Genomic DNA, 57,671 nt, shown 5'->3' on the forward strand with positions numbered 1-57,671 from the left:
CAGTCCAATACAGACTCAGCCTCTTGGTTGCATAAAAAATGCGTAACAGATATTAAAACCTGTTACGCAATAAAAGTCTAACTTTTTGGGGTCACATCATTTACCGGCTTTTTCTTTTCTTGCTTCTTCGCAACCTGCCGGGTTTTCCACCCCTTTCTCTGTTTTCTACAACAAAGGGGTGGGGTTACTGGCTTTTTTTATTCTTGCTTCTTCGCAACCTGCCGAGTTTTACACCCCTTTCGATGTTTTCTACAACAAAGGGGTGGGTTTACCGGCTTTTTCTTTTCTTGTTTCTTCGCAACCTGCCGGGTTTTACACCCCTTTCGATGTTTTCTACAACAAAGGGGTGGGTTTACCGGCTTTTTTTATTCTTGCTTCTTCGCAACCTGCCGGTTTTTCCACCCCTTTCTCTGTTTTCTACAACAAAGGGGTGGATTTACCGGCTTTTTCTTTTCTTGCTTCTTCGCAACCTGCCGGGTTTTCCACCCCTTTCGATGTTTTCTACAACAAAGGGGTGGATTTACCGGCTTTTTCTTTTCTTGCTTCTTCGCAACCTGCCGGGTTTTCCACCCCTTTTAATATTTCTTCTTTAAAATAAGTGAAAATGTTAGTGAATTACACTTTATACACTCTATTTCACCTACATTTTCCATATAGCTTGATAGTACATATAACTACATACTTTCTAAGTATTACATATAACTGCCCACTACTTCCTACAATTCTCTACTTCGTGCCAACATCCTGAAAGGTCTCACTCACGCAAGTTTCCAACAATTCTTTATTGTGCAACATCCTAACAAGTCTCACTCACGCAAGTTTCCAACAATTCTTTATTGTGCCAACATCCTAACAAGTCTCACTCACGCAAGTTTCCAACAATTCTTTATTGCTCAACATCCTGAAAGGTCTCACTCACGCAAGTTTCCAACAATTCTTTATTGCGCAACATCCTAACAAGTCTCTACTGTACGCCGGCTTCCAGCAAGCCTTTGCTGTCGCCAAATCGTCCTTCGTCTGTGCTTTCTCCAAGTACCACGCTAAGGCACTGATTGTCCCCTTTCTTTGCAACAGACACAAGACACTTTCCTGCACTGTCAGTGGTTCCTGTTTTCATTCCCTGGCAATATTCATAATAATAATTGCCACTTTTTAGAAGCAGTTGGTTTGTACTTGTCCATGTTTTGCCTAAAGTTTCTGATGTGAACCTTGACTTCTTACATATACTGGCAATTGTTTCGTTACTGTACGCTTCCATTGCAATCTTCGACAAATCACTTGCTGACGTATACTGACCTTCTGCGTCATATCCGTCAGGTGTTGCAAAATGTGTATTTTCAAGATTCATATCACGCACATTTTTATTCATTTCAAGAACAAAACGCTCCACACATTGAGAAGGTGTAAAAGTTTTTCCTTCGTTTGCAATGTTGTCTTCAAAAATTGCTTTTCCCGTGGCGTTTGCCAAAATATACGCAGCATCATTTCCTGACGCAAGTAGCATTCCGTTAAGAAGTTCCTCTACTGTAACTACCTGCCCTTTTGTAAAACCTGCTTTACTTGAATCTGCTGCAATCATATATACTTCGTCACCAATCATTACAACATCATTTAAATTCAAAGTCTGAAGCACTGTAAGTGCCGTCATTAATTTAGTTGTGCTAGCAGGTGCTCTTCTCTCATCTGCGTTCTTTTGATACAAAATATCTTTACTTTTCACATCAACCAATATTGCCGATTTAGCACCCACTGTCTTATTTATTTCCTGGTTGCTTTCTTTATACTCTATTGGTTTCAGGCTGTAATCTGTCCATGGATTTTTTTCGCTAATCACATAATTATCGTGAATAAAATCCCTAACAACTGCTTCACTTTGCACCGCAGTTTTGGCCGGACCTATTGTTTTTGTTTTTTCTTCGCTGTTTACTCCCAAAAATACAATTCCAATGCTTAAAAGCACTACAAGAATTGCACTGAGCAAACATCTTATTTGAGCTTTCATTAAATCACTCCTTCGTTTTTCCTTTCAGTATAATTACTTGTTTACATTAACTATATAATATCAATTATTTAATTAAATTACTAAAAAATTTAATGCAATTTAGGGATGCTCCTCGTCTACTCATCTATAATGGTAGAATTAATAACAAAATTTCTTAAAGGCTATTCAACCCGAAAGATGGAACCTGGTTCCGATTTTATCTACAATAGTAGAAATTCCCCCTGCATTACTTTCACTTCTAATATAAATCATCTGACGTAAAAATATGGTGTTTAAATGAAATATTTTCCCACTGCACTTCTGCCGTAACAGTATTGTCACTTTTCCACTTTTTATACATTTCGTCTGGTAATTTTTTGTCATTAAAAGACATAAGGTTTTCAACCTTGTCGGCAATTTCTTTTTTTTCGAAAACCTTCTTTAGTCTGCTTTTGCTAATTCCGATTTTTGAAAGTAACTCACCGTTTGTCTCCGTGTAGTAATTTGAAAGTTTTATGTCAATCTGGTCGCTTTCTTCCTGAGACAATGTAACTGCATATTCATCCCTTAATGCATACATACATTCCCGCCTGCAAATATCATCAAGAACTGTGCTTTTTACAAGATTTTCCATTGAAACGCCTTTGCTTGTCTTCTTGTTCCAATTTAAATCTTTACCCTTTGTTAAGTAGTATGTTTCGTAAGTTCCCTGGGCTGTATACGCGTAGTATTTGGCTTCATCTAAATATACCTTGATTTTCCCTGCGTGTATGGCAACTGTTTTATCATCTGTTTTTGTAGATGACTCCTGCTCACTTTTGCTACTTGAACTTCCACACCCGGGAAGTGTTAGAACCATGGCTGCCACCATGGAAACTAAACATATTTTCTTTATTTTACCTAAAACTTTCAATTTAATCTCCTTGTACTTTCGTTTCCTATCTTATTGTAGCACAGAAAGTGTGTTCTCTACTCTCCCTGCGTTTTTCTTTTTTATCTTACCCGAACGCCAAAAGTGTTCCCACTTTCCTATCTGCGTTTTTCTTTTTTATTTTATCTCAACGTGGAAAGTGCCTCCACTAATTTCTTTGCGCTTTCAATTACTGTGCTGTTGTCGTTTGACTTTGGTGCGTACTCAAAAGTTAATTTTTCAGGAACAAATTTTAGTCTGCCCTTGTATTCTCTCACCAAAAGTGGAATTCTTGTTGAGTCGATTTTTGCATGATTCCACATTGTTAATTTTATTAATTTTTTGTTGCCTGAAATTTCAGTCACAAAAGCTTTGTGGGCTGCTGCCTTTAAGAGTACAATCTGTAAAAGATTCTCAACCTGATTTGGTATGTCGCCAAATCTGTCAATTAATTCATCCTGCATATCTTCGTATTCTTCCAAAGTTTCAATACCGGCAATGCGTTTGTAAACGTCCATTTTTATTGATTCATTCTTAATGTATGATGCCGGCACGTATGCGTCGCAAACCAAATCAACTTTTGTTTCAAAGTCATCATTTACTTTGTTGCCCTTTAAAGTTTCAATTGCCTGATTCAGCATTTTGCAATAAAGGTCATATCCTACAGCTTCCATGTGACCACTTTGTTTTGCCCCAAGCAAGTTGCCTGTACCACGAATTTCCAAATCTCTCATAGCAATTTTCACACCGGAACCTAACTCTGTAAAATCCCTTATGGCTCCCAAACGTTTTTCAGCCACTTCTGTAAGCATCTTGTTTCTATTATACATTAAAAATGCGTAAGCCATACGGTTCGATCTTCCAACACGCCCTCTAAGCTGATAAAGCTGTGACAGACCCATACGCTCTGCCCCATGAATAATCATTGTGTTGGCATTTGGAATATCAAGTCCCGTTTCAATAATCGTTGTACTTACAAGCACATCAATGTCACCATTTACAAAATCATACATGATTTCTTCAAGCTGTCTCTCGCCCATTTGTCCATGAGCAAAAGCCACATTTGCATCAGGCACCAGACTCTGCACTCTGCCTGCCATGTCTGCAATGTCCTGCACTCTGTTGTAAACAAAATACACCTGACCGCCTCTTGCAAGCTCCCTGTTAATGGCATCTCTCACGATTTCGTCATTATATTCCATAACAAAAGTCTGAATCGGCATTCTTTCCTGAGGTGGCTCTTCCATAACGCACATATCACGAATTCCAATTAAACTCATATGAAGAGTTCTTGGAATTGGTGTCGCCGTTAAAGTCATTACGTCTACATTATTTTTTAATTCTTTAATTTGTTCTTTATGTTTTACTCCAAATCGTTGTTCCTCATCAATAATTAAAAGTCCCAAGTCTTTGAATTTTACGTCTTTTGATAAAAGTCTGTGGGTACCAATTACTATGTCCACATATCCTTTTTTTAAATCTTTAATTGTGTTGTCTATATTTGATTTTGTTCTAAATCTGGAAAGCATTTCAACTCTCACAGGGAAATCCTTGAATCTCTGTTTAAAAGTCTTGTAATGTTGCTGTGCAAGAACTGTTGTTGGCACAAGATAAGCAACCTGTTTGTTGTCCTGAACCGCCTTAAAAGCCGCACGTATTGCAACTTCTGTTTTTCCAAAACCTACGTCTCCGCAAATCAGACGATCCATAATCTTGTTGCTTTCCATGTCTTTTTTTACATCGTTAATTGCAGTTAGCTGGTCGTCAGTTTCCTCAAATGGGAACATTTCCTCAAATTCCTTCTGCCATTCTGTATCAGGAGAAAACTGATAGCCTGTTCCGTTCTGTCTGATTGCGTAAAGCTGCACCAGTTCCTTTGCAATATCTGCAACAGCACGTTTAACCTTGCCTTTTGTTTTACGCCACTCCTGTCCACCTAGCTTGTTTAACTTTGGTGGTTTAGCTTCACTATCAGCGTACTTTTGAATCATATCAAGCTGAGTTGCCAAAACATAAAGATTGCTGCCTCCTGCATATTCTATTTTAATATAGTCCTTTACCACATGGTCAACTTCTACTTTTTCAATTCCCTTATAAATTCCCAAACCGTGATTTTCGTGTACAACGTAATCTCCAATATTCAGGTCCGCAAAACTTGAAATAGTTGTACCTGAATAGCCGTGTTTTTTTCTTTTACGTTTCTTCTTTTCCCCAAAAATATCTGTGTCAGAAATTGCCACAAATTTTATCATTGGGTAGGTAAAACCTTTTCGAAGAGAGCCTTTTACAATCATCACCTGGCCCGGCTGGACTTCTCTTTCGCTATCACTTTCAAAGAAAGCACTAATCTGAAAATCCCTTAAATCCTGGGCAAGTCTTTTCCCTCTTGTAGCTGATGATGTGACAAGTAACACAGAATATTTCTGTTTCTTGTATTTTTTCAAGTCCTCCACAAGCATTTCAAACTGGCTGTTATATGGGCTGACGTTTCGCGCATCCACATCAACAAACTCTTCCACATTAAAGCTTTTTACTTTTTGAGCTATAGTTGTAAAAAGGACTTTTTGTTGGTCATTTATTCTATTTAAAATATAATTTTTGTCCCATAAAATGTCTGTCTGACCTGAAAGCACATACCCTTTAAGCAGTCTGTGGCTCATGCTTTCCTTAAATTCAGTTTCCACAACTCTTAACTGTTCTTCCACCCTTGCCGGTTCATCTATAAAAAATATAGGCTCATCGAAGTAATCCATAAGGCTCACTAAATTCTCACAAAAATAGTTTACATAACTATCAATTGCCACGCTATATGGATTAATATCCATATTTGTCAAAAACTCACCAACTGTATTTTTTAAATTATTAGCTTCCTCTGTGTTAAATTCTTCTCTAAATTTCTTTTCAGATTTCTCTAATTCTTTTTTAATTTTGGCAATGCCTTCCTCAATTGTTTTTTTATCAAGGAAATATTCGCTTGCCGGATAAATTTTCACACTTTCTATATTTTCAATTGAGCGCTGACTTTCCACGTCAAAGCTTTTGATAATGTCAACTTCGTCATCCCAAAAGTCAATTCTGTAAGGTGTCTCGTCTGTTAAAGTGTAAATATCCAAAATACTACCACGAATTGCGAACTGTCCTGGGCTGTCGATTTGTGTTACTGCCTGATAGCCCATCACGGCAAGTTTTGTTTTCAGGGCATCCATTTCCACAATGCTACCCTCGCCAATTTCAATATAATTATCCTTTATCTTTTCCAATGGTTGTATTTTATCAAGAAAAGCATCTACCGTAACTATCACCGTAAAAGGCTTGTTCTCCACAACCTTCTGGATAAACTCTAATCTCTGCTGGAGTATATAGCTTCCATGCACATCTGCGCTAAAGAAAATCAAATCCTTTGCCGGATACATTACAACATCATCTGTAAAACCTTTCATATCATCGTACAGTTCTTTAGCTTTTATGGCACTAAAAGTAACAATGACTTTCTGCTTGTAGCCATTGCTTAATCCGTTAATAAAATGAGCCAGCTGGGAATCTCCGCACCCTGTCACCTGACAGGATTTCTTCCTGGATAAGCAGTCCCTGACCTGCTCATATTCATTTAATTTTTCTAGTGAATAATCAAAATAATTCATACTATATACCGAGCCTCATTAACTTGCTTTCTACATTGCCTATTTATTGTGCCACACTTCTTGCGTTGCATATTTTAATGTATCTTCTGCACTACTATTTAACCAATATATTTTCTGCACGTATTTCATCAAAAATATTCTAATTAAATTTGTTCATGGCTGTTTGTACATCATACATAACAATAACTTCTGAAGCTGATGCAGCATTTCTTACAGCATCGTCAACTATTTCTCTTTCACCCTTTGAAAATTTTCCTACAACATGTTTTACAAGGTCACCTTGATTAGCCCCAACTCCAACTTTGATTCTTGTGAACTGATCTGTGCCTGCATGAGCAATTATGCTCTTCAAACCATTATGACCGCCAGCGCTTCCTTTGGCACGAATACGAATCTTGCCTGTTGGTAAACTAATATCATCTGCGATTACTATTATGTCTTTTGTTGGATCTAACTTGTAGAAATCCATTACAGCCCTAACAGACTCCCCACTTAAATTCATATATGTTTGAGGTTTCACAAGTATAACCTTTTCGCTTCCAATTTGTCCAACACCACATAATGCCTTATGTCTTTTTGTATTAACCTGCACTCCCATTTGGCTGGCAAGTTCATCTATTACGTCAAAACCAATATTGTGTCTTGTTTTGTCATATTTCTTTTCCGGGTTTCCCAGACCTATAATTGCATACATATTAATTCCATTCCTTTTCGTTGTTTAAATTATAATTATACCATTATAAAGGCCTAAATTCAATTTAAGAGATTTAATGATGTTTTACATTATTTGAAACTTTGTATGCTGCAAAAACTGACTCGCTAAATGCCTGTGATGAAAAAAGCATTGTTAAAGCCCAAAGCATTGATAGTAAAGCGAGTGTTCATCCATAGTGTAATGTTATTTCTATAATAAGAAATTCTAAAGGATTTTCTTATTATAGAAACAAAGAACTGCCGCCTCACGATTCTAAATCGTGAAAACGACAGTACCCCGTCTCATTGTGTATATATTACTTTAAAGGAACACACATCTTACTCTGATGCAATTCTAAAGTAAACCTAATTATTCTCTTGGCTCATCCGGCTCAAGTAAAGCTTTTTCGTAAGCTTCTAAAACGATACTCTGGATTGAATTGCGGGTAGCCGAGTTAATTGGATGAGCAATATCTCTATACTCTCCATCTGCTGCTTTACGTGAAGGCATTGCGATAAATAATCCTTTTTCACCTTCTACTACTTTAATATCATGTACTACAAATTCATCATCGATAGTTATAGACACTACAGCTTTCATTTTTCCTTCTTTAGTCATCTTTCTTACTCTAACGTCTGTTATGTTCATATGCTTGTCTTCCTTTCCTTGTAACCTACAAACTATATCTAAAATTACGTTCGTTTATAATTTTAATTTCATTTTCTTCTCCAAGATGATCTCCTGGATTAATTGTACTGTGACTTTCCACAATACAATTTTCTATCACAGCATTGTCTCCAATATATACATCATTTAGAATAACTGAATTTTTTATTGTGCAATTATTTCCTATGTATGCCTGTTTAAACACTACTGAATTCTCTACAGTACCATTAACAATACATCCGCTGGATATCAAACTATTCTTAACGTTTGAGCCCGAATTGTATTTTGCCGGTGGCATGTCTTCAACTTTTGAATAAACATCCGGATATTGTTTAAAGAAGAAATCCCTAACTTCCGGTTTTAAGAAATCCATATTTACGTTGTAGAATTTCTCTATGCTAGATAAATTATTCCAGTAAGAATCTAACTGATATGCATAAATCTTTTTAGATTCCTTATTTCTTATAATAATGTCATTAACAATATCATATCTGTCTTCTGCAACACACTCTTCTAACATCTGAATAAGCAATCTTCTTCTGATTACATAAATTCCTGTTGATACCAATGTACTTGTGCTATTAAGCGGTTTCTCAACAAAATCGATAATTCTTCCATTATTATATGTAGTAACCACGCCATATGATGAAACATCTACGTTACTACCCATATCTTTGCAAACTATTGTAATGTCTGCACCTGTTTCAATATGTCTCTTTAAAACATCATTGTAATCTAATTTGTAAATGCCATCTGCTGATGCCACAATTACATATGGTTCATGGCTCTTCTTAAGAAAGCCAATGTTTTGTGCGATTGCATCGGCTGTTCCTCTATACCAAAAACCATTGTCTGATGTAATTGATGGTGTAAATACATATAAACCACCCTGTTTTCTACCAAAGTCCCACCATTTTGATGAACTTAAATGTTCATTTAACGACCAGGCATTGTACTGTGTTAAAACAGCTACCTTCTGAATGTGGGAATTTGTCATATTACTTAATGCAAAATCAATTGCTCTATAACTTCCTGCTATAGGCATGGCGCCAATAGCTCTCTTTCTTGAAAGTTCCTTTAATTTGGTATTACTACCTCCTGCTAAAATTATTCCAACTGCTCTCATTTATTCTCACCTGCCTTAACTATATAGTCACCTGATGGGAGCTTTCCGTCAGGATAATCCGATGGTTCTGTTTTTCCTGAAATTGCAACATTCTTGCCGATTGTTACGCCATCAGGAATAACTGATCCTTCTCCAATTACTGTCAAATCACAATTATATATCTTCTTGCTTAACTTACTGTCAGCATATTCACCAACACCAATTGTACAATTCTCTCCAACTTCAACATTTTCAGCTATAATACTGCCATAAATCTTAGTTCCCGGCTTTATTACGCTTCCCTGCATAATAATTGAATCGTGAATTTCTGCGTTTTCGCCCACCTCAACATTAGCACTTATTACTGAATTCTGTACAGTACCTCTAATGTCGCAACCTTCACCTACAATACTTTTCTCAACCTCTGCATCTGCTGAAATATACTGTGGCGGAAGTGCATCATTCTTTGTGTAAATCTTCCAAAATTCCTCATATAAATTAAACTCAGGAACGATATCGATTAATTCCATATTAGATTCCCAATATGATTTCAATGTTCCTACGTCCTTCCAGTATCCATTATATTCATAAGCATAGATTGGGCTTCCGCTTCCATGAATGTATGGAATAATGTGCATGCCGAAATCACAATTTGGCTGATCTTTTAACTTTAACAAAGCCTCTTTTAATACAGGCCAACTAAATATGTAAATTCCCATGGATGCCAGGTTACTCTTTGGATGTTCCGGCTTCTCCTGGAATTCTGTTATCTTATGATTATCATCTGTTACTACCACACCAAATCTACTTGCCTCTTCAATTGGAACCGGCATAGCTGCTATGGTTACATCCGCATTGTTTGCCTTGTGGTAATCAAGCATCACTTCATAATCCATCTTATAAATATGATCCCCTGATAAAATTAACACATAGTCCGGATTATATGATTCCATATAATCTAAATTCTGGTAAATTGCGTTTGCTGTTCCTGTATACCATTCTGTATTTTCACTTTTTTCATATGGTGGAAGTACTGTTACACCGCCTATATTTCTGTCTAAATCCCATGGAATACCAATTCCAATATGAGCATTTAGTCTAAGTGGCTGGTACTGAGTAAGTACACCAACTGTATCCACACCTGAATTAATGCAATTGCTTAATGGAAAATCTATGATTTTGTATTTTCCTCCAAAGGCAACTGCAGGTTTTGCTACTTTAGCTGTTAGCACTCCTAAACGACTACCTTGGCCGCCGGCTAACAACATAGCTATCATTTCTTTTTTTACCATGTCCTTCACCTCGCTGCTTAAAAAAATTGTGTACTAGAAGTATAACATTAAATGTGACATATTAAAAGGGCAATAAGTATCTTTTGATGTTTTTTTTATTAGTTTTTTCGTTTTTTTTATGTTTTTTCCTTTTTTCTTTGTGCATTTTGTACATCATTCGACTATTTTTTTGTCACATTTTGATTTTGTTAAATTTTTAGCAATTTTCTGCTATATTTTTTTACCATATTGAACCTTTAAAATTTGTCATAAGAAGTGTATAATAATTAAGTATTTTAAGATGTAAAGGGAGCCTTTTAAAAATTTTTTTCTTCATATTAATATGCAATTTATTTTTATACATACTTATATGTTAATTTTATTAGGTTTTGCCTGTGCAAAAATTTATATATTTAATTTAGGAGAAGGATTATGTACAATTTAGATTTTAATACTCCTGCCAATTTACATTTTACAGGAATTGGTGGCATTAGCATGAGTGCTCTTGCAGAAATTATGATTTCACGAGGTTTTACAGTTACAGGATCAGATTCACACGAATCAAAAATCACTGATCATTTAGAATCTTTAGGAGCAAAGATTTTTTATAATCAGGTAGCTGGTAATATTTCATCTAATATAGACGTTTTAATTTATACTGCTGCTATTAAGCAGGACAACCCTGAGCTTGTTAAGGCAAAGGAACTTGGTATTCCACTTCTTACAAGAGCTGAGTTTTTAGGTCAAATTATGCTTAACTACCCTATGGCAATTGGAGTTTCAGGAACCCATGGAAAAACTACTACAACTTCAATGTTGTCACAAATTATGTTAGAAGGAAACACTGATCCAACTATATTAGTAGGTGGTATTATGCCTGCAATTCACGGAAACACACGTGTTGGCCATTCAGATAAATTAATTACAGAAGCTTGTGAATACACTAATAGTTTCTTATCATTTAAGCCAAATATGGCAATTATTTTAAACGTTGCCGCAGACCATCTTGATTTCTTTAAGGATTTAGATGACATTAGACACAGTTTCAGAAAATTTGCTGAACTTGTACCTGACGACGGTTTTCTTGTTATAAATAGTGATATTGACAACTTAGAATATTTTACTGACGGGCTAAAATGTAAGGTTATAACTGTAGGTTCAGATCCTGCAAAGAGCGATTACAGTGCTGCAAATATTGAATTTGATCAGTTTGCTAAAGGTTCATACGACTTGGTTGTTAACGGCGAAAAGTCATTCCATGTAGCTTTAAATGTTACAGGAGAACACAATATTTATAACTCTCTTGCTGCTATTGCCGCTGCTCACGCAATGGGAATTAGTGATGAGAACATTAAGGCCGGTCTTACACAATACGGTGGAACTGACAGAAGATTCCAGTACAAGGGTAAAGTGGGCGATGTTACTATTATTGATGATTACGCACATCACCCAGATGAAATTACAGCAACTATCAAAACAGCTAAACACTATCCTCATAAGAAAATGTGGGTAGTTTTCCAGCCACATACATATTCAAGAACTAAGTCATTACTTCCTGAGTTTGGAAAAGCATTAAAGGAAGCTGACGCTGTAGTTTTAGCAGATATTTATGCTGCAAGAGAAAAAGACACTTTAGGTGTTAGTTCTTTAGATGTAAAAAAAGAAATCGAAAAATACGGAACTGAGGTACATTACTACCCAAGTTTCAGTGAAATAGAAAATTTTTTACTAGAAAGTTGTTCACCTGGCGATTTGTTAATAACAATGGGTGCCGGAGATGTAGTTAAAATAGGGGAACATCTTTTAGGAAAATAACTTATTAACATCCCACAAAATTTTGTTGATAACTTTCTTCAAAATTTTGTGTTTTTTTTGTTCATAATTTTCGAGTAATTAACATTGGTTTGTTTTCCCCATAAAATAAGGTGTTCGACATTTTTCAGCATTTTTTCCGGCTGATGTATTAACATTATTAACATTATTAACATTGCCAAAAGCCCTTTAAAAATGGGGCATTCAAGCCTTTTGCAACATTGCATTTTTTAAACTTTATGCTATACTCATTCCTGCACGCAGGAAATCCCCTGTATGTGTTTTTGAGAAAAAACAGTAATATTTTTGACGAATTTTCTGTTGAAATATTTTGGGACAGGCAGGAATTTTCCTGTACAAATTTTTTATATTTTTTTTGGAAAAAGAGGGACATAAAGATATGAGCAAGTTAATTTTTGACAGAGGTAATTTTACAGATTTTACTTCTATTTCGAATGTTTTTGTAGATGAATACATGCCAACTGCAAATGGTGAATTTGTAAAGATTTATTTATTACTTTTACGTCTTGTAAACACTGGATGCGAAGATCTTTCAATTCCAACTATTGCTGATACTTTTAATATACTTGAAAGCGACGTTGTTCGTGCTTTGAAATTCTGGTCAAGAGAGAATTTACTCTCACTATCACTTGACGAGGATGGTTCCATTAACGGGATTAAGCTTGAAGCACTTTCAACAAACAGATACATTGTTAGGGATTTAAACAATAAACTTGATACAAACACTGAAGTTTTAGCATCTGCTGCCGGAGAGTCAGCTCCTATTGCAGTTCCTACAGCATCAGGAATTATCGTTCCTAACAAGAAGAAATATTCACCAAGAGAAGTTGAAGCTTTTTCAGACAATGAAGATTTCCAGCAGATTAAGTTCCTTGCTGAAACATATTTAGGCAAGTTACTAAGCCCTACAGAAATCGACAGCATTTTATACATACTTGATGGTTTACAGCTTAGTGCCGACTTTATCGAATACGTTATGGAATCTTGCATTTCATCAGGGCAGAAGTCCCTTTCATACATAGAAAAACAGATTGTTTTTTACTTTGAAAAAGACATTAGAACATTAAAGGAACTTAAGGATTACTTAAAATTACAGAAAGATATTTCAAAAAGCATTTACAAAGCTTTTGGTTTAGATGTTCCAGCAAGACCTATTAAACGTGAAATGTCTTACATAACAAAGTGGACTGATGAGTTAGATTTTTCTGATGAATTCATTATTGAAGCCTGCAACAGATCTGCTGCTCACGCAAGTACAAACAGTGGAAAGTTTTCTTATGCTGATTCAATTTTACTAAAATGGTCAGAAAAAAATGTAACATCAATGGCTGACATTGAAAAGTTGGACAAGGAACACAAAGAAGAATCACAGAAGATTTACAGTGCTAAGGCAAAAGTTGCTAAGAAAATCAGTCGTCCAAAAAATGTTAGAGCTATTGAAAGTAGAAATTATAATCATCAGGACTTCGAAAAGCAGCTTATTATGAACCGAAAAGAAATGGTTGCTAACATTTCTTCAAAAGAAAAATAGACAGCAATCAACATATAGCCTATGAATGGAGTTTTTTATGGGATTAACAAGAGAACAGTTTGACATTATTTATAATAAGTATAATAATAGACGATTGGACAATAGTATTAAACAGGACAAGCGTCTCAAAGAGATTTATGAAAAGATTCCTCAGATTAAGGAATGTGACTTAAAAATCAGCTCTCTGGCAGTTAATGCTGCACGTAGTGCACTTAATGGGGATACATCTTTAAAAGACCATTTAAAAGAAGATATCGCCAATGTAAGCAATCAGAAGAAGGCTCTCCTTATGGCAAACGGTTATCAGAGTGATTATCTTGAGCCCATTTATGATTGTCCTATTTGTAAAGATACTGGTTTTGTGAACGGACAACCTTGTGAATGTCTTCAGAAGGAAGTTATAAAATCTCTTTACACAACCGAAGAATTAAATGATATACTACAAAAGGAAAATTTCAGCACATTTAATTTTGATTTATATTCAAATAATTTTGTAGATGAAGTAACAGGTGTTACTGCTCTTGATAACATTAAGGACGTTGTAACTTTCTGTAAAGAATTTGTAGATAATTTTGATAATATTGACAATAATAGTATTTTATTTTATGGTAGAGCAGGTTCGGGAAAAACTTTTCTCATTAACTGCATTGCAAATGAACTGATTAACAAGTCACATACAGTGCTATATTTAACAGCTGTATCTTTCTTTGATTTGTTGTCAAAAATTACTTTTAATCAAAAGGAATCATCTGCATTTGGACAAATTACAAAGCATGAGCTGTTACAGTGCGATGTGCTTATAATTGATGATCTTGGAAGCGAAATGGCTAATTCTTTTACCAATTCAGCTTTGTTTGATTGTTTAAACTACAGACTTATACACCATAAATCAACAATTATATCAACCAATTTCTCATTGTCAGATCTTAATGAAGTTTATACTGACAGAACATTTTCGAGAATTCTTGGTAACTATAATACATTTAAGATTTTTGGTGATGATATAAGAATAAAAAAATTTATTAATTAACACTTTTTTACACATGGAGGAAAAATTAATGGCTATCGAAAAATTCATTGAATCAATCCCTGTTGGACCACTTGCGATTGTAGCTTTATCAGGAAGCAAAGCTTTAGGTGAAACTGTAGACGCATATATTTCTGACTGGAGAAGCGAGAGAATCGAAGCAAAGGAATCACCTATCACTTTCAAAGGATATGTAAAAGACTCATATCTTCTTGATGTAGACACACCACGTTTTGGTACAGGTGAAGCCAAATGTACATTAAGAGATACTGTTAGAGGTACAGACCTTTACATTATCGATGATGTGACAAACTACAGCGTAGAATACACTGTTTGTGGTCACAAGAACCATATGTCACCTGATGACCACTATGCTGACATTAAGCGTGTTATTGCTGCCGCTGCCGGTAAAGCAAAGAAGATTACAGTTATTATGCCTTTCTTATATGAAAGCAGACAGCATAGACGTTCTTCTAGAGAATCTATGGACTGTGCAGTAATGCTTCAGGAATTAGTAAGCATGGGTGTTGACAACATCTTAACATTTGATGCTCACGATCCTAGAGTAAACAACGCAATTCCTATTAGCGGATTTGAATCAATTATGCCAACATATCAGTACATTAAGAACCTTTTAAGAAATGTTGATGACCTTATTATTGATGATGATCACCTTATGGTAATCAGCCCTGATGAAGGCGCAATGAGCAGAGTAGTTTATTTTGCAAACGCTCTTGGAATCAATATGGGTATGTTCTACAAACGTCGTGACTTTACACAGGTTGTAGACGGAAGAAACCCAATCGTTGCTCATGAATACTTAGGTGAATCTGTTGAAGGTAAAGACGTGTTAATTATTGACGATATGATTTCTTCAGGTGATAGTATGCTTGACGTTGCAAGACAGCTTAAGAAACGTAAAGCTAAGAGAGTTTTCGTTGCTTCAACATTTGGTTTATTTACAAATGGTCTTGAAAGATTTGACGAAGCTTACGCTGATGGAACAATTTATCGTATTATGACAACAAACTGCATTTACCAGACACCTGAACTTCTTTCAAGAGAATGGTACATTAACGTAGACGTTGCTAAATACACAGCATACTTCATCGACAGATTAAACCACGATTCTTCTATTAGTGATTTACTAAATCCATACAAGAAGATTGAAAAATGCGTTGAAGCATATAAAAACAGATAATAATTTCTAACAATTGTGTTATGTATTTATGTTATTCAAACATTTATGTAATCATTATTGTTGAAACTAATTTGAGATAAAGTAAAAAGGCTATGGGTTTATAGTATCAAATCTATAAAACCCGTAGCCTTTTTATTATTTTATTATAGTTAATTTTATTTTTTTAATTGTATTTTTACTTACGCCTTTGCTCGTGCTTTTGCCTGCGTCTTTACTTATATATCTACAGTTTTATGAAATTATGCTTAATTCCTAATTTATCTGCCATAACTTTTTCTCTTGTATGACATGAGAACAAAATTACCTGTTCCATATTCTCGCCCATAAACTTTAATGTGTTTCCCATTCTCTTGTTGTCATACATTACAAAAGCATCATCAAGTAAAATTGGTTTGTAGTCTTTTTCAAATATTATATCTGCTGCTGCCAAACGCAATGCCATATATATTTGTTCTACTGTTCCCTTACTTAACTTAGAAGCCGGTAGCAATGCTTTTTTGCTATTAACTAAAATATTCAATCTTTCATCAATTGACAAATTATCATATTTACCATTTGTTATCTGTGACATATAGTAGGAAGCTCTCTCGTTTAAACGCTTGCCAAAACTATTTCGTATTTCATTAGCAATATCCTCAATGTTTTCCTTTGCATCTTCTATTGCCTGAATTTCAATTTTGGCTTTTTTAATATTATCAAGTTTCTCTGTTAGTTCGTCCAACTGTCTTTCGCATTGAATATCCTGTTCTTTTTTCTGCTCTAGTGCCCAACGTGCCTTTGATATAACCTCATTAAGTTCACGTTCCTGCTCTTCAATGTCTTTAATTTCATTGCTGTAATCTGCTGAATCTATGGAACGATCTTCTTCCTGCTTAATCATAAGCTTTGTATTTTTCAAAAGTTCTTTCTTGCTTTCTAACTGACGCTGTGTGTAAAGTTCTTCATGTTTTGCAGCTTCCAGTTTATCCAAAGCTAATTTCAGTTCCTTGATTGCCTCTAACTTACGCTTTTTCTTCTTTTTATTAAAACAATATCTTATGATTGCCAAGATTGTACAAATAAAAGCTCCTACAAAGCAGCCAATTGGTCTAATCCAAAATTCTGTAACTGTTAAGAAATTCAAATTTCCAAGTATCAGCCCTACACCTGTACCTACAAAAGCCAATGCTAAAATAATAAATGCAACCGGCATACTACTACGTGTATGTACTTTTTCAGACAGCATTTCCATTGTTTCATGGCCGTCTATGCCTTTTTCCATAAGTTGACTTGTAAGTTCAGCTTTATGTGCCTTTATTTTTTCAAGTATTTCATTTGTCTTATCAACCTCAGATGTGTATGTCATAACATCCTGATACAGCTTATCTTTTCTGGCATTTTGTCTTGCGAGTTCTTCAAGTCTTTGCTTGTCTAATGCTGAAAGTTCTTCCTTTCTTGAAGATAACCTTAAAACTGAATCTTTTTTCTGCTCAATTGATGCAATAATTGCATGCTGCTCTCTTTCAGAGACCTCCAGTTGTTCCTTAACAGTGTATATGCAACGTTCCACATCATATTCCTCACCGATTCGGTTATCAGTTGCAATCTTTTTCTTCTGTGCATCCAAATCCGTAAAGGCTTCTTTAATATCTATTTCCATAGACTTAGTGGAGCCTAAGTTTGCCGCATAGTTTTTTAAAATATTTTCTAATTCCTTGTCCGTTACGCTTCCCAACTGGCTAATACTTATTGTATTGTAGTAACAACTTTCATCTAACCCTGTAAATAGTTTGTCAATTTCATCTTGTGTAAGTTCACGACCTAAATCCTCATTTATCACCTTAAATGATTTATTCTGTCTGTTGAAATTTCTTTCGATTCGATAATCAACACCATTGCTTTCGATTCTCATCATCCCTTGGTAATTAGATGGGTTGTCCCAAGGCTCATACTTACTGTACGTATCCTTACTGCTAGCTTTTCCCCTTTGCTTCTCTATTCCAAAAAGCATGCCTCTAATAAATGTATGAAACGTAGTCTTACCGGCCTCGTTTTCACCATATATAATATTTAATCCCGGCTCCAAAGACATGGACTTATGATTAAATTTTCCGAAATTAGTTAATTGTAAATCCTTAATAATCATTGTCTGTCCTCCATTGCATCTATTAAAGCCTTTGCACCATAATATAAAGTTTTTCGATCTAATTCGCTTAAATTGCCTTTGTCCAAATATCTTTTAATAAACATTCCCAATATATTATCATGATTATCTTCATATAATTCCTGAAAATCAAAATCCGGTACGGTTTCATCTACAATCTGAACTATATTTCCAACGCTCTCAATTTCTTTTTCATTTATTTCAAAATCGGGGTCTCTGTAACCTGAAAAGAAAATCTTAAACATATTATCTTTTCCATTTTCTTCAATCATATCCGTAAGTCTGTGTCTAATTTCCATATTAGTAGCTGTTGTAGTTACCTGAAAATCAATTTCCTTATATATACGTTTTGCAAAAGGAACAAACTCTAACTCAAGACTATTCTTTGTCACTTCTCCGTATATATATCCTCTCTCACCCATGTCATTCATGTCAATTGGTTCAAGGGAACCACAATAAGCCATACGGTTTTTCTCGTCCATTTCCGGCTTATGTATATGACCTAACGCTACATAATCAAAACCTGACATCGCAAGTTTCTTTTTATTAATAGGTATGTGTTTTTCATCGCCACCATGTGCTACTAAAATATTAATTTTATCAATATCTTCTACAATAATGTGGTCATATAAATTTTCCTGGATTTCTGTTTCATGGTAGCTTAAACCATAAACACATGTATTAAGTTCCGGAATATCAACCTTGGTAATGTTTTTATCATCTATAAAGATTACATTTTCACTCCATTTAAAACCATCATAAAAAGAGCCCTTCTTTATGGCATCGTGATTTCCTGCACATATTACAATCTTTGTATTAGGAATTGTTGACAGAAGGTAATCTACCTCTCTCACTTCTCTTAGCAGTGGTTGTCTATGAAACATATCGCCTGCAATAATAAGCAAATCCACTGGCTGCATCTTTATTTTCTTTATTAATCTTTCAAAGGATTCCCAAATTTCGTCTCCTCTTTTTGCCGCCCATTCTTTCTTATTTTCAGGATGTGCGCCTAAATGTATATCACCTGTATGAATAAATTTCATATAGCCTCCCAAACTGCTGTTAATTTATAGTCTAACCCAATTTTCAGTATATCATTAAAGATATTGGTGGTCAAATATTCAACTGCTTTCTAATAATATTCCAATACTTTCTTAATATTTTACCAACTTTTTTACTAACTTTCTACTTTATGTTAAATTATGCAAACGGCTAATTTGTAAGATATTTCTTTGTCCAACAAAGAAAACCCTTAAGACAATTAATTTGCCTTAAAGGTTTCCTTCTATTTCCTTTTTAATTATTAATAAGTTTCCATATTTAGTAATCTATTTTTCTTACTTGTTATATAACTGAAAATCGTATAATCTAAGTGTTCCTACACCATTATCAGGCGTAAAGACTTTAATCATAACATATCTTGCTTTCTGTGTTCCAATATTATATGAACCTGAAGCATTATTGTTATTATTCTGATAATCTACAGAAGTCCAGTTTTGTCCATCATTTGATGTAAGAATTTCCCATTCAGTTGCATTACCAAAGCCTTCTTTACTTTGTGTATTATAAAGAGTATATGTATTAAATTCCTTTTCACTACCTAAGTCAATTTGAATCCAATGTTTAACACCATTTAATTTATACTCACCCTTAGTAACGTCTGAACTTGTAGCACACCACTTTGTGCCAAGCTTGCCGTCTATAAGCATTGATGCATTTTCTGAATCATTGGTAAATCCTGAACAATCAAAAACTTTTGCTCCAAGACATAAGTTTGTGTCATCGTTAATAACATTACTCAACTTAGCGGCTGTCTTGTTTCCGTGAATTTTTTCTCCAACCATTGGATATTCAGGGTTTGCAATCCCCTCTATATTCTCTGTTAACCAGTTGTCTTCGTAATCACCAAATCCTTTAAATGTCCATGTCCCCGCTTTTAATTCTTCAACATATTTCTTTCTTAAGGACTCAATGCAGTCATATCCTGTAATATCTTTTACCACTTTATTAAATGGTGTTGTTACATTATAAGGATCATCTGTATAAGTACTTCCTGTATTGTTATCCTTGATTAATTTATTAATGCTATCAATTAATCCTAACTTCAATGTTCCGTCTGCATTTTTTCTTGTTGGATATTTTGAATCCATATAGGCAAAGAACCATTTATTATTTCCGTACTGTTCGTAACCCCAATCCTGTAATGAAGTATCTGTTGCCTCATATACCTGAACATATTTAGGATTTGACCAGTGGAAGTATCTGAACCCACCATAGTTTGCCATGTTTTCAGTCCACCAGGCAACATCATCACCGTAATTTAATTTTCCACTGTACTGCTGAACAGAGTGAGTGATTTCATGTGAGAAAAATCCAATATCTGTTGGGTGACTGTTTGCATATGCTGTAGATACACAAACTGTAGTTCCCTGGCAATACGCTACTCCATCATAATTGTTATCAGCCTTAAATGTAATTGTTGTTGGTTCTGTGCCGTTACCCCATCTTTGATATAAACGTGGGTAACTATTGTAGAATAATTTTGTAAGTTCCTCTAAATATCCATCTACAGTAACATCTTTCCAATCTCCTGTAAATAAAATATCATATTTGCTTGGACTAACAGTTGCACCTTTCATGGAAATTCCTGAAATCTGACATCCACTTCCATAAATAGCTTGTACATCTAATTTGTAATACTGGTATGTTCCAACTTTATCAACCGTGTAATTATATGTTTTAAAGTTTTTATCTTCCATGCCACTATCATTTACAACATCAATTGTTTCCCAATTGTTACCGTCCTTTGAGCCATATAAAATCCATGATTTTGGATTTCTTCCTTTATATTGTTCATTGTCATTTGCTGTTGTCAGGCTATAGCCATAAACGGTAGTTGGTTGCTTCATTTTCCACGAAATACTAAATTCCTTCTTATTATCAAAGAATTTTGTACTTGTATTTCCGTCAAATAAATTTTCTACTCCTTCTCCACTATAACCATTAACTGTTGTTCCGGCAGCATAAACTGACTCAAAATACGATGAAAGGTCCTCACCAATTTCATAGTTTGCATCAGATACATCACCGTACAATGACATTTCTGCTAATTGAAAACCATAGTAGTTTGTTCCATTACTTTCAATTTGTAAAAGATAATATTGATAGCCTTCCTGAATATCTGTTTCGTATGTGTAATCCTGTGAATTTTTCGCCTCGATTCCACTATCTGTTACTGTGTCTATTTGTGTCCATGATGTTCCATTGTTTGAACCATATAAGTGCCACTGTTTTGGATTTCTGTATGAATATGTGGCTGCATCATTTGCTGTTGTTAATGTGTATTTCTTTAACACTGTTGCTCTATCCATTTGCCATGATATTCTAAGTGGAAATCCATCCATCGTGCACATTTTTGTATTCTTGTTTCCATCGAATAAATTCTCAATTCCTTCAGATGCACTTGTGGAAACCTTTGTTGAGCTTGCTGTATCTACTTTATTAAAATATGTATCCACTTTCACATTTTTAGGATTTTGCTCTGTTTCAGGTTCCTGATAAAATTCCTTTGTTGTTGTAACCTCCGGTGTCTTAACTGTTGTTGTAACCTCCGGTGCCTTCTCTGTTGTTGTAACTTCCGGTTCTTTAGCTGTTGTTGTAATCTCCGGTGCCTTCTCTGTTGTTGTAGCTTCCGGTTCTTTAACGGTTGTTGTAACCTCCGGTGCCTTCTCTGTTGTTGTAACCTCCGGTTCTTTAGCTGTTGTTGTAGGTACTTCTGAACTATTAGTTGATACAGACTCACCTGGTTTTGTTGTTGGTTTCTGTATTTTCTTCTTTTTAACAACAACTTTTAATGTGTATTTTTTCTTTCCGCAAATTGCCTTTATTTTGGCTTTTCCAACTTTTTTGCCTTTAACAATTAATTTATTTTTTAGCTTGCCTTTTTTCTTAATAGAAATATTTTTCTTTCCGGCAACAATTTTCCATTTAACTTTTTTCTTTGCTTTCTTTAATTTTACTGTTTTTTTCTTTCCTATCATAACAGTAATGTTTTTTTTGCTTAATTTCACTTTATGTGATTTTGCCTGCACTATATTATTCGCTGGCAATAAACACATTACTAAAGTTATAGTCAAAAGCACTGCTATAACTCTTTTGACTACAGGTTTTCTACTATTCATTAAAATTTCCTCCCTTAAAAATAGTTTTTTCATCTGTGGTCTCCCCACGTTTATATATAATAAACTTTTTATATTTCTTTTTAAATCTCCTATTTTTCACTTTTAGGTATTATTTTTTCATTTAGCAATTCTTTCAATCGTTTATCTAATGCTGAAAGCTATCATTGTCCAGAAGCTCTTCTGCTTTTTTCATTTTCCATAGATGCCATTGCAAGTGTTTTATAATGCTTCATGTTATACCTTCTTTTTATTCTAATATTATGTAAATCTTTACTTAGTAGTATCTGTCTTCTCTCTTAACCTAATGTTAAAATTACTTATTCCTGACATTACAAGACATTGTTTTGGTGTTAAAAGTAATGTGATATTCGTATTTACATTTCCAGCTCCTGCATAAGATGCGTTCTCTACACTGTATTGATTAGAATATATCCATCCAAAATCAATTACTCCACAAAGTAAAGTTAGTAACAATAGCAAAACAAGGGCAAACTCTACAATTGACTGACCTTTTTCACTTTTCTTTAATTTACTAAACAATGGAATGCCTCCTTTCCTGACAGTGTATCCTTGATTCCACCACCTAATGCTGTAATAGCCACAATAACAACTACTGCAATTAAAGCAATAATTAATGCATACTCAACCATTCCCTGTCCACTCTCATCTTAAAAAAATTTCTTTAACATAATTTATTTCTCATATGGATAATATTTTTAATTCTATATTCTCTCAACAGTTTGTTCTGTTGTATCGAACCTATTAACAAAAGTTCATTACGGTTACCATCGCCACTGCAATGAATGGTCCCATTGGAATCATCTCATGTATAACCATCTTAAATGCCATATTGGATTGAACCACTGTATATGCCAGTACACAAATTCCCATAAGCACTATGACATATAATAAATTAGTAATTCCTAAACAAAATCCAACTGCTGCTGCCAGCTTAATATCTCCGGCTCCTACATTCTTAGCCAACAATGCCGGGAATGAAAAAATTGCAAATCCGGCAACTAATCCTAGCAATGAAGAAACTAATGAAAATTCAGGAAAACCTTCTATTCCTAAAACATAGGGTATACTAAAAGCTGCCTTAATAGCCAAAATTGCAAGTATTAAATCATTGGGGATAATTCTGTGATGCAGGTCTGTCACAGCGATTACTTCGCAAATCATTAATAATATGAAACTGTATATTATGGTATACAAAGAATTCTGTTTCCACATAATAATCGCTCCTACTAATGCCATTATTATATGTAAAATAATTCTCTCGTTTCTACTTTGGCTGTACGTGATGTTCCTTCTTAATAAAAGTCTCTGCTCAATAAAATCACAAGCAATCTTAAGAGCTGTTCCAATCAATGCACCGGCAATTAATTTGATTTCCAGCATTTCTTGCCTCCTTTGTCTTTCCGTATCTTTGTTATATCTAAGGTATAGCATACCTGATTCTTGTTTTCTATTTTGAAAATAATTTTTTACAGCAATTCCATCTACATCTTCCATTTCTATATCTAATATCAGAATATCATGCTCGCCCTCTAAAACTTCTTTTCCATCAGAGAAAGTTTCGATTTGAACGATATCGTCGCCATAGTTCTGTATTATACTGCGACAAATTTTCTCTTCCGCTTCCCTCATGACATTTTCGTCATCACATATTCCAATAATCATATTCTGTTTTCTTTGCATTATTAAGTCCCATAGCTTATTCATACTTTATCTACCCGTACATTAAGATGCAAAATCCCTAATAATCCTATTTTATACGGATTTCTTTTTCCCAGCAAGGTATGTTTTTAGTATAAAATGTTGTTTGTTTTTATTTTTTGTTTTTAAATATTAAATGTTGTTTTATTTTAAAAGTGCAACTTATATTCCTCACAGGCTTTTATTTTCCGGCATAAACAGGTTGTCATTTACCGCAAAAGCTGCCGACATTACATCAGGGGACTATGTATATTCCCTTAGCAATTCCAAGTTCTGTTAAAGAAATAGGCTACAAAAAAATTCTCTGCAAAGAAACTTGCAGTAAAAATTGCCAAAGTACCTGCTTCTTCAAAGTATAGAATTCACAATTTTATAATGGCAAAACTCTGTACTCAAAATGGCCATCAACATACAAAGTTAAAATTAAGAAGTAATTTTACTTGGCATAAACATTTAAACTATTTTTAAGAAAAAATATCTCTTAAGCAGATTTCTTCATTTATCTACTTAAGAGATATTGTACTATTCTCGTGCAACCACTTTACATATTTTTAATTGTTATAATTATCCTCAAAGGTCCAAATCTTTGTTCCTTTGCCATCAACAATCACGCCAAAGTTTTCTTTTGCAGCGCTTATGGCTGATTTTTTGTTATCATAAATTCCGTAAAGTCTACCATATGAGTAAACAAAAAATTTGTTCTCTGTGTCTTTGTATATATCAGCATTTAACACCTCTACATTACTGTCGAAAGTAACCTTCGACGGCTTGTTTATTTTTAATGCTGTATTAGAATCTAAATTGTTGGTAAACGCAATCGCCAACTCCTGCATCTTTATGTCATCCATGTAAAAGCTTGATTTTGCTACCGGCTGCTTAATTTCCGTATTATTAAGAATCTGGTCATCACCAATTTTCTTATTATTTTTCCACTTGTTAAAACTGATTACAGAATCTGTCACCTCAATATTTGACAAAATTACCCCTGATTTCTTATATGTCTTAACTTCCTGCAACTTGTTATCAACAATCTTTAAAGTTGTAATTGGAAAACGTGCATACTTTCTTGTTGATTTTACTTTTGCCATACCATAAACAAGATTCTCGCCTGTAAAACCACATACTGTTATTTTGTAGCCTGGTTCTGTTATTTCTTTTTTAGTACCTGTTGATAAATCTACAACAGTTATTGAATCACTATCATCTAATGTTCCATTTGTATTGTAAGCAATGACTTTTCCATCATCAGTTGAGACACAACTTCCATCATTAAGGTTCTCTACTAAAGTTCCCCATTCTTTTGTTTTAAGATTTACATAATAAATTGCATTATTTATCATCAGATAAACTGTTCCGTCACCTTTATAGCATAAATCTTTCATTTCATTTGTAAGAATCTGGCTAGGTTCATCGCTAGGTATAAAGGCAATTTCTGTTGTGGTATTTTTCTCCCAGTTATAATCCATTACCGAAATACCATTTTTGCCCCTGTGATAGCCACTTGTGCTGTAACCATAAATAATAAACGTAAGGTTTCCCTTGTCATCAACATTTACAACCTTCGCCTTAGTCTTATACAATGTCTCTGAAGACTTTGCCTTAAGTTTATATGGTGACTTAATATTTTTTCCTATAATATCCATTACATAAACATCGCCATTTATTTCATAGGCAATGTACTGCTGATTGCTACTTTCCTTATATACTGTAGTTGTCTGTTTCTGTATTCCCAAATCGATAAACGAATTTCCCACATTATTTTCGTTGCAATCCCAGATTTGATTTACTTCCCTGTTGTATGCGAGAATATAATTCTTTCCTTTAAAAGTCCAAACAGTCACTGTTTCTGCTACATTATACTTTTCCTTTACTTTCTGAGCATTTGTAGCCTCAATTTGATAGTTTAAAGTATATGTGCCTGATTCACCTGTGTCTTTAATATAAATATCTTTGGCAGACACAACCACGTCACTTATTTTCTTAGGTCTAAAGGTTTTCCAAATTACCATTCCCAAAGTTGATCTGATTGTAGCCTGACCTAAACTGTCACTTGCATACTTTGAATTTGGTTCCAAATACGCTGCAACATCACTTGATTTTTCCTCGTTAAATGTATTTTCACTAAACTTCTTAGCAAACTTAATCTGATTAGGAACAATCTTATCCCCATTCATAATTGTGGCTCTTGTGTAGTAATATACTTCATGGTCACTTGCAGTCTCGATTATAAATTTAAGGAAATATTCTTTTCCCTGTTCCATAATGGCACTTGCCTGATATGTTAAATCAATAGTTCCTCCATTTTCTTTCCAATCTTCAATTGTACCATTATCAACAAGACTATTGTTGTTGCATTCTTTTACTTCATACTTAACAGTTTTAATTTTGTTTCCCTGCGTTTTGATAACCATAGGAACCTTATGACTTGTTGAAATTGGAACGATTACATCTCTCATTAAGCTCTCGTCCATTGCCATTGTGTAACCGTCAAGTTTTCCTATAACTTCATCACCATACTTCAATGTAATTGTAGGAAGTTTTTTCATTTTTGTTTCTTCTTTTTGATTGTTATTTTGTGCTGTGTTATCCTGATGGCTTTTGAAAACAATTGCACCTGCAACTGCTATAAGTATTACTGCCAAAACAGATACCACTACTGTTGTCTTCTTTTTCATTATATCTCCTATTTCAACCTATCTTTTTAGGCACTGAAAGGGCAGTTCAAGCTGCCCTTTAGTTAATTTATTTTCCTTTTGTTGTTTTTGCTTTCTGTTTTTTTCTGTCTCTTCTAGACATTTTCTTTGTATGTTTCTTCTGTGCCGGCTTAGATTCAACACTTGGTTCTTCCTTTTTCACTTTCTTATTTACTACTTCAGGAAATTTAAAAATAACTGATTCGTAAGGTCTAAGTGGCATTTCAAGTCTAAACGGCATACCGTCACATTCGCTTTCAATTGCCTTATATGTAACCTCCTGTTTTTCTCCTGTTTCTGTAGTAAGAAGTCGTGTATAAGTTCCTGCCTTTGGTACTCCAACGCAGTAGTCAGGTCTTTCTATCGGAGTGAAGTTGCAAACAAAACCAATTGAATTCTTATTGTCAGGTTCTGTTGTTTTTCTTATGAAACTAAAAATACTCCTGTCTGCATCATTTGCATTAATCCATTCGAAAGCACCATAACCTTTTGTCTCTGTATAGAGAGCAGGATATTCTTTGTATAAATGCAATAATTTCTTTACATAATCCTGCATATCCTTGTGTTCTGGTTCGTCTAATAAATACCAATCAAGACTTCTGCTTTCTGACCATTCCTGTAACTGTGCAAATTCTTGTCCCATAAACAGTAACTTACGTCCGGGATGACCTAACATAAATGTATATGCAGTTTTTAAATTCTTAAATTTATCAGCAGGATAACCTGGCATCTTATTAATCATAGAGCATTTCAAATGAACAACCTCATCATGTGATAAAACTAAAATGAAGTTTTCGCTAAATGCATATGTCATGCCAAAAGTCATCTTGTTATGGTTGTTCTTTTTAAACAATGGATCTAACTTAGTATATTCTAAGAAATCATGCATCCAGCCCATGTTCCATTTGTAAGAGAAACCAAGTCCTCCCTCTTTAGGATCCATTGTTACCTTTGGCCATGCTGTTGATTCTTCAGCAATAATATAAGCTCTTGGATTTCTGTAGTTCATAACACTGCTTAAATGTTTGAAAAATTCTACAGCTTCAAGATTTTCTTTTCCACCATAAATGTTTGGAATCCACTGACCGTCTTCTCTACCATAATCGCGGTAAAGCATTGATGCTACGGCATCAACTCTAAGTCCGTCAATATGATATTTTTCAACCCAGAATAAAGCATTTGCAATAAGGAAATTGCTTACTTCTGTCTTTGAATAATCAAATACCTTTGTGCCCCAATCAGGATGTTCACCCATTCTGCTGTCAGCATATTCATACAATGGTGTTCCATCAAAAAATGCTAAACCATGTTCATCCCTTGGGAAATGTGCAGGAACCCAATCAAGTATTACCGCAATTCCTGCTTCATGGAATGAATCCACAAGATACATAAAATCCTGTGGGGTTCCATATCTTGAAGTAGGTGCATAATAACCTACTACCTGATATCCCCATGAACCATCAAATGGATGTTCCAAAATTCCCATTAATTCTACATGTGTGTATCCCATGTCCACAACATATTTTACAAGTTCATCAGCCATTCTTCTATAGTCATAGAAGCCATCTTCATCGTCAGGTCCTTTATAGTTCTTTCTCCATGAGCCAGGATGTACTTCGTATATAGACATTGGCTTTTCATAATGATTTTCAGACGCTTTTTCCTTAATCCATTTTTGGTCATTCCATGTATATGAGTCGATATTGGCTACACGAGAAGCGTTGCCAGGTCTCATTTCTGCCCAGTTTCCGTAAGGATCTGCTTTATATAAAGTGTCTCCGGTTTGAGTAGAAATAACGTACTTATACAATGCTCCTTCGTCTACTCCCGGAATGAATAGTTCCCAAATACCTGAATCATTCTCCATCTTCATATTATGGTCGTATCCAATCCAGTTATTAAATTCTCCAATGACTGAAACATTTGTAGCATGTGGTGCCCACACTGCAAAATATGTTCCTTTAACACCATCAATTTCCGTAACATGTGCTCCTAATTTTTCATATATTTCGTAGTGTGTACCTTCTCCAAATAAATAACAGTCGTCTTTTGTTATAGCTCTTTTATTTTGCATATGGCCTTCCTTCCCGCGCACCAATACGCCCTTTATTAGTTTGATTTTTATACTCTGTTATAGTTGATTAAACATCCCTTTAAGATAATATCTCTTTCATCGTCTGTCATTTCACCTAACTTTAATGTAAATGGTTTTAATTCGCCCTCACCAACTACATATGCAGGTATATCTGACTTCTTGTCCTTAACAGCTTCTGCAATGTTAGGTACAAAAATATAGTCATCTTTCTTAAATGGAAGTTCTTCCTGTTCATAAATAAATGGAAGCATACCCCAGTTAATAAGGTTTGAACGATATCTCTTTGTAGCATATTCCTGTGCAATGTTAGCCCAGCCGCCTAAAACTTTCTGACATGATGCAGCCTGTTCTCTTGCTGAACCGTCACCTGGTTTTACAGCATAGATTGTGCTACCAACTCCAACATTGTCTTTATTTACATCAGGGAACTGTCCCTTGATTGTTTCCATGATTGCTTTATATTCATCTGAATAATCGCACATGCACTTGCCTTCTTCTCTAGCTTTTTCAACCTTCTGAACTTCCTTGGCCTTGCCTACATATTCAGGGTCTTTTCTTGAAAGTGCAAACTCTGCAAGTCCTAAAGGATTTGATCTGTATGAAGATGTTTCTCCTGAAGGAATAAGTTCGTCAGTTGTTGTTACAGGGTCATGAATTTCTGATACAACTTTAAGTAAAAGATTGTCTGTAAGTGCAACCATTTCAGGCCAATCCTTAATGTTTGGTCCAAACTGAATTTCAGTATCAGGGTCTGCAACGCCATGTGAGTCAAATACTCTGTTTGCATAAATGCTACTATCAAAGTGGTATGTACGATTCTTAAATTCTACATCAACATCTGTAGCTGCTGTTAAATAACCCTTGTTGGCTGCTGTAGCTGCAATAGATCTTGCATCCATAAGTGCAACTGATGAAATCTGACCATTCTGTAATTTACTGCCTTCTCTGTTAGGGAAGTTTCTTGTTGAATGTCTGATACTAAATGCATTATTACTTGGTGTGTCACCTGCACCGAAACATGGTCCACAGAATGCTGTTTTCATAACTGCTCCTGATTCCATAATTGATGCTGCTGCACCGTTCTTTATAAGTTCCATGTATACAGGCATTGAAGCAGGATATACACTAAGTGTAAATTCATCAGCACCAATGCTCTTTCCATCAAGAATATCTGCTGCTGCACAAATATTTTCAAATCCACCACCTGCACAACCTGCGATGATACCTTGATCAACATATAACTTTCCGTTTCTGATTTTGTTAGTAAGCTTGTAGTCAACCTGACCATCTAATGAAACTAAAGCCTTCTTTTCAACATCTCTTAAAATATCTTCAAGATTTGCATTTACTTCTTCAATTGTATATGTGTTACTTGGGTGGAAAGGCATTGCTATCATAGGTTTAATCTTTGATAAATCTACATAAACCATTCCATCGTAGTATGTAACTTCTCCAGGATTTAATTCCTTGTATTCATCTACTCTTCCATGAATGTCATAGAATTCCTTAATCTTTTCATCTGTTCTCCAAATTGATGATAAACATGTTGTTTCTGTAGTCATTACATCAACACCGATTCTGAAGTCTGCACTAAGACTTGACACACCAGGTCCAACAAATTCCATAACCTTGTTCTTAACATAGCCCTTGTCAAATACTTCGCCGATAATTGCAAGTGCAACGTCCTGTGGTCCAACTCCCTTTGCAGGTTCCCCTGTCATGTAAATTCCAATTACTTCAGGTCTGTTAATGTCGTATGTCTGTGAAAGAAGCTGTTTTACTAATTCAGGTCCACCTTCACCCATTGCCATAGTACCAAGGGCACCATAACGTGTATGTGAATCAGAACCAAGAATCATCTTTCCACCACCAGCTAACATTTCTCTCGCAAACTGATGAATAACTGCCTGATGAGGTGGTACATAAACTCCACCATATTTCTTTGCGCATGTAAGTCCAAACATATGGTCATCTTCATTAATTGTTCCACCTACTGCACATAAACTGTTATGACAGTTTGTAAGTACATAAGGAATTGGGAATTTTTCAAGTCCTGACGCCCTTGCTGTCTGAATAATTCCAACGAAAGTAATATCGTGAGATGTTAATTTATCAAACTTAATCTGAAGCTTGTCCATGCTTCCAGATGTGTTATGATCCTTCAAAATTCCATAAGCAATTGTGTTCTTGCCTGCTTCTTCTTTTGAAAGATACTTACTTCCTAATTTACTTTTTAAAAGTTCTTCGTTTCCGTCCTCAATAACTTCTGTTCCGTTAATGAGATACGCTCCGCCATTTGATAATTTGATCATTTCTGCCTCCTACGTTTTACTAACCTTTCAGTTCTTTTAAGTATACAAAATTTAGGGCTTATTTTCAAGTAAGATTGATGGTTATAGCACCTTTAAGTGACGTTACTTTTTTATTTTTCATACACAAAAGATAAACCGTATAAAAACGATTCATTTTTAAACGTAAAGAGGTCACTCCAAAACTACAAACTGTTTTGAAGGGACCTCTCCTTTTTGATATATGGCTTATCTAAATTTATTTTCTTTTAAGTTTCTTAAACTGCATGTATTTAACCTTAATTCCAGCTAAAACATCTTCAAGTTTGATATTGTATGCACCCTTGTCTAACTTAACCTTGCAAAGTTTTTGAGTAATCCAGTTACCGTCTGTACCGTTTGTCTGAATAACTACCATGTTCTCGCCGTTTGCATTTACATTTACAGTAGACTGAGCTAAGTTTGATTTCTCAAATGCAATATTTACAATGATTGTGTATTCTGCATCTTCTTCTACAATCATTGTTGCTTCCTTGCCACCGTTGAACATAACCTTGTTGTCTTCTGCTAAGTTAAACTGTTCATATTTTGCTTCACTTACAGGAACTGAAGGATAATGATTAGCAACGTCTGTGTCAATTAATTCTCTTTCAATTACCTGTGCACTAAGAATAAAGTTACAAATGTTAATTGCTGCTCTTTGAAGTTCTCCAACTGTTAAAGTTCCTGCTTCAACTGAACTTTCTGTATTATCGTTGTTTGAGTTTACCTCTGCGCCATTGTTGTTTACAACCATGTACACATCATTCTGTGAGCGAACCATATCTCTTGTGTCCTGATTTGATTCTTCTCCACCGAAGGCAACGTCATTCATCTTTGCCCACCAGTCAGTCATTACAATACCTTTGTATCCCCATTCTCCACGAAGAACTGTTGTGCAAAGGTCATAGTTTGATGCAGCCCAATGTCCGTTAATAGGATTGTAACTTGTCATAAGAGTCATTACAGTGCCTTCTTTTACAGCCATTTCAAATGACTTTAAGTAAATTTCTCTAATTGCACGTTCTGAACAAACAGCGTCAATCTTAAATCTATGTGATTCCTGTCCGTTTAAGGCAAAATGCTTAATTGTTCCCCATGTACCACCATCCTTAATACCTCCTGTTGAAGCAACTGACATTGTTGCTGAAAGGTATGGATCTTCTGAATAATATTCAAAGTTACGTCCGTTAAGTGGATGTCTGTGAATGTTTACACCAGGTCCAAGTAAAGTATCTATCTGATTTGCTCTTAATTCTTCACCTTCCATTGTGTAAAGTTCTCTTACTAATGGGGCGTTCCATGAAGCTGAAAGAGCTGTTCCAATTGGAAGCTGTGTAGCTTTTCCGTCATATCTAAGACCACTTGGTCCATCTGCACAACATGCTGCAGGAATTCCATAATTAAATAATGCATCTGAAATTCCACCAAAAGCTGAAGCTGTACCCTGAGTTACTCTAGGGTTACTCATACCTTCGCCTCTTACAATCTGTGCTAATTCTTCAACTGAAAGCTGTGCTACAAAATCTTCAATTGTGTTCTTTCCTTCATATACATCCTGAAGAGTAATTCCCTTATCACCTGTAATTTCCATTGTTTCTGGTAAATTATCTTCAATTCTCTTTGTCATGTCTACTGTTGGCTTCTGTGAAGGGATGTATTCTTTTTCAAAAGTTCCGTCAGCCTTCTGTTTGCCCGGTTTTAAAATAGTTAAGTTTTCGTCATTTGGGCAACAAACTTCTGATAACTGCTCTGTAACTACTAATTCTTCAACATTGTATGTAAGAACTTCTTTTACGTTTCTTACACTGTTACCTACATATATTACATAGTCACCTGCTTCTAAAACGTAGCTGGACTTATTTCCTGTAACTCCACTGTCATCATAGGAAGCCATGTCTTTTACAGCAAATTCAATTTCAACTGTCTGGCTTTCTGATGGTGCAAGCTTATTTGTTTTAACATAAGCACAAAGTTCTTTTGCAGGCTTTCCTAACTTGCCCTGTGGTGCGCTGTAGTAAACCTGAACAACTTCTTTTCCTGAATATGTATCACCTGTGTTTGTAACTTTCGCCTGAAGTTTAACTTTTTCGTCTTCTACCTTTGCAGATAAAGTTTCAATATCAAATGTTGTGTATGACTGTCCGAAGCCAAATTCATAGACAACCTTTTCAGGTGCAAAAGTTTCGAAATATCTGTAACCAACATAAATATCTTCTTTATAAAGATTTGTAAGTGGATTTCCGAAATTCTCATGTGATGGGTAATCTTCAAGGTTCTCAGCAATTGTGTCAGGTAACTTACCACTTGGTGTCTCTTTTCCTGAAAGGACGTCAACAACTGCGTTTCCACCTTCCATACCACCTGACCAAACGTATGCTACTGCCTTAACCTTGCCGTTAAACTGTGGATTATTAACCCACTTCATATCAATTATATTAGAAACATTTAACACAACTACTACATCTTCAAATGCTTCTGTTATGTTTTTAATATTAGAAATTTCTTCTTCTGTTAATAAATAACTTCCCGCTCCGTTATAGTTATCTTTGTCTTCTCCTGCTGTACGTCCAATAATGTAAACAGCCTTGTTTGATACCTGAGCCTGTTTCTTTGCGTACTCTACAGTAATGTCCATGTCTTTCTGGAACCAAGGCTCGCAAGCCCAGCCGCCGCCACCATTGTCAAATGGATGGTCCTTAAGCCATTCTACATAATCATTTGCAAGTTCTTCATTAATATTAAGATTGCTGTTTTTGAAACCATCTATAATATTTGTAGCATATTCTACCTGAACAGCTCCACCTGAACCGGTTCCACTTCTATAATATTCTAGCTGTGGTCTACCAAAAACTGAAATCTTATCCTCTGTTGAAAATGGGAGTACCTTGTCCTGATTCTTTAGTAAAACAATGCCTTCAACTGCCGCTTCTCGGCTTTTTTCTGCGAATCCCTTAACAGGAACGCCCCTTAAATTCTCGCTCATTCAATTTTCCTCCAACTTTATTATCCCTTAACATAATTAAATTCAATGATTTCTTCATTAAAAATCTCACGCTAAATATCTATAAATCACTATATCATAGGGAAATGGGAATTACTAGATTTTATGGGCAGAAAAATGTTTTTATTAGCGTGGATTTGCCGCTTTTCCGAAAACATTTTTATTTCTGTTTTTTATTAGCGTGAAAAGGCATTATACATAATGTCGGTCTGTAATTGTAACGTTTTTATTTTTAAATATAAAATACTTTTTATTACTTTTTTTAAAGAAATAATGTCGCCAGAGACATTATTGGTGCCGAATGCGCTAATCCCAACACTGTATTTTTATCACGCACTATATTTTAACACTATAAAATCTTTTTCCCATATTTAATATAAAATTTATTGGATAATTATTATAAATTTTCAAACTTTTTTTGGTTATGTTTACCCTTTGTAATTTATTGCTTTAACGCGCTAAATAAGTTACAATTAAATTACTATGTGTAGTTAATTTTTCAAAAAATTTTACTACAAAATGAACGTAGGAAAGGAACTTAAACAATGGGAAAATATTTTCAAGAAGATATTGAAACTGCCTCAAGAGAGCAGATTAATCAATGGCAAAACGACGGACTTTTAGATGTAGTAAAAAGAGTATATGAAAACGTACCTTTTTACAGGAAAAAAATGGAAGCTGTAGGAGTTACTCCTGATGACATCAAGTCAATTGATGACATTTCAAAATTACCTTTTTTAACTAAGGATGATTTAAGAGATGCTTACCCATATGACTTAATGGCACTTCCTCTTAAGGATTGTGTGCGAATTCAGTCAACTTCAGGTACAACCGGAAAACGAGTAGTTGACTTCTACACACATGGAGATATTGACAAATGGGAAAACGGTTGTGCAAGAGCAATTGTTGCCGCAGGTGGTTCAGACGAAGATGTAGTTCACGTTTCATACGGTTATGGACTTTTTACAGGTGGTGCTGGATTAAACGGTGGTTCTCATAAAGTTGGAGCCCTGACTCTTCCTATGTCATCAGGGAACACAGACAGACAGCTTCAGTTTATGACAGACTTAGGTTCAACTATTCTTTGCTGTACACCAAGTTATGCTTCATATTTGGCAGAATCAATTGAAGAGCGGGGAATCAAAGATCAAATCAAATTAAAAGCCGGTATTTTCGGTGCAGAAGCATGGTCTGAAAAAATGAGACACAGTTTGGAAGAAAAGCTTGGCATCAAAGCGTACGATATTTACGGTCTAACAGAAATTGGAGGGCCAGGTGTTGCTTTTGAATGTGAAGCTCAGGAAGGCATGCATGTTTGCGAAGACTATTTTATTCCTGAAATAGTTGATCCTGATACACTTGAACCACTTCCTGATGGAGAAATCGGCGAATTAGTATTTACAAGTTTTGCTAAGGAAGCCTTTCCACTTATCAGATATCGTACAAAAGATATTACATACATTACAAGAGAAAAATGTAAATGCGGACGTACACATGCAAGAATTCACAGACTTATGGGTCGTTCAGATGACATGCTTATTATTAAAGGCGTTAATGTTTATCCTTCACAAATTGAGGAAGTTCTTATTAAACAGGGCATGCCTGCAAACTATCAGCTTATTGTTGACCGCGTAAACAATAGCGATACAATGGAAGTTTTAGTTGAAATGACTCCTGAAATGTTCTCTGACACAATTAGCGACATTGAAACAAAAGAAAAAGATATTGTTGCCGCCCTTAAGAGCATGCTTGGAATTTATGCAAAGGTAAAACTAGTAGAGCCAAAATCAATTGCCCGTTCAGAAGGAAAAGCTGTTCGTGTTATTGACAAGAGAAAAATTTAATATTTTAGGAGGTCAGTTATGTATATAAATCAGATTTCAGTTTTTATAGAAAATAAACCAGGCAACCTTGCCAAGTTTACAAACTTTTTAGCAGATAATCACGTTGACATGCGTGCTTTTGAAATTGCTGATTCAAGCGATTTTGGTATTATTAGAATAATTGTGGATAAGCCATTAGATACACTTACATTGTTAAAAGATAACGATTGGATTTGCAATCTTACACAGGTTGTTGGTATGAAAATTCCCGATGAACCAGGTGCCATGGCAAAAACAATGAACATTCTTGCAGAAGCTGGTGTAAGTGTTGAATATGTTTACACATTCCTTGCAAGAGGAACTGACGATGCACTTATGGTTTGTCGTGTTAAAAACAATGACAAAGTTGCAGCCATTATGAAAAAGAATGGTGTGAAATTAGTTTCACAGGAAGATCTTATGAAGATGTAATGGTTCTTCAAGGTAATATGGAGGGGCGACCTAATCGGTCGCCCCTTGTTTATTATTAGTTCAAAAAAAGAGACACCGCTAAGTTTTTAACCTTAGCAGCATCTCTTTTTTATTGCTTTACGTTTTTGGGAGATTCCCTAATATTAGTTATTTTCTTATTTGTTCTGCTCTTTTTCGAGCTTTTTCTGTTTTTTATTTTGCTCTAATTTCTTTTTGGCTTTTTCTTCCTGACGTTTCTTCTTTTCTTCTGCTTTCTTTTCCTTCTCCTCGGCTAGTTTCTGCTTCTTTTTCTCAATCGCTATTGTATCCACAGTACCTGAATTAAGTTTTTTACATGCAGAATATGTATAATTGCGTCTTGTTGAAAATTTTCCAAAAGTTGAACTTTTTGTTGCAAACTCATGCATTTTTGCTAATCCATTTTTGTCTGCATTCAACTTGTCTGTACCTTTGAAATAATCTATTGTCTGTTTTGCCACTTCTCTTGCCGTATTAGGGCTCTGCCAAAACATATCTGCGAAATATACAACAAGCGCCGGATTTTTTAATTTATATGTATTCTTTGCAATACTTACAATGTTATTAACGTCTTTTTTCACCTGCGATTTCTGAACCGCAACGCCATTTCCACTTCCAAGAAGTGCTTTTACAACCGTAATTTCCTTGTCAGTAAATTTACGCTTTGTACTTTCCCAGTTGTCTGATGAAGTGATATCTGCAATAAATTTCTTTGCATTTTCTTCTCGCTTTTTGCCATAATAAACGCTTTTTGCAAGATTAAATGCTTTATCCTTATCAGCAGCATATATTTCTTTCAAAAGATTGTGAGCTCTCTCGCCATACCACTGCCATGCGCCAACGGTAATTGTCTTTTCGCCTGCAAATCTTGACAACTTGTTTCTTGCGGCTCTAAAATCTCCCGATTCATTATGTGAAATCAAAGAAATTGATGCGTCAACCAAGCTATTGCCCGTTGTACCAATACTTGCATTAATTGCCTGCTTCAAAGCCTGATCTAAAGCTTCCTGCTCTTTTTTCTTCTCTGCTGCAACATACTCTTTGTATGCTTTCGTGGTCATTGCCTTATGAGATTCGATTCCAATATTAATTTCTTTCACCGAAACCCAACCTGTTACAGTTTCGCTTCTTTTAATTTCTGCTTTCTTATAATCCTTGGAAAACTTAACAATTGGGTACTCACTATTCTTATAGCAAACACCAATTACAGTGCTTTTGCTTTTCTCACTGTTTCTTAAGTTTGTATTTCCTTTATGGAAACTTGCTGTAACGTTTTTATTTTTCAGCAAAAAAGGCTCTACTTCTTTGTCTACCAATAAATCTTTTTCACCAATATAGCCTGTTACTTTTCCTGATTTTATTTTGTAAAAATTGTTAGAATACTCAATTACTTTAACAGCCGAATTGTTTTTGATATAGCCTGCTGTTTTTGACTTTTTATTATCCTCTGACTTAATCTTTGTAAAATCGTCATCCCTTGAATTCTTAACAATTCCTAAATCTTCTACTTTTAATTTATATTTATCAATTTTTGTTAATTTTTTCTTTTTGGAATTTTTCTTGTAGAACTTTATAATCTTCTTCTCTGATACCTTGTCTACTTCAAAAACGCCATCATCGACTATTTGATTCTCAGATGAATGTTCCAATACCTTCTGAGTTGTGGATATAGTATGAGTATTTGCCGAAACCGGTACGGAACATATAGTCATCGCTGAAATAGCCAATATACATACTTTCTTTCTCATTTATAACACCTCGATTTACTATTATAGAACTCTTTTTTTCAAAAATCTATAATAGATATTTTTTTAACAAAGTTTGTTGAATCTTTTCTGTTTTTCTGTTTATTTTTTTATTTTGTTTCTCTATTTTTATACATAATCTGACATGTGTATAACATAAAAAGAGGAAGCCTAAGCTTCCCCTTTCTACGAAAGCAGTCTAAAATGTCACTCTACATTCTATGCTGCCCTGCTTATTATTATTCTTTATTCTTATTATTTTTGTCTTTATTCTCCCTCTAGTTTTTCCTTTCGGTTTTGATAAATCTAGTATCTCCCCTATTTTTAATAAATCCGGTATCTGTCTTTCCAGATTTATTAAAGTATTTTTTCAGCTTGTTTTTGTAAGTTTTCATTATCCCTTTTCATTTTCCGTTCTACTGTCTAATGTCAACAAGTCCGTTTGAGATAACATTGTCACTTAAGTCGGTTTTTTCATCTGTAAAATTCAATACAGTGTATTTAAGCATATCCTCGTCCACAATAAATCCCATATGAACTGTTTTAGTTTCACCCGGTTTGATTGCAGCAATTGAATTGTGGATACCATTATTCTTCACATCCCAGTAAATCATCTCATCAAAACTATACGCTGATGTTTTCTCAATGAAATCCCACTTGTCGTTCTTACCCGGAGTTTCTTCATAAAGTTCAATGTTGTCACCGCTATCCTCTAAATACATTACATTAGCACCATAGCAAAAATCTCTAATGGTCTTGTTTGTATTGTTTGTGTACTGAACAGTTGCATAAATAAATTTCTGATTAACCTTGCGTGACTTAACAACCTTATCTATACTATTTTCACCATCCCCACTCTTGTAGTATTTAATTGTGTCCTGTAAAAGATTTCCTTTTGAATCAATTACCTCGCTATAGTTTTTCTTATCAGCTCCTAAAATGTTAAGGTTATCAAGAATTTTTACATCTGTAACCTTGCCAGTTAGGAGTTTATTTTCATCATCAGCCCCACTTTCCTTAAAGCTACCGCCAACCTTAGTTAAATTAACTTTAGCCTTATCCACACTTGTAACTTTAGCTGTAGTGTCTGCTGCCTCAAGTTTTCCCTGCGCCACACTGTCACTGTAATCTACAACCGCTCTGTCAGCTACTTTTGATTCAACAAGTTGTACACCTTCGGCTATTTTAACGGCTTCATCTTTTGAAATATCTTCACCTAGATTTAACTGGACTACATAATGCTGTTTTTCAAAGTTAATGTACATTATCTTATCCATGGAATAACTTTCATCATTCATTTTTGTTGTTTGTACATAAACGCCATCGTTATCGCCTATTTTCAGGTCTTCTTTCTTTAATACGTTTGTATCTAAAATTTTGAATTTGTCATTCCCTTCTGTCATCTTGTAAATTGTAGGAGTTATCGCCTTTTGGTTTACATCACCCTTTAAATTAAATTTTCCATCCTCGCTGTTTCTCACAACACCTTCAGGAAGATAGTTCATTTTTAGACTTACATTTTTAATTTTAAGATTTTCAGTTTTAGTAGCCTTTTTTGTGTCATCTGTCTGTACTTTAACTGCATATTTATTTACTTTATGTGAGTACATGTTTGCAATTTTTGAACCACCAAATACCGTTGTTCCCACAGCCATTGTTGCCACTAAAGCAACTGCTGCCACTCTCTTTGGAGCATATTTTCTCTTTGTTTTTATCTGTTTATTCACTTCTTTTTCCACCATCACTTTCATACTTTCGGGCATTTTAGGAAACTGGCTTTGTAAATCTTCCAACTTCATATTTATTCTGCCTCCTTTAATTCATTTTTCATTTTTGCTCTGGCTCTTGTCAATCTATTTTTTACAGCGCTTTCTGTTGTTTTCAATATCTCGGCAATATCCTTAACTTTGTAACCATCTAAATAATATAACGATACGCAAATACGTTCATTTTCACTTAGATGTCCGATTGCATTGTACAAATCCGTATAATCCTTATGCTCTGTCGTCTGACTTTTCATCATATAATCCTCTAATGACACTACTTTTTTCTTCTGTCTGATAACGTTGTAGCACTCATTTATTAGGATTCTTACCAACCATGTATCTACATATTCCTCTGACTTGAGTGTGTGGATTTTACTAAAAGCTTTAACAATTGTCTCAGAAATTGCATCGGCACAATCTTCATCGTCAAAAAGCATTGACTTTGCTATATGATACAGTTTTTCCTGAGACTCAATTATTGTCTCACCTAACTTTTCTTTTTTCATACTGTTTGTACGTCCTTCCTGATGATCATCTTTTTTTGTATACATTAATTAGACGGTGTGGGGTGGAAAAAGGTCTCGAAAAAATTTCAAGGAGTTGAATGCAAGAGTAACTTCTGGATGCCTTTGGATTTGGCTATCCTTTTCGTATCCTCCTGTCTGTTTTCCCCGGTTAAGTGTTGTCCTTTTTTTCTTTTCTCAGGCATTTTTTCCTCCAATCTCAGGAGGATACATACCTATTATATCATTGTGAGTATATGTCTCCTGACGAATTTGAAAAATTGTACGAGAGGGCTAAATCTCTGCCGGCTGCTTAGCTGACAGAACTTCTCATTTTATTTTGTGCTAAATCTTGACATAGCACCAATCATCTGGAAGCTTCCGGTGAAGAGCGACTTTCTTATCTGATAAATGAATATCATGAAACAAACCGCTCCATCGACAAAATTCTAAACCACAATTTTTCGACAGATGCGCCTGAAGAAAGCTAAACCCGACGATCACAAGACCGTCGGGTTTTTCGTTTTCTCACTATGTATTTACTTTATTTTTACACTTGTTTTTACATTTGTTCCGTCCAGGGATGTGTTTTATTTAGGAAGTTTTACTTCGCTCTGATCACTTTTTTAATCTGCGGTCCCTGACCATTGCTCTTACTTAATCCTGTATTCATATAAATATTCAGCTTCTTACCAGTCTGTGCTCCCTTTGGCAGCCATACAGTGTAGCTTTTCTTATTGCCTTTTGTCCATGTATCACCAATCCTCATACCGCCGATCTTCGGAACTTTCTTCTTCAATGTTACTTTTACTTTGTATTTTGTCCATGTGTACGGTTTATGGTAAACCGGTGGGTACCAGTAATTTCCACTCCAGTGTCCTGGAGATGTCCAACCTCTTACTTTTATCTTTTTCTTCTGTACAATCTTAATAGACTTCACAGCCGGTTTCACTGCCGAACCAGTCTTCAATGTCACTACGTCAGACGGTGTACCGGTTGTTCCATTCGCATAAGCCTGCGTACGGAACTTATAAGTTGTCAACGGTTTCAGATTCTTTACTGTAATTGCTTTATAACAATTATAATCTTTCACCGTTTTTACAGTTGTCCACTTACCACCTTTATAAATCTGAATTCTAGCATTTGTACCCATCATCTTCGTGGATCCTACGGTTACTTTTGCATAATTATAATAAGTCACTACTGTAGGTTTTTTTAATTTCTCTGCTGGTACATAAAGATTTGTTGTATAAGTCTTTCCATTCTTTGTTTTGAAGGTAAGCCAACTCTGTCTACCAGCTTTAATATTATAGATTGGAACTTCGCCATGAGCAACCTTGTTGCTGTTATAGTTCCATGTCTTTCCAGAAATATGATCGTATACTTCTACGATTTTATCATCGGAATTTGCAGGTACCGTCTCTGCAACGACTTTTATGTTTCCTAACTGTGATTTCTTTACTTCTTGATGAGAACATTTAATCTTCTCAGCCGAAATATAGTTATGTCCATTCAGATTAAAATCAAAAATTGCCGGGTAATAAGCACCTTTGCTAGTAGATATACATACATAATATATTCCACGCGTTAGTACCTTTGCTCCAGGCTCCCACGCCTCTTTGCCATTGTATTGTGAGGATCCTTCGCTATAGATTTGATTATTATTAGAGTCATAGACACGAATGAACGTACGATTCTGTCCGAAATAAGTTGCTCTTTCTGTGTTAACAAGGTGGAAGCTTGGATCAATCACTGCTTTGTCTGCAACATTAAACTTGTACCAACGTTCATCTGTTCCCGTTCCTGTCAGACCTTCATAAAGACTGTACGGATGTCCAGATAACGGAATCTCATATGCTGTATCTTTTGTAAGACCAATCTCGTCTTCTTTGAATCCGATTTTTTGATCAATGAATTCTGCGCTGATAGTAATATCCGTATAAGCTGCTGCATCTTTTGTAAATACCACTTCACAGGCCTTTTCTACCCACTGACACGGATATAAATAAAGTACATTTGCATCCTTTACTGCTGTAGCCATACGGCTGGCAACTTCATGACCGCCTATCCATAATTTCGTATGGTAATTCCGTATAGGAATATTGTGCGAAAATGTTACTTTCATCGGCCGCTGTGTATTATTTGTTACTTCAATATGCTGTTCAGGCCCATCTGTTTTCTCAAATTGTACTATTTGTGATTCTTCAGATTTAAATTCCACTGAGTGCGTAACAGATTCCGCTTTCGCTCCAATATCAGCTGTGAACCAGCCACCTACAACCAGGGCGCATATCAGCAATCCCTTCAGTAAATAGTTACCTATTCGTTTCGACTTTAATTTCCTCATAACTTGTCCCTCCTTCTTATCTTCTTTTAATAAGTTCCAGAGTATCTTTTAAAAACGACACAATTTTTCTAGTTAAAGTATAACAAATGCATTCGTTTTTTACCCTGTACTCAAGGACAGGTTTTCGTTATTTTACTGAAAATTTCAGTATGTAAACAAATATTTTCTGAACAAAGTGCGAATATTATTGAATTTTTTCCCAGCTACTGGGAATGATAAAGTTTTTATTTGTCACTGCGATCGCCAGCCGCGTCTTATTGGCATAACCGGTTTTTGACAAAATATTAGAGACATGGAATTTCACCGTTCTTACGGAAATGTTCATCCGCTCTGCGATCTCGCTGTACTCAAGCCCATCGCACACAAAGCGAAGCACTTCTATCTCTTTATTGGTAAATTCTGAACTATCCGCGAGACCAAGCTGTACGCTGGGTGTTTTATCTGGAAATACACTTTCCCCGTCCATCGTCCGATTAATCACATCAATCAATCGCTCAGGGCTAATATCCTTATACCAGAAGCTGTCTACTTTCGCCTCTCTTGCCCGCTGCAAATATCCGACTTCCACCATGGAAGTTACGATAATGATTTTTATATTTGGAAACTCTGCCTTTATTTCTGCTGCCGCTTCGATCCCATCTTTATTTCCAGCTGTGCATACGTCCATCAACACAAGGTCGATCCGCTGTCTTCTACATATAGCAAGGGCGACATCCGCCCCATTTACGCTTGCCGCAAACTCATAATTATTGCTCTCTGAGATTACTCTCTCCATATTTTCACGGGGCATCCTCTGATCCTCTACAATTAATACCTGTTTCATGCTCTCTCCTCTTGAAATGTAATCGTCAACGCAAAGTACGGAAATGACTGTATTCGCATTTCTCCACCATAGTCAAATACATGTCGGGAAATATTATACAATCCGCCTTTTGGAACGATCTCTTTATCCGGCGCTGCTCCATTATTTGTGATGCAAATGCTGTATTGATGATTTTCATTTTGCATCTGGATGGAGAGCTCTGTCGCACCGGCATGGCAGACGCCATTTGTCAGACACTCGCGCATTGCAAGGATGCAGATACTAGCCAGTTCCTCTGACTCCGGCAAATCTCCCACACACACCACTTCTACGCCAAGTGTCTTTGCATCCTGCAGAAATCTTTCAAAATCGCCTTCTTCCAGCGGATATTGGTTGTCGTTCCAGATTGCATTTACGGCGTGGCGAAATAAGCGCACCTCCTCTTTATCATCTGCATTCTCCTGTGTCAGACTCTGTCGGATCGCAGTCAGTCCGGCTCCCATCTGATCGTGAAGCTTTGTCTTTGCCGCAAGTACTTCACGTTCACGCGTCAAGATTAACACATTATCCGACAGATAGCGGAGTTCTTTTGCTATTTCTTTTAACTGTTCGGTCTGCTTTGTCAGATTTATTTTTTCTTCATATTTTTTTGTAATATCCAGGAAAATAGCTTCTGTATAAGCCTTTCCTTTCCGGTCTGTCACTTCATTTTCCCGATAGCTCCATGCCTTCCCGTCAGGAAAAAGGTAGATTTCTTTGTTGTTAATCCGGCTCACACCATAACGCTCACACAGGCACAGTGCCTCTTTTAATTCCTCTTGCTTTTGCAAATCTCTGTGAGCGATTGTTTGAAATAGGCGATACATCTGTTCATTGCAAAGTTTCACATATCCATCTTCTGTAAAATAACAGATTCCAATGGGCAATACATTCATCGCCTCTTTAATAGAATTCTGTCGGATTTTTTCTTTTCTTGTACGATGCAGCCAAAATCCTTCCCAGATAAGCAATCCATCGATCACACCGACGATGCACCACCAAATCCACAGTGAGACATCCGGCATTTGAAAATAAGCTGGTTTTCCTCGCTCTGCCTCGTAAGAATAGGCCAATGCATTTACAAGAAGAAACAAAAATACGAAGATTGCGATATTCATATGCCACTTTCGATTGTCGATCTTCATATCGTGGAAAACAAGAAGCAAGATCAAACTCGCCACGAGACTTAATAATATTGCCAGCATCAAAAATGTATGCATTACGATTCACCTGCCTTTTCCACTGTAAATACAAATCGCCATATGCCATCTTCGCATGTGCAGGACTGTGCCATTTCTGAAAAACAGGCAAGATTGGCTTCGCTTTCGATCTCCATACAGAATAGAATATCCTCACTCTGACTGCGGAGCTTTATCCACACCGAAGCGCAGCTGTCTACACATTTTTCCACTACATTTTCAAAAAATTGATACATAACAACAGCATCTCTTACATAGATTTTCTCCCCTTCCGGGAATGAGCATGCGCAGTCAATATCTAACAATCGTAAACTGGAAAAGGATTCCTCTATACAGGCTTCCAGCTCGACAACGTCTGATACTTTTGATTTTTCTTCGATAAACTCTAGATTTCCGCGTCTTTTTATATATGTTCCAATGAGGCTGATTTTCACTAAAAGGCTACGGCTTTTCTCCAGCTCTTCTTCCTCTTCGTAACGGTTGAGCAATTCATTTAAAAGATTGATCTGTTTGGCAGTCTGTGTCTGCAGTTTGTCGAATAAGCGGTTTTTCTCACGCAGCATATTGATGGCTGCCTTCGTCTGATAATTTTCCTGCTCGATACAGTTACTTTCTTCGATCGTCTTTCTATTTTCTTCCATTCTCTCAAGAAGCTTAATAATGTCTTCCATATCTTCCTGCCAGAGAACATGACCGCCACGAATTGTTCGATTCTGGATCCGCGTCTTTTTATCGATCACCACATCCTTCTCCACCGCATCCTTCATCGTCTTTTTCGATAATGGCATTGCATTCGCAGACGCATAACAAACGTTGTAATTCTGATCCGTGATCTGAGCACCCAATGTACAGACTTCAAACAGTTGATCGTACCCAGTATTTGTCTGGATCAATCCGCAGCGCACACAGCTTTCCAGTATGCCAACGAAAAACAGACATAAGACAGCGGTAATGTCTCCACCAATTTCCTGTACCCACGCCACACCGCTTATGAAAAGCACTGCATAGAGAACTGCAGCGCCGATTCCCAAAAGGGGAAGGTATTTCTTTTTCTGTGAATGCCTGCACTTGTAAATCATTAGAACAAAAGCAGTTAGAGCGCAGACTACTTCCCAAACCAACACCACATAATAGCCCCATCCGTATGTATAATGACTATCTGACCACGCAGACCCTACCGGAAAAGAAAATACGAGCTGGTGCAAATCATTGGACAGCACAAGCAGAACTAAGGCAGCTGTTGGAATATATACTCCTTTTAACCATTTAGGCAACCGATATTCTTCCGACTTTCCGAGAAAGAATGCTGCCTGCAATACTGCTACAGGAATGAACAACATCGGTATGTAATAGCTATACCACAAGTAACGCGCGATCTGGTTATCCATTGTGAAAAAATATTTTGTCGTGCGCACAACAAACCAGAATATGATCAATTCTGCTATAAAAATCAATACATTCCGCACCGATTTCTGAATAACTCTTTTATAAATGCTGATGCCCCATCCGATATATACTCCAACGTAGATCATTGTCCGCAGCATACCACATATAATGCGGAGCGAACTTATTTTTCCTAATCTGCGACAGAGCAATGCCGCGAGCATACATAGCAAAAAGAGCTGGATATTCAACTGTTCACTGGATTCGTTTTTCTTTTTCATTAACGTATTCAAATGTATTCCTTTACTGTATTATTCTATATTTTCTATCACTTCTATCTTACTATATTTGCACAGTTTCGACCACATAATAACGCATTTCATACCATCGTTGAAAAAAAAAGTACTCTTTATTGCTACTTGCTTTACTTTCATTGATGACACCGGAGGTTGTACTAGTGGTACAGATATTCTGTTATCAGGTATGTTCTGTCTTACAACAGGTTCTTTTTGTATCGAATTTACTTTCGGCTGTTGTACACTATTCACATCAGTTCTATTAACTATCGGCTCAGCTTTTTGTGTTTTAGAAGAAATATTAGAACTTTGCTTTTGTACATTTATATTTTGTTTTTTACTTGATTGTGTACTGACTGATTCTAACTGTATGTCCGACAATAACTGTTTAAAATTATATACATTAAAAGATGAAGAACTGTTTAAAAACTTCATCAGTTTAGCAACATAATCACAATTTTCAGTCTGATCAAATTGATTTAAATGTTGGGCGATACATCCTTTTCTTTTTCAATTGGTGTCAAATTGGTGTCAAACCATAAAAATAAGGCTCTCCCACATTCGGGAAAGCCTTTAAAAATCATTATTTTATTCTACTGTATATGGCATTAATGCGATATTTCTAGCTCTCTTGATTGCTGTTGTAAGAGCTCTCTGATGTCTAGCACATGTACCTGTCATTCTTCTAGGAAGAATTTTTCCTCTTTCAGATACGTATCTCTTTAATGTTGCTACATCTTTATAATCGATTGCCTTATTTTCGCTTGCACAGAATGCACAAACTTTTCTTCTTCTACGACCGCCTCTTCTTCTCATTGGAGAATCTGGTCTTTCACTCTTATTATATGGCATAACTTGACCTCCTAATTTAATTAAAAGTTGAATGGTAATCCTGAATCGTCTACATTATCAGGAATGTTCATAAAACCATCTCCTGCTGGAGCTGTTGGTGCTGACGCTGCAGGTGCCTGAGCAAATCCTGCGTTATTATCAGACGCTGCTTTGCTTTCTGCAAACTCCTGATTTTCTACAATTACTTCTGTAGTGTAAACTGTCTTACCATCTTTGTCCTGATAACTTCCAGTCTGAATACGACCTTCTGCTACGATTTTAGTTCCCTGATGGAAGTACTTTTCTGCAAACTCACCGCTTCTACCAAATGCTACACATCTGATAAAATCTGCTGTCTGCTCTCCATCTCTTTTGAATCTTCTGTCTACTGCTAATGTATATCTAGCAATAGCTAACTGATTGTCACCTGATGTTGAATATCTAACTTCAGGATCACGAGTCAAACGACCCATTAGTATAACCTTGTTCATATTAAATACCTCTCTATCTTAACTATGCTTCTACTGCAACAGTCATGAATCTAAGGACATTTTCCATAATACGAAGCTGGCTTTCTATTTCGCTTGGAGCGTTTACATTATCAGTATCAAATGTGATGAAGTAATAGTAACCTTCTGACATCTTCTGGATTTCATAAGCGAATTTCTTCTTTCCAGCGTCATCAATGTTAGCAATAGTACCACCAAACTTTTCAACAAAAGCTTTTACCTTGTCAAGTTCTGCAGTTCTTCCTTCTTCTTCAAGTTTTGCACTAATAACAACTGTCATCTCATATTTGTTCATGCGTTTACCTCCTTTTGGTCTCTGGCCTTTCTACCTATAAGTAAAAAAGCAAGGAAAAATTATTTTTTTCACGAATACACATAATAACATAAAAAAGTCCCTAAATCAAGGACTTTTCTACATTTTGTTTAATTTTGTGTATTTAATTTTCAATTGATTATAATTAAAACTTATTTAATTATAATTAATTGGTTGAATGCAAAACTAACTTCTGGATTGGTTGCATAAAACAGAACTTCGAAATTCACTTAAGGTATTATTCCGAAATTATCTTTTTTACACTTTTTTCAAATGTTTTCCGCGGAATCATTACTATTCTATCACATCCACAGCACTTCAATTTAAAATCCGCCCCTGTTCGTATGATTTTCCATTGGTTTGTTCCACAGGGATGGCCTTTTTTTAGCGTTACTATATTTCCAATATCGTACTCCACTATTTAACTACCCTTCCTATTCCAACAATGTGTTTTGTGTTGTTATAATTTATTGTTTTACCACCTTTTTCTACAACTTTACCATTTCCGGCATACATTGACACATGGTAAATATCTAATGTTCTTCCAGGTGTGCTATACATTACCGCACTATTGTAATCGCCATAGAAAATAAGGTCACCTGGTTTCATATAGTTGTATCCTATATAACCGTAGTATACTATCTGATTTTTACCTTTTAAGTAGTCAAATAACTCTCCTGCTGTATATGCCCAGGAAGTGCTACCCAACTTCTTGTTGTAATTTTTGTATACCTGATATCCCTTCCATACTAATGATGAACAATCATAATACCCATACTGCATACGTTTTCCCTGATTGTATTTCCAAGTATTAACGATTTTCTGTGCTTTAGAAATTATTGTTTTCATACCTGTGGCTGCAACTTCCACACGATATGTCTTTGTATAGCTACCAAGTTTCACATCTACAAATGTTACCCCTGAACCTTTTCCTTTGATTTTTCCGTTAGCATCAACTGTTGCAACTGCAGTATTTCTACTTTTATATGTAGGTGTAAGGCCTGTAATACCATCAATTTTAATCGTTGTTGTTTTCTTCTTTGCTAAAACAGCTTTAATTGACTTAAATTTAGGATTGTAAACTGTGTAATTTACATTATATTTTTTTCCATCAACAGTTGCCTTAATCACACCTGAACCTGCCTTGTTTCCCACTATGCTAGCTTTATTGTGATATTTTACAATAGATACATGCGGTGCATGTGACATATCCCATGTTATCTTACTGTATTTCGACATTCCGGAAAAAGATATGTACTGCTGTCTGTTCGCTCCCATGTTAGGTCCCATTAGCACAAGATTCTTTGTGTTAATTCCGGGTTCTGTTACATAAACGGTATTGTTATATGTTGTTGTTTTTCCTGTCTTATCTGTTACTGTAGCCGTAATAGTTGTTTTTCCTGTTGTTCCTGTTTTGGCACCAGCCACTATTACGTTGCTGACATTGTTTGGCTTTGACAATATTTCATCATCCTGAGTAGACCAAACGCATTTTTTTACGTTATCTGAATCTAAATTTGCAATCTTAAATCGTATTATCTTATTCTTAGCCCATGTAATTCTTTCGTATTTTATATTGTTCTTAGTTGTTAAACGTCTAATTGCTGTAGTTTTTTTGCTAACTGAATTATCCAAAGCTGTCTGATTTTCTGTATTTGGAGTAACTGTAACTGTGCATGTTGCATATCCTTCAGAATTTTCTGCTGCAATGGCTACTGTTCCCGGATTATGCGCCTTTATTAATCCATTTGCATTAACTGTTGCAATGTGATCATTGTTTGAAAAATACTTAACTGTTTTGGCTGATGTTGGCTGTAACTGATATGTGCTTCCCTCTACCAAACTTACATTATAAGTATTTAATGTAACTCGTTTTGAACTGTCAGGAACTGTAACCTGACAATAATAATTTTTCTTTTTATAAGTAGCTTTAATTGTTGCTGTTCCGTAATTAACGGCTTTCAATTTACCCTTTTTTGATACGGTAACTGCAAACTTGTTAGAAGTTTTCCATTTAATCTTTGCATTTTTTGGTGCATTGACAATTTTTAATTTATGCTTCTTTCCTTTTAGTAATGTTATCTCTGACGTTGACATTGAATATGTTGTTGCCGCCTTTGCTTTGTATGGAACATTACATAAAGTTATAACCATTGCCAGCACTAAAACTGCACTTACACATTTACTGATTATTGTTTTTTGTTGTTTCTTCTGTTTGTTTACCTGTTTGTTCGTTAGTTGTTTCATTTGTTTCGTTTTCACCTTGCACTTTCCACTCTTCTATACTGCGTATTCCTGTTTCATTGCTTTCGTCATAAAATATCTCGACTTTACTTCCCGGTTGAACAAAAACAATTGTTTCATCATCAGAAAACTTCATCTTATATACATTACCGACATTACTTGTAATGTACACATAGGTTTCTCCTGACATATTTATATATTTAATATCCTTAACAGTAACCTGCTCATGCTTGTACTGTTGTTCAATATTTTTGTTCTTATCTGAACTTGTTTTTACACCATTTTCTTTTATAAGTTTTCTGTAAGTATTTAATGTGTCTTTTTGACTTGTTCCTGTTGCAACAATACTGTATTTTTTTACATCAACCAATGCATATTGTTTTACAAGATTTCCTTTGTCCTTCAACACCATAAAATAAGTTGGTCTTCCATCAATATTTATTAAAGATGGAAATGCTGCATCGTAGCCAAGATTCTGTACCTGACCTTCTGCGGCTTCCATGGCTGAAAACTCTTCTGCTCCTGCCACGTTAAAATATTTTGCCTTGCCCGTTCTGGCATTAACCATCACAAAGCCAATATTTGAAGAATCATCTATAACAGAAGTTACTCCTGTGTAAATCCAAACATCATTATCAATTACTTTGTAGCCGTAATCTTCTGTTGCCTTCTTGCAGTCCTTTTGACCGATTACGCTGTTAATGAATCCGTCTGCTAACATTCCATGCCAGTTATACTTCTGTTCAATTAAATCTCCATCATATACTCTGTCAACCCAATTAGGCACATCCTTTAAGTCATATTTCTTAGTTTCACCTGTACATGGATCACATATAACAACTCCATTAACATCCATACCGCCAAACATGCCTACTCTTGCAGTCATTGTCGGGCAGATATAATATGGTTTGCCATCTTCATCTAACTCAAAATAATAGCCTTCAAATATTGCTGTTGGATATTTAAATCTTAAATGTCTTTCCAAATTGTCATTAAACCAGCCTGATTCTGTGTATTTAATTGGCTTGTCTAATTTTACATAATTAGCTTCAAACTTGACAGCATCAACCAACACATAACCGGGAATTCCGTTTTTTCTATTATTAAACCATTTGAAAAAACCCGCATATTCCAAAGATGCCACTTTCATCGGTTCACCTTTTAATGCAATTTGGCTGTAATCACTTCCAATCTCATACTGACTTACTACATCTGATAATGCTCCGATAGCTCTTTGTCCAACTACCTTTGCACTATCTGTGTCCATTAAAGCTACGTCTGTTATTGTATCTGTTTCTTTTATAGTGTCTTCAAATTTTGTGTTCTCTATATCTATTAAAGATGAATATCTGCCTGCGTTAAATATCTTTGCAGAAATTACATTTCCAATAATTACAATTATTACCGCCAACAGAATAATTATACCAAATATCTTTGATACAATATTGTACTGAATTTTTGCCTCTTCAAAATTAGGAATTTTAAATGTAAGCAAAAAGAATGCTACTATAAAGAATCCCTGAAACTCCCAAAACTCCATAGAATGAATATTCAATGGTGGGAGAAATGCATAAAATGCTAAAAACTCAATAACTGCTACTATAATAAATGAAATTATTATTTTCTTAATTGGTGGTTTAGTCTTTGAAACAAAACCTCCCGTTGTATTTCTTCCATATCTTCCTACAAACATATAACGTTTCCTTCCCATAATAATCGGCAAATTCTGTTTCTAATTTTAGCCCACTATTTTAATGATACCACAGCAGTACACTAAAATCCATAGTGGAACGTTTTTTGTATAATCAGGAATTCTAAAAGAATTTCTGATTATACAAAAAAAGAACCGCTCACATGAACGATTCTTAAGAGGCGCAAACCAGATTTGAACTGGTGATCAGGGTGTTGCAGACCCGTGCCTTACCACTTGGCTATTGCGCCTTATATTTAGAACCCCTTTATTATATCAAGGGTTCTTGTTATCGTCAAGAAATAAAATTCTTAACGGAAGTGACTCCTACGGGAATCGAACCCGTGTTACCGCCGTGAAAGGGCGATGTCTTAACCGCTTGACCAAGGAGCCATATAAAGCTGTTTGTTTCTTAACAGCTTTAGTAGTCTATCAAATGTATTTTTATTTGTCAAGAGTTTTTTATATTTATTTTTATATTATTTTCATTGTTATAATCTTTATTCTTAGCTGAAGATTCCGCTTATATAATGCTGAATAATGTTGTTATCATAAATCAGACTTAGCAATCCATTCTCTGATATTCCTGTACAAATCTGCTGTCCCCAACTTGTTGCGCTGAATGCTGTTACAACAATGCAGGCAATCCATATAATTACTAATGATTCGCCTAAACCTATTAATGCCCCACCAATAGTGTTGAACGTTCTAAGAACAGGCAACTTAGCGATAATATCTAAGGCATGAACTACAATCTTCACAAGAATTGTTAATATAACAAATAAAATAATAAAGGTAACTGCATTCATAACCATATCAGTTAAAGACTCAGCTATATATTCTGAAAAAGTAGTTACTTTCAAACTTGCATAACTTTCCTCAGTGTTATTTTCATTAAGCGTTGCTTTTATTTCCTTTGGTAAAGGCAATTTTTCAATAATTTTCTTTTGAGCACCAACACCTGTTTGTGTTACACTTTGTGCTGATGATTCTATGTTATTACTAACATATTCCTCTATTGTGTTTTGTATGCCTGTATAAATTGGTGTTGCTTTCAACAACTGCTTAGTTGGAGGTGTCAAAATATTAACCAATAATAAAACTACTACTACTGATATAAGTGAAAATGCCATCTTAAGCATTCCTCTTTTTAAGCCGATTGCCGTCATTGCAACCATAAATATACCTACTATTATTAATAATGTATTTCCCATTAGTATTCTCCTTAAAGAAATTTCCTTTTCTTTTTGTTATTCCGTTAATCTGATTTTTTAAATTATTTTGTTCTTTGTCTTTTCCCTTATCTTTTTCGATTCGTTCTTATAATTTGTATAATCTATCTTAAACAACTTTATAAGATTTTTCTGTTTTCACACAATTAATTTTTTATTTTAATTTAACTTTCTGTATTTTTGACTTTGTCATAATAAGAAAAGTTCTTGAACCATCAATTGGAATAATTGCATTTACTGCTCCATTAAATGTCACCTTAAACTTCTGAACTCCATCAAAAGATATAATCTGACAGTTCATGTCATCGTACATTAAAACATTATCCCCTGAAAAAGAAACATTATCATATTCTAATTTGATTTCTTTTTCCATTTTTTTGTTTCCATTCAAGTCATAAACCTGTATTCTGTATGGGAACTTACTATTAGTATTTTTTAGAATCACGCCCACATACTGGTCACTATAAAATATTTTCTGAATCTCTTCATTTATTTTAACATCTTCCCTTAATGAAGGTTTATTTTTAAATCCATACAAAGACAGAATGTTCTCACCTGCTGCTACAACATCATCGTTTGTTACAAATTTTACCGTAGGTACAATAACCTCTTTGTACTGGTCAAACTCTCCCACTATTTTGTCAGTGGAATTTTTACCTGCATTAGAAAAATTGTAAAACACAACTCTGTTACTCATAGAACCGTTATTGACAGTTATATATGATACTGCCATTTTGTCCCCATCTTTTGATATTGAAAAATCAAGAGGATATCCGTTTTCATCTAAAAGGGTTTTGTGAATAACCAACTTATTTCCGTCTCTGTCATAAACTTCTATATAATTGGCATCTTTATCTTCTGACAAAACAGCTATAACGCCCTGCTCTGCAACTTCCACTTTCACAATTGGGAAATTAGTTGTTACCTTTCCCTGATTGCCATCCTGATTATATATGTAAACATCATTGCTGTTTTTGTCAGCAACAGCTATATAATCTCCACATATATCTACCATTGGAGACTTCATCTGAAAAGCTTCATTCCAAACAGTACCATCATCATCAATATAAGAAATTCCATCTCCACTATATTTGATTACGAAATCCTTATAAGATAAATATTTACTTTCTGTACTTCCATCAATCTTAATGGAATTAATTACCTTATAGTCATCGTAACTACTATATCGTTTATACAAGAATATACCAATAACTGCTACGATTGCCACCAAAACGCAAATTGCAATTTTTATTGTAAATCTATTTGTATGTTTCTTTATTACATCTATAAAATTAAAATCTAAATAAGACTTTTTAAACTGTCTTACTTTATCAGAATTTTTATTACTCTGTGCCACAATCTCACTTCCTATCTAAAATCTATAAACGATTATACAATAAGTTTTGGATTATGGCACTATGTTTTTTATGGTAATAAAATTTTCTGACCTTCAATAATTGTATAGTCATCATCAATATCATTATATTCTTTTATTTCATCTACCATTTTGCTCGTTCCATAAACTTTCATACTAATATCGTATAGGGTTTGTCCCTTCTTTACCGTATAAGACATACCTGCAACATTGTTTACTTTTTTCGTTTTTTTAGAAGAATCATTAGCTGCATTCGCTTCCTTCTTTACACTGCTATTTGCATTTTCGTTTTCCAATTCATTAAAGTTCTGCTCACTGTTATTTTTTGATGAACTATTTTGCGAACTGTTGTTTTGTATTTCGTTTTTTTGGGTTCCGGTTTGATAAGAATCACCCTGGTTTTTACTCTTCTGATTAATATTTTCCTGATTGTTGTTTTTATCTAAATTGCTATCGGTAGCACTTTTTGATTTGTCTTCACTATCTTTTAAAATTTCCTTTGTTTCCTCACTGTTACTATTTAATTGTTGATTAACCGCTCTTGCTTCCTCATTCATGCTGTAGCCGGATAATGTTTGTTTTATGTTTTTTAGTTCTCCATAATTATTTAGCATTACAACCGTTGATAGCAATAATGCTATAATTAATAGACCACTTATTCCATAAGCAACTCTCCCCTGCTTTCTGTTGCCACTTTCTTCTTTCAGTATTTCTCTAAAGCTTTTTGGTCTGTTAATATCTCTTTCTTTTATTTCTACATGTTCACTACCCTTGATTGTCTTATGTTGATTTGTGCCGCCCGCCTGCATATTATTTCTTTGATTTTTAAAAGTTGCTGCTAACTTTCCACCCTTTGTGCCAAGCTTGCTTTTATTTTGGTCTATTAGATTTTCGTTTTTGCGGGTTGAATTTTGGATTGAATTCTGATTTGCATTCTGACTTGAATTATGCGATGAATTCCCGGCCAAGTTTTTTTTCAAATCATTATTCACCAAATTGTCATTGGTTGCTTTTTGTTTTGAAGTTACCCCCTTACTATTTTCTTTTGCTACATTATTCTCATTACTTTCATTTTTCTCATTATTTAAACTTTTAATATATTTCTTCATTTTTTCATTTCTCTCATAATAGATATAGTATCCGGATTGCTTTTCTAAGTTCCCTTGCTTGCACATATAGAAATTTTCATCATTTTCAGTTCTGTCTGTAAGAAAACAAACTTTATCATTGCCTGCGAAGTTATCTAAATGCAGTTTGCGTATGCCTTTCAAATCATCCCGAACTCTATATGGTACTGAAACAAACCATCCAACAATATTCATTTTAGAGAAATATTTTTTTATGTCTTTATATATTGCTGCCCAGATGTCATCATTGAAAATCAAACTATTTTCTATCACTTCCCTTACTTCTACCATTCCCTTAACAAAAACATATGTATTTCCATTTTTTCTTTTTATTTCCCCAAGTAAAACTCCATAATTTACATCTTCCTGTTTTCCTGTTCTTTTCTTTAAATTTGTTATAACATTATCCTCAACGTAAATTTTTTGATTGGAATTATTTTCACCTATTTGGCGTATGTTTTTAGGAATAGTTACATTTCCCTGTTCCTCAGACTCTTTGCTACTATATACCATCTCTATCATGGGCCCCTCCTTTTCTATAATACCCAATGATAATAGCACATAGGCTCTGTTCTATTTTGTCAAAAACAGTTTGAACCCTTGTAAAAGTTTGCGACAAAAAAGACACTGGGAATACACCAGTGCCTTGTTAATTACAATTTAATCTTTATAACTCCACAACCTGACCTAAAACTTCACCTATCGGTTGATTTATTACAAGGTCTGCTCTTTGGTCTTTTTGTGTTTTACTCTTATTAATAAGAACAAGCTTATTTCCTCTATAGTAATCCACAAGACCTGCTGCCGGATATACTGCCAGTGATGTTCCACCAATAATTAGAACATCAGCCTTGGCAATTGCCTCCACTGAAAGTTGTATGGTTTTCTGATCTAATCCTTCCTCATATAACACAACATCTGGTTTGATAATTCCACCACACTGACATCTTGGTATGCCTTCCATTTCATAAACCTGATCAAAACCGTAGAATTTTCCACAATCCTGACAATGATTTCTGTGTACTGAGCCATGTAATTCGTATACGTTTTTGCTACCTGCCGCCTGATGCAAACCATCTATATTCTGAGTAATCACTGCTTTTAATTTTCCCATTTCCTCTAATTTGGCTAAAGTTTTATGAGCCATATTAGGTTTTGCATTAGGAAAAAGCATCTTATTTCTGTAGAATCTATAGAACTCCTCCGGATTTCTTCTATAGAAACTGTGGCTTAAAATAGTTTCCGGTGGATATGCATATTCCTGATTATATAATCCATCCACGCTTCTAAAATCAGGTACTCCGCTTTCTGTAGAAACACCTGCTCCACCAAAAAATACAATATTATCGCTTCCATCAATAATCTCTTTTAATTTCTTTATGTTTTCTTCCATTATAAGCACCTCTTTTTCTTGTTCTGTTACTCACTCTCAAACAACTGGTTTACATTAAGGATTTTATTTAATACCAAATATAAATATAAGTATAAATACAATTATATTTAACTACACTGGTATTATTATAACATCTTTACAATTCTTACTCTACAACAAAGTCTATGTTTGCAAGGGTAATTTTGTCCCCAATTTCTATCGGTAACAGCTTATGAGGTTCTAATTTTTCTCCATTTAAAAATGTACCGTTAGTCGAATTCAAATCTTCAATAAAGTAGTCTCCTAACTCTTCTGTAATTCGTGCATGCACTCTGCTAATTACTGCACTATCAATACAGAAATCACTACTTGAACTGCTTTTTCCAATTATATAAGGATAGTTTGACGGCTTAATATTTATTGGTATTTCTGTCCCCACTGCTACAAGTTTTATGTCTTTAGATAGTAGTGGATTAATCAACACCATAGTCCTGTCTTCCTGAAACTGTTGACTGTTCTTTGTGCAAAAACTTTTTACGGAATTATCAAAGTAATCTCCTGCAC

Annotated in this window: 41 protein-coding genes, 2 tRNA genes and 1 pseudogene (1 of these 44 running past the window's edge); 7 read left to right on the forward strand and 37 right to left on the reverse strand. The window is 35.0% G+C overall.

Annotation, left to right across the window (positions count from 1 at the left end; all coding sequences use genetic code 11):
• Positions 1-85 precede the first annotated feature (85 nt).
• Entirely contained in the window at positions 86-598 is a 513-nt protein-coding gene (locus ACZM4J_RS05780; RefSeq protein WP_489485774.1) for a hypothetical protein, read from the forward strand.
• A 366-nt stretch (positions 599-964) separates the two neighbouring features.
• Here the strand turns inward: ACZM4J_RS05780 and ACZM4J_RS05785 are convergent, their stop codons facing one another.
• From ACZM4J_RS05785 to ACZM4J_RS05815, 7 genes are all read right to left on the reverse strand, one after another.
• A complete protein-coding gene (locus ACZM4J_RS05785) occupies positions 965-2,002 on the reverse strand; it encodes a D-alanyl-D-alanine carboxypeptidase family protein (RefSeq protein WP_022164904.1) in 1,038 nt (345 codons plus the stop codon).
• A gap of 238 nt (positions 2,003-2,240) precedes the next feature.
• A complete protein-coding gene (locus ACZM4J_RS05790; RefSeq protein WP_022164903.1) occupies positions 2,241-2,894 on the reverse strand; it encodes a hypothetical protein in 654 nt (217 codons plus the stop codon).
• Between the two features lie 140 nt (positions 2,895-3,034).
• Positions 3,035-6,532 carry a transcription-repair coupling factor gene (gene mfd / locus ACZM4J_RS05795; protein WP_428245041.1) on the reverse strand — a complete coding sequence of 1,166 codons (3,498 nt, stop codon included), beginning with the start codon at positions 6,530-6,532 and terminating at the stop codon, positions 3,035-3,037.
• Between the two features lie 139 nt (positions 6,533-6,671).
• Positions 6,672-7,226 (reverse strand): aminoacyl-tRNA hydrolase, encoded by a 555-nt coding sequence (pth, locus tag ACZM4J_RS05800; protein WP_489485777.1) that lies wholly within the window; start codon positions 7,224-7,226, stop codon positions 6,672-6,674.
• A gap of 369 nt (positions 7,227-7,595) precedes the next feature.
• Positions 7,596-7,874, reverse strand: a complete 279-nt coding sequence (gene spoVG / locus ACZM4J_RS05805; RefSeq protein WP_022164900.1) for a septation regulator SpoVG — start codon at positions 7,872-7,874, stop codon at positions 7,596-7,598.
• A gap of 25 nt (positions 7,875-7,899) precedes the next feature.
• Positions 7,900-9,018, reverse strand: a complete 1,119-nt coding sequence (gene glgD / locus ACZM4J_RS05810) for a glucose-1-phosphate adenylyltransferase subunit GlgD (RefSeq protein ID WP_412335301.1) — start codon at positions 9,016-9,018, stop codon at positions 7,900-7,902.
• The gene (locus ACZM4J_RS05815; protein WP_022164898.1) at positions 9,015-10,289 is read right to left on the reverse strand and encodes a glucose-1-phosphate adenylyltransferase; all 1,275 of its coding nucleotides are present in this window, start codon (positions 10,287-10,289) and stop codon (positions 9,015-9,017) included. Before ACZM4J_RS05815 ends, glgD begins: the two co-directional genes overlap by 4 nt.
• Before the next feature lie 411 nt (positions 10,290-10,700).
• Here ACZM4J_RS05815 and murC point away from each other — a divergent pair, with 411 nt between their 5' ends.
• From murC to ACZM4J_RS05835, 4 genes are all read left to right on the forward strand, one after another.
• Positions 10,701-12,083 carry a UDP-N-acetylmuramate--L-alanine ligase gene (gene murC, locus ACZM4J_RS05820; protein WP_022164897.1) on the forward strand — a complete coding sequence of 461 codons (1,383 nt, stop codon included), beginning with the start codon at positions 10,701-10,703 and terminating at the stop codon, positions 12,081-12,083.
• A gap of 397 nt (positions 12,084-12,480) precedes the next feature.
• Positions 12,481-13,632 (forward strand): DnaD domain protein, encoded by a 1,152-nt coding sequence (locus tag ACZM4J_RS05825; protein WP_022164896.1) that lies wholly within the window; start codon positions 12,481-12,483, stop codon positions 13,630-13,632.
• Between the two features lie 37 nt (positions 13,633-13,669).
• Entirely contained in the window at positions 13,670-14,662 is a 993-nt protein-coding gene (locus ACZM4J_RS05830; RefSeq protein WP_022164895.1) for an ATP-binding protein, read from the forward strand.
• Positions 14,663-14,690: 28 nt separating this feature from the next.
• Positions 14,691-15,860: a ribose-phosphate pyrophosphokinase gene (locus ACZM4J_RS05835; protein WP_022164894.1), complete on the forward strand. Its 1,170-nt coding sequence runs from the start codon at positions 14,691-14,693 to the stop codon at positions 15,858-15,860.
• Positions 15,861-16,083: 223 nt separating this feature from the next.
• Here ACZM4J_RS05835 and ACZM4J_RS05840 read toward each other — a convergent pair whose 3' ends face one another.
• The 10 genes and pseudogenes from ACZM4J_RS05840 to ACZM4J_RS05885 form a co-directional block, all read right to left on the reverse strand.
• A complete protein-coding gene (locus ACZM4J_RS05840; RefSeq protein WP_022164893.1) occupies positions 16,084-17,985 on the reverse strand; it encodes an ATP-binding protein in 1,902 nt (633 codons plus the stop codon).
• Entirely contained in the window at positions 17,982-19,046 is a 1,065-nt protein-coding gene (locus tag ACZM4J_RS05845) for a metallophosphoesterase family protein (protein ID WP_022164892.1), read from the reverse strand. Before ACZM4J_RS05845 ends, ACZM4J_RS05840 begins: the two co-directional genes overlap by 4 nt.
• 294 nt (positions 19,047-19,340) lie before the next feature.
• Positions 19,341-22,184 (reverse strand): discoidin domain-containing protein, encoded by a 2,844-nt coding sequence (locus ACZM4J_RS05850; RefSeq protein WP_489485780.1) that lies wholly within the window; start codon positions 22,182-22,184, stop codon positions 19,341-19,343.
• A 270-nt stretch (positions 22,185-22,454) separates the two neighbouring features.
• The gene (locus ACZM4J_RS05855; RefSeq protein ID WP_022164890.1) at positions 22,455-22,724 is read right to left on the reverse strand and encodes a TadE family protein; all 270 of its coding nucleotides are present in this window, start codon (positions 22,722-22,724) and stop codon (positions 22,455-22,457) included.
• Positions 22,709-22,840: pseudogene (locus ACZM4J_RS05860) on the reverse strand (Flp family type IVb pilin); the annotation flags it as partial. The gene ACZM4J_RS05855 and the pseudogene ACZM4J_RS05860, both read right to left, overlap by 16 nt.
• A 106-nt stretch (positions 22,841-22,946) precedes the next feature.
• Positions 22,947-23,909, reverse strand: a complete 963-nt coding sequence (locus ACZM4J_RS05865; RefSeq protein ID WP_302689706.1) for a prepilin peptidase — start codon at positions 23,907-23,909, stop codon at positions 22,947-22,949.
• A 545-nt stretch (positions 23,910-24,454) separates the two neighbouring features.
• Entirely contained in the window at positions 24,455-26,578 is a 2,124-nt protein-coding gene (locus ACZM4J_RS05870) for a hypothetical protein (protein ID WP_022164887.1), read from the reverse strand.
• 67 nt (positions 26,579-26,645) lie between these two features.
• A complete protein-coding gene (glgB, locus tag ACZM4J_RS05875) occupies positions 26,646-28,670 on the reverse strand; it encodes a 1,4-alpha-glucan branching protein GlgB (RefSeq protein WP_022164886.1) in 2,025 nt (674 codons plus the stop codon).
• Positions 28,671-28,717: 47 nt separating this feature from the next.
• Complete coding sequence (locus tag ACZM4J_RS05880) at positions 28,718-31,003, reverse strand: hydratase (protein WP_022164885.1); 2,286 nt, start codon at positions 31,001-31,003, stop codon at positions 28,718-28,720.
• A gap of 235 nt (positions 31,004-31,238) precedes the next feature.
• Positions 31,239-34,004 (reverse strand): glycoside hydrolase family 3 protein, encoded by a 2,766-nt coding sequence (locus ACZM4J_RS05885; protein WP_022164884.1) that lies wholly within the window; start codon positions 34,002-34,004, stop codon positions 31,239-31,241.
• Positions 34,005-34,567: 563 nt separating this feature from the next.
• Between ACZM4J_RS05885 and ACZM4J_RS05890 the strand changes: the two genes are divergently transcribed.
• Both ACZM4J_RS05890 and ACZM4J_RS05895 read left to right on the forward strand, forming a co-directional pair.
• Positions 34,568-35,866 (forward strand): phenylacetate--CoA ligase family protein, encoded by a 1,299-nt coding sequence (locus tag ACZM4J_RS05890; RefSeq protein ID WP_022164883.1) that lies wholly within the window; start codon positions 34,568-34,570, stop codon positions 35,864-35,866.
• Between the two features lie 18 nt (positions 35,867-35,884).
• Positions 35,885-36,316: an ACT domain protein gene (locus ACZM4J_RS05895; protein WP_022164882.1), complete on the forward strand. Its 432-nt coding sequence runs from the start codon at positions 35,885-35,887 to the stop codon at positions 36,314-36,316.
• Positions 36,317-36,471: 155 nt separating this feature from the next.
• Here the strand turns inward: ACZM4J_RS05895 and ACZM4J_RS05900 are convergent, their stop codons facing one another.
• The 20 genes from ACZM4J_RS05900 to ACZM4J_RS05995 form a co-directional block, all read right to left on the reverse strand.
• Positions 36,472-38,082: an SH3 domain-containing protein gene (locus tag ACZM4J_RS05900; RefSeq protein ID WP_022164881.1), complete on the reverse strand. Its 1,611-nt coding sequence runs from the start codon at positions 38,080-38,082 to the stop codon at positions 36,472-36,474.
• Between the two features lie 413 nt (positions 38,083-38,495).
• Positions 38,496-39,878, reverse strand: a complete 1,383-nt coding sequence (locus ACZM4J_RS05905) for a DUF4367 domain-containing protein (protein WP_022164880.1) — start codon at positions 39,876-39,878, stop codon at positions 38,496-38,498.
• 2 nt (positions 39,879-39,880) lie between these two features.
• Positions 39,881-40,351, reverse strand: coding sequence for an RNA polymerase sigma factor (locus ACZM4J_RS05910; RefSeq protein ID WP_022164879.1), 471 nt, complete (start codon positions 40,349-40,351; stop codon positions 39,881-39,883).
• A gap of 601 nt (positions 40,352-40,952) precedes the next feature.
• Complete coding sequence (locus ACZM4J_RS05915) at positions 40,953-42,695, reverse strand: fibronectin type III domain-containing protein (RefSeq protein ID WP_489485783.1); 1,743 nt, start codon at positions 42,693-42,695, stop codon at positions 40,953-40,955.
• Positions 42,696-42,879: 184 nt separating this feature from the next.
• Positions 42,880-43,518, reverse strand: coding sequence for a response regulator (locus tag ACZM4J_RS05920; protein WP_428245046.1), 639 nt, complete (start codon positions 43,516-43,518; stop codon positions 42,880-42,882).
• Positions 43,515-44,756 carry a sensor histidine kinase gene (locus ACZM4J_RS05925; RefSeq protein WP_428245047.1) on the reverse strand — a complete coding sequence of 414 codons (1,242 nt, stop codon included), beginning with the start codon at positions 44,754-44,756 and terminating at the stop codon, positions 43,515-43,517. Before ACZM4J_RS05925 ends, ACZM4J_RS05920 begins: the two co-directional genes overlap by 4 nt.
• The gene (locus ACZM4J_RS05930) at positions 44,756-46,411 is read right to left on the reverse strand and encodes a histidine kinase N-terminal 7TM domain-containing protein (protein WP_022165698.1); all 1,656 of its coding nucleotides are present in this window, start codon (positions 46,409-46,411) and stop codon (positions 44,756-44,758) included. The genes ACZM4J_RS05925 and ACZM4J_RS05930 overlap by 1 nt, the downstream gene beginning before the upstream one ends.
• A 591-nt stretch (positions 46,412-47,002) precedes the next feature.
• Complete coding sequence (gene rpsR / locus ACZM4J_RS05935; RefSeq protein WP_022165696.1) at positions 47,003-47,266, reverse strand: 30S ribosomal protein S18; 264 nt, start codon at positions 47,264-47,266, stop codon at positions 47,003-47,005.
• 20 nt (positions 47,267-47,286) lie between these two features.
• On the reverse strand, positions 47,287-47,736 hold the full coding sequence (locus tag ACZM4J_RS05940; protein ID WP_022165695.1) for a single-stranded DNA-binding protein: 450 nt from the start codon (positions 47,734-47,736) through the stop codon (positions 47,287-47,289).
• 22 nt (positions 47,737-47,758) lie between these two features.
• On the reverse strand, positions 47,759-48,049 hold the full coding sequence (gene rpsF, locus ACZM4J_RS05945) for a 30S ribosomal protein S6 (protein ID WP_022165694.1): 291 nt from the start codon (positions 48,047-48,049) through the stop codon (positions 47,759-47,761).
• Positions 48,050-48,305: 256 nt separating this feature from the next.
• On the reverse strand, positions 48,306-48,485 hold the full coding sequence (locus ACZM4J_RS05950) for a DUF951 domain-containing protein (protein ID WP_302689687.1): 180 nt from the start codon (positions 48,483-48,485) through the stop codon (positions 48,306-48,308).
• The gene (locus ACZM4J_RS05955) at positions 48,485-50,314 is read right to left on the reverse strand and encodes an Ig-like domain-containing protein (RefSeq protein ID WP_428245048.1); all 1,830 of its coding nucleotides are present in this window, start codon (positions 50,312-50,314) and stop codon (positions 48,485-48,487) included. Before ACZM4J_RS05955 ends, ACZM4J_RS05950 begins: the two co-directional genes overlap by 1 nt.
• The gene (locus tag ACZM4J_RS05960) at positions 50,250-52,004 is read right to left on the reverse strand and encodes a hypothetical protein (protein ID WP_428245049.1); all 1,755 of its coding nucleotides are present in this window, start codon (positions 52,002-52,004) and stop codon (positions 50,250-50,252) included. The genes ACZM4J_RS05955 and ACZM4J_RS05960 overlap by 65 nt, the downstream gene beginning before the upstream one ends.
• 177 nt (positions 52,005-52,181) lie before the next feature.
• Positions 52,182-52,252, reverse strand: a tRNA-Cys gene (locus tag ACZM4J_RS05965).
• A gap of 70 nt (positions 52,253-52,322) precedes the next feature.
• Positions 52,323-52,394: transfer RNA gene (locus ACZM4J_RS05970), tRNA-Glu, on the reverse strand.
• Between the two features lie 113 nt (positions 52,395-52,507).
• Positions 52,508-53,215 carry a CvpA family protein gene (locus ACZM4J_RS05975; protein ID WP_022165691.1) on the reverse strand — a complete coding sequence of 236 codons (708 nt, stop codon included), beginning with the start codon at positions 53,213-53,215 and terminating at the stop codon, positions 52,508-52,510.
• 172 nt (positions 53,216-53,387) lie between these two features.
• Entirely contained in the window at positions 53,388-54,590 is a 1,203-nt protein-coding gene (locus ACZM4J_RS05980) for a DUF5711 family protein (protein ID WP_302689683.1), read from the reverse strand.
• A 68-nt stretch (positions 54,591-54,658) separates the two neighbouring features.
• Positions 54,659-56,257: a LysM peptidoglycan-binding domain-containing protein gene (locus tag ACZM4J_RS05985; protein WP_428245050.1), complete on the reverse strand. Its 1,599-nt coding sequence runs from the start codon at positions 56,255-56,257 to the stop codon at positions 54,659-54,661.
• Positions 56,258-56,402: 145 nt separating this feature from the next.
• Complete coding sequence (locus ACZM4J_RS05990; RefSeq protein ID WP_412623102.1) at positions 56,403-57,128, reverse strand: NAD-dependent protein deacylase; 726 nt, start codon at positions 57,126-57,128, stop codon at positions 56,403-56,405.
• A 145-nt stretch (positions 57,129-57,273) separates the two neighbouring features.
• Positions 57,274-57,671, reverse strand: partial view of a DUF6382 domain-containing protein gene (locus ACZM4J_RS05995; protein ID WP_412623103.1) — the 3' portion only. It continues 907 nt past the right edge of the window; the window shows 398 of its 1,305 coding nt (coding positions 908-1,305); the start codon falls outside the window, past its right edge; it ends in the stop codon at positions 57,274-57,276.

It is taken from the genome of Eubacterium sp., from assembly GCF_057858645.1.

Bases quoted from the DNA above. Each gene is read 5' to 3' on its own strand.
- ACZM4J_RS05785 (WP_022164904.1), bottom strand. From the start codon at position 2,002: ATGAAAGCTCAAATAAGATGTTTGCTCAGTGCAATTCTTGTAGTGCTT.
- mfd (WP_428245041.1), bottom strand. From the start codon at position 6,532: ATGAATTATTTTGATTATTCACTAGAAAAATTAAATGAATATGAGCAG.
- pth (WP_489485777.1), bottom strand. From the start codon at position 7,226: ATGTATGCAATTATAGGTCTGGGAAACCCGGAAAAGAAATATGACAAA.
- spoVG (WP_022164900.1), bottom strand. From the start codon at position 7,874: ATGAACATAACAGACGTTAGAGTAAGAAAGATGACTAAAGAAGGAAAA.
- glgD (WP_412335301.1), bottom strand. From the start codon at position 9,018: ATGAGAGCAGTTGGAATAATTTTAGCAGGAGGTAGTAATACCAAATTA.
- ACZM4J_RS05815 (WP_022164898.1), bottom strand. From the start codon at position 10,289: ATGGTAAAAAAAGAAATGATAGCTATGTTGTTAGCCGGCGGCCAAGGT.
- murC (WP_022164897.1), top strand. From the start codon at position 10,701: ATGTACAATTTAGATTTTAATACTCCTGCCAATTTACATTTTACAGGA.
- ACZM4J_RS05825 (WP_022164896.1), top strand. From the start codon at position 12,481: ATGAGCAAGTTAATTTTTGACAGAGGTAATTTTACAGATTTTACTTCT.
- ACZM4J_RS05830 (WP_022164895.1), top strand. From the start codon at position 13,670: ATGGGATTAACAAGAGAACAGTTTGACATTATTTATAATAAGTATAAT.
- ACZM4J_RS05835 (WP_022164894.1), top strand. From the start codon at position 14,691: ATGGCTATCGAAAAATTCATTGAATCAATCCCTGTTGGACCACTTGCG.
- ACZM4J_RS05840 (WP_022164893.1), bottom strand. From the start codon at position 17,985: ATGATTATTAAGGATTTACAATTAACTAATTTCGGAAAATTTAATCAT.
- ACZM4J_RS05845 (WP_022164892.1), bottom strand. From the start codon at position 19,046: ATGAAATTTATTCATACAGGTGATATACATTTAGGCGCACATCCTGAA.
- ACZM4J_RS05850 (WP_489485780.1), bottom strand. From the start codon at position 22,184: ATGAATAGTAGAAAACCTGTAGTCAAAAGAGTTATAGCAGTGCTTTTG.
- ACZM4J_RS05865 (WP_302689706.1), bottom strand. From the start codon at position 23,909: ATGAATAAGCTATGGGACTTAATAATGCAAAGAAAACAGAATATGATT.
- ACZM4J_RS05870 (WP_022164887.1), bottom strand. From the start codon at position 26,578: ATGAAAAAGAAGACAACAGTAGTGGTATCTGTTTTGGCAGTAATACTT.
- glgB (WP_022164886.1), bottom strand. From the start codon at position 28,670: ATGCAAAATAAAAGAGCTATAACAAAAGACGACTGTTATTTATTTGGA.
- ACZM4J_RS05880 (WP_022164885.1), bottom strand. From the start codon at position 31,003: ATGATCAAATTATCAAATGGCGGAGCGTATCTCATTAACGGAACAGAA.
- ACZM4J_RS05885 (WP_022164884.1), bottom strand. From the start codon at position 34,004: ATGAGCGAGAATTTAAGGGGCGTTCCTGTTAAGGGATTCGCAGAAAAA.
- ACZM4J_RS05890 (WP_022164883.1), top strand. From the start codon at position 34,568: ATGGGAAAATATTTTCAAGAAGATATTGAAACTGCCTCAAGAGAGCAG.
- ACZM4J_RS05895 (WP_022164882.1), top strand. From the start codon at position 35,885: ATGTATATAAATCAGATTTCAGTTTTTATAGAAAATAAACCAGGCAAC.
- ACZM4J_RS05900 (WP_022164881.1), bottom strand. From the start codon at position 38,082: ATGAGAAAGAAAGTATGTATATTGGCTATTTCAGCGATGACTATATGT.
- ACZM4J_RS05905 (WP_022164880.1), bottom strand. From the start codon at position 39,878: ATGAAGTTGGAAGATTTACAAAGCCAGTTTCCTAAAATGCCCGAAAGT.
- ACZM4J_RS05910 (WP_022164879.1), bottom strand. From the start codon at position 40,351: ATGAAAAAAGAAAAGTTAGGTGAGACAATAATTGAGTCTCAGGAAAAA.
- ACZM4J_RS05915 (WP_489485783.1), bottom strand. From the start codon at position 42,695: ATGAGGAAATTAAAGTCGAAACGAATAGGTAACTATTTACTGAAGGGA.
- ACZM4J_RS05920 (WP_428245046.1), bottom strand. From the start codon at position 43,518: ATGAAACAGGTATTAATTGTAGAGGATCAGAGGATGCCCCGTGAAAAT.
- ACZM4J_RS05925 (WP_428245047.1), bottom strand. From the start codon at position 44,756: ATGCATACATTTTTGATGCTGGCAATATTATTAAGTCTCGTGGCGAGT.
- rpsR (WP_022165696.1), bottom strand. From the start codon at position 47,266: ATGCCATATAATAAGAGTGAAAGACCAGATTCTCCAATGAGAAGAAGA.
- ACZM4J_RS05940 (WP_022165695.1), bottom strand. From the start codon at position 47,736: ATGAACAAGGTTATACTAATGGGTCGTTTGACTCGTGATCCTGAAGTT.
- rpsF (WP_022165694.1), bottom strand. From the start codon at position 48,049: ATGAACAAATATGAGATGACAGTTGTTATTAGTGCAAAACTTGAAGAA.
- ACZM4J_RS05955 (WP_428245048.1), bottom strand. From the start codon at position 50,314: ATGAAACAACTAACGAACAAACAGGTAAACAAACAGAAGAAACAACAA.
- ACZM4J_RS05960 (WP_428245049.1), bottom strand. From the start codon at position 52,004: ATGTTTGTAGGAAGATATGGAAGAAATACAACGGGAGGTTTTGTTTCA.
- ACZM4J_RS05975 (WP_022165691.1), bottom strand. From the start codon at position 53,215: ATGGGAAATACATTATTAATAATAGTAGGTATATTTATGGTTGCAATG.
- ACZM4J_RS05985 (WP_428245050.1), bottom strand. From the start codon at position 56,257: ATGATAGAGATGGTATATAGTAGCAAAGAGTCTGAGGAACAGGGAAAT.
- ACZM4J_RS05990 (WP_412623102.1), bottom strand. From the start codon at position 57,128: ATGGAAGAAAACATAAAGAAATTAAAAGAGATTATTGATGGAAGCGAT.